At 71.7% G+C, this 54,542-nt stretch carries 54 protein-coding genes, 1 tRNA gene and 1 pseudogene (1 of these 56 running past the window's edge); 28 read left to right on the top strand and 28 right to left on the bottom strand.

The genetic code is table 11. The features are described from left to right. On the top strand, positions 1 to 665 hold the 3' portion of the coding sequence (locus ACIQMV_RS23630) for a glucosyl-3-phosphoglycerate synthase (RefSeq protein ID WP_402595281.1). 307 nt of this gene lie to the left of the window's left edge; the window shows 665 of its 972 coding nt (coding positions 308-972); its start codon lies beyond the left edge, outside the window; it ends in the stop codon at positions 663 to 665. 83 nt (positions 666 to 748) lie between these two features. After that, complete coding sequence (locus ACIQMV_RS23625; RefSeq protein WP_402595279.1) at positions 749 to 2,188, top strand: trehalose-6-phosphate synthase; 1,440 nt, start codon at positions 749 to 751, stop codon at positions 2,186 to 2,188. A 239-nt stretch (positions 2,189 to 2,427) separates the two neighbouring features. Here ACIQMV_RS23625 and otsB read toward each other — a convergent pair whose 3' ends face one another. Both otsB and ACIQMV_RS23615 read right to left on the bottom strand, forming a co-directional pair. Next, positions 2,428 to 3,303, bottom strand: coding sequence for a trehalose-phosphatase (otsB, locus tag ACIQMV_RS23620; RefSeq protein ID WP_402595277.1), 876 nt, complete (start codon positions 3,301 to 3,303; stop codon positions 2,428 to 2,430). A gap of 53 nt (positions 3,304 to 3,356) precedes the next feature. Next, the gene (locus ACIQMV_RS23615; RefSeq protein WP_141360135.1) at positions 3,357 to 3,599 is read right to left on the bottom strand and encodes a DUF3263 domain-containing protein; all 243 of its coding nucleotides are present in this window, start codon (positions 3,597 to 3,599) and stop codon (positions 3,357 to 3,359) included. Positions 3,600 to 3,813: 214 nt separating this feature from the next. Here ACIQMV_RS23615 and ACIQMV_RS23610 point away from each other — a divergent pair, with 214 nt between their 5' ends. The 3 genes from ACIQMV_RS23610 to ACIQMV_RS23600 all read left to right on the top strand — a co-directional run bounded on the left by ACIQMV_RS23610 (position 3,814) and on the right by ACIQMV_RS23600 (position 6,913). Beyond that, a complete protein-coding gene (locus ACIQMV_RS23610; RefSeq protein WP_402595512.1) occupies positions 3,814 to 4,710 on the top strand; it encodes an ROK family protein in 897 nt (298 codons plus the stop codon). Positions 4,711 to 4,717: 7 nt separating this feature from the next. Next, positions 4,718 to 5,860 (top strand): N-acetylglucosamine-6-phosphate deacetylase, encoded by a 1,143-nt coding sequence (gene nagA / locus ACIQMV_RS23605; RefSeq protein ID WP_402595276.1) that lies wholly within the window; start codon positions 4,718 to 4,720, stop codon positions 5,858 to 5,860. A 120-nt stretch (positions 5,861 to 5,980) separates the two neighbouring features. Continuing rightward, positions 5,981 to 6,913, top strand: a complete 933-nt coding sequence (locus tag ACIQMV_RS23600; protein WP_402595274.1) for a 1-phosphofructokinase family hexose kinase — start codon at positions 5,981 to 5,983, stop codon at positions 6,911 to 6,913. 13 nt (positions 6,914 to 6,926) lie between these two features. Here ACIQMV_RS23600 and ACIQMV_RS23595 read toward each other — a convergent pair whose 3' ends face one another. Continuing rightward, positions 6,927 to 7,835 carry a carbohydrate-binding protein gene (locus tag ACIQMV_RS23595; protein WP_402595272.1) on the bottom strand — a complete coding sequence of 303 codons (909 nt, stop codon included), beginning with the start codon at positions 7,833 to 7,835 and terminating at the stop codon, positions 6,927 to 6,929. A 117-nt stretch (positions 7,836 to 7,952) separates the two neighbouring features. Then, the gene (gene cdgB / locus ACIQMV_RS23590; RefSeq protein ID WP_402595271.1) at positions 7,953 to 9,611 is read right to left on the bottom strand and encodes a diguanylate cyclase CdgB; all 1,659 of its coding nucleotides are present in this window, start codon (positions 9,609 to 9,611) and stop codon (positions 7,953 to 7,955) included. 417 nt (positions 9,612 to 10,028) lie between these two features. On the opposite strand from cdgB, the gene ACIQMV_RS23585 reads away from it, so the two are divergent. Next, positions 10,029 to 10,547, top strand: a complete 519-nt coding sequence (locus tag ACIQMV_RS23585) for a flavin reductase family protein (RefSeq protein ID WP_253266131.1) — start codon at positions 10,029 to 10,031, stop codon at positions 10,545 to 10,547. Between the two features lie 43 nt (positions 10,548 to 10,590). Here ACIQMV_RS23585 and arfB read toward each other — a convergent pair whose 3' ends face one another. After that, a complete protein-coding gene (arfB, locus tag ACIQMV_RS23580) occupies positions 10,591 to 11,028 on the bottom strand; it encodes an alternative ribosome rescue aminoacyl-tRNA hydrolase ArfB (protein WP_141360129.1) in 438 nt (145 codons plus the stop codon). Between the two features lie 167 nt (positions 11,029 to 11,195). Between arfB and ACIQMV_RS23575 the strand changes: the two genes are divergently transcribed. Beyond that, positions 11,196 to 11,771: a TerD family protein gene (locus ACIQMV_RS23575; RefSeq protein WP_141360128.1), complete on the top strand. Its 576-nt coding sequence runs from the start codon at positions 11,196 to 11,198 to the stop codon at positions 11,769 to 11,771. A 289-nt stretch (positions 11,772 to 12,060) separates the two neighbouring features. Beyond that, positions 12,061 to 12,576: a GNAT family N-acetyltransferase gene (locus tag ACIQMV_RS23570; RefSeq protein ID WP_388474631.1), complete on the top strand. Its 516-nt coding sequence runs from the start codon at positions 12,061 to 12,063 to the stop codon at positions 12,574 to 12,576. Positions 12,577 to 12,615: 39 nt separating this feature from the next. Here the strand turns inward: ACIQMV_RS23570 and ACIQMV_RS23565 are convergent, their stop codons facing one another. Next, entirely contained in the window at positions 12,616 to 14,064 is a 1,449-nt protein-coding gene (locus ACIQMV_RS23565) for a M1 family metallopeptidase (RefSeq protein WP_402595268.1), read from the bottom strand. Positions 14,065 to 14,071: 7 nt separating this feature from the next. Between ACIQMV_RS23565 and ACIQMV_RS23560 the strand changes: the two genes are divergently transcribed. Then, entirely contained in the window at positions 14,072 to 14,572 is a 501-nt protein-coding gene (locus ACIQMV_RS23560) for a hypothetical protein (protein WP_225074566.1), read from the top strand. A 52-nt stretch (positions 14,573 to 14,624) separates the two neighbouring features. On the opposite strand, the gene ACIQMV_RS23555 is transcribed toward ACIQMV_RS23560, so the two are convergent. Next, positions 14,625 to 15,302: a pentapeptide repeat-containing protein gene (locus ACIQMV_RS23555; RefSeq protein ID WP_402595266.1), complete on the bottom strand. Its 678-nt coding sequence runs from the start codon at positions 15,300 to 15,302 to the stop codon at positions 14,625 to 14,627. Positions 15,303 to 15,417: 115 nt separating this feature from the next. Here ACIQMV_RS23555 and ACIQMV_RS23550 point away from each other — a divergent pair, with 115 nt between their 5' ends. After that, complete coding sequence (locus tag ACIQMV_RS23550; RefSeq protein ID WP_402595264.1) at positions 15,418 to 16,917, top strand: MFS transporter; 1,500 nt, start codon at positions 15,418 to 15,420, stop codon at positions 16,915 to 16,917. Positions 16,918 to 16,942: 25 nt separating this feature from the next. On the opposite strand, the gene ACIQMV_RS23545 is transcribed toward ACIQMV_RS23550, so the two are convergent. Beyond that, complete coding sequence (locus ACIQMV_RS23545; protein ID WP_402595510.1) at positions 16,943 to 17,596, bottom strand: rhomboid-like protein; 654 nt, start codon at positions 17,594 to 17,596, stop codon at positions 16,943 to 16,945. Positions 17,597 to 17,618: 22 nt separating this feature from the next. Between ACIQMV_RS23545 and ACIQMV_RS23540 the strand changes: the two genes are divergently transcribed. From ACIQMV_RS23540 to ACIQMV_RS23530, 3 genes are all read left to right on the top strand, one after another. After that, complete coding sequence (locus ACIQMV_RS23540; protein ID WP_402595262.1) at positions 17,619 to 18,509, top strand: aminoglycoside phosphotransferase family protein; 891 nt, start codon at positions 17,619 to 17,621, stop codon at positions 18,507 to 18,509. Positions 18,510 to 18,599: 90 nt separating this feature from the next. After that, positions 18,600 to 19,661, top strand: a complete 1,062-nt coding sequence (locus tag ACIQMV_RS23535; protein ID WP_402595261.1) for a nitrous oxide reductase family maturation protein NosD — start codon at positions 18,600 to 18,602, stop codon at positions 19,659 to 19,661. A 52-nt stretch (positions 19,662 to 19,713) separates the two neighbouring features. After that, positions 19,714 to 20,742: a methyltransferase gene (locus ACIQMV_RS23530; RefSeq protein WP_402595259.1), complete on the top strand. Its 1,029-nt coding sequence runs from the start codon at positions 19,714 to 19,716 to the stop codon at positions 20,740 to 20,742. A 130-nt stretch (positions 20,743 to 20,872) separates the two neighbouring features. Here the strand turns inward: ACIQMV_RS23530 and ACIQMV_RS23525 are convergent, their stop codons facing one another. Genes ACIQMV_RS23525 through ACIQMV_RS23495 form a run of 7 tightly spaced genes read right to left on the bottom strand, consistent with a single transcriptional unit; the run spans position 20,873 to position 26,145 of the window. Continuing rightward, positions 20,873 to 21,196: a TcmI family type II polyketide cyclase gene (locus ACIQMV_RS23525; protein WP_141360119.1), complete on the bottom strand. Its 324-nt coding sequence runs from the start codon at positions 21,194 to 21,196 to the stop codon at positions 20,873 to 20,875. Positions 21,197 to 21,215: 19 nt separating this feature from the next. Next, on the bottom strand, positions 21,216 to 21,698 hold the full coding sequence (locus ACIQMV_RS23520; protein ID WP_141360118.1) for an SRPBCC family protein: 483 nt from the start codon (positions 21,696 to 21,698) through the stop codon (positions 21,216 to 21,218). 2 nt (positions 21,699 to 21,700) lie between these two features. Continuing rightward, positions 21,701 to 21,958, bottom strand: coding sequence for an acyl carrier protein (locus tag ACIQMV_RS23515; protein WP_141360117.1), 258 nt, complete (start codon positions 21,956 to 21,958; stop codon positions 21,701 to 21,703). Positions 21,959 to 22,002: 44 nt separating this feature from the next. Continuing rightward, entirely contained in the window at positions 22,003 to 23,253 is a 1,251-nt protein-coding gene (locus ACIQMV_RS23510) for a beta-ketoacyl synthase N-terminal-like domain-containing protein (protein WP_402595257.1), read from the bottom strand. Then, complete coding sequence (locus ACIQMV_RS23505) at positions 23,250 to 24,518, bottom strand: beta-ketoacyl synthase (protein ID WP_141360115.1); 1,269 nt, start codon at positions 24,516 to 24,518, stop codon at positions 23,250 to 23,252. The genes ACIQMV_RS23510 and ACIQMV_RS23505 overlap by 4 nt, the downstream gene beginning before the upstream one ends. Beyond that, positions 24,515 to 24,958, bottom strand: a complete 444-nt coding sequence (locus ACIQMV_RS23500) for a cupin domain-containing protein (protein WP_225074558.1) — start codon at positions 24,956 to 24,958, stop codon at positions 24,515 to 24,517. The genes ACIQMV_RS23505 and ACIQMV_RS23500 overlap by 4 nt, the downstream gene beginning before the upstream one ends. Before the next feature lie 41 nt (positions 24,959 to 24,999). Then, a complete protein-coding gene (locus ACIQMV_RS23495) occupies positions 25,000 to 26,145 on the bottom strand; it encodes a SchA/CurD-like domain-containing protein (protein ID WP_402595254.1) in 1,146 nt (381 codons plus the stop codon). Positions 26,146 to 26,378: 233 nt separating this feature from the next. Here ACIQMV_RS23495 and ACIQMV_RS23490 point away from each other — a divergent pair, with 233 nt between their 5' ends. Further along, positions 26,379 to 28,025 (top strand): FAD-dependent oxidoreductase, encoded by a 1,647-nt coding sequence (locus tag ACIQMV_RS23490; protein WP_402595508.1) that lies wholly within the window; start codon positions 26,379 to 26,381, stop codon positions 28,023 to 28,025. Between the two features lie 56 nt (positions 28,026 to 28,081). Here the strand turns inward: ACIQMV_RS23490 and ACIQMV_RS23485 are convergent. Further along, positions 28,082 to 28,159: transfer RNA gene (locus ACIQMV_RS23485), tRNA-Thr, on the bottom strand. A gap of 237 nt (positions 28,160 to 28,396) precedes the next feature. Between ACIQMV_RS23485 and ACIQMV_RS23480 the strand changes: the two genes are divergently transcribed. The 3 genes from ACIQMV_RS23480 (at position 28,397) to ACIQMV_RS23470 (ending at position 31,837) form a co-directional block, all read left to right on the top strand. Further along, complete coding sequence (locus ACIQMV_RS23480) at positions 28,397 to 29,533, top strand: ABC transporter ATP-binding protein (protein WP_402595252.1); 1,137 nt, start codon at positions 28,397 to 28,399, stop codon at positions 29,531 to 29,533. 243 nt (positions 29,534 to 29,776) lie between these two features. Further along, positions 29,777 to 30,232 (top strand): hypothetical protein, encoded by a 456-nt coding sequence (locus ACIQMV_RS23475; RefSeq protein WP_141360112.1) that lies wholly within the window; start codon positions 29,777 to 29,779, stop codon positions 30,230 to 30,232. 873 nt (positions 30,233 to 31,105) lie between these two features. After that, complete coding sequence (locus ACIQMV_RS23470) at positions 31,106 to 31,837, top strand: NDP-sugar synthase (RefSeq protein WP_401782123.1); 732 nt, start codon at positions 31,106 to 31,108, stop codon at positions 31,835 to 31,837. A gap of 40 nt (positions 31,838 to 31,877) precedes the next feature. Here ACIQMV_RS23470 and ACIQMV_RS23465 read toward each other — a convergent pair whose 3' ends face one another. The 7 genes from ACIQMV_RS23465 to ACIQMV_RS23435 form a co-directional block, all read right to left on the bottom strand. Further along, positions 31,878 to 33,641 carry a DoxX family membrane protein gene (locus ACIQMV_RS23465; RefSeq protein ID WP_402595251.1) on the bottom strand — a complete coding sequence of 588 codons (1,764 nt, stop codon included), beginning with the start codon at positions 33,639 to 33,641 and terminating at the stop codon, positions 31,878 to 31,880. 149 nt (positions 33,642 to 33,790) lie between these two features. Further along, positions 33,791 to 34,732, bottom strand: a complete 942-nt coding sequence (gene rlmB, locus ACIQMV_RS23460; protein WP_402595249.1) for a 23S rRNA (guanosine(2251)-2'-O)-methyltransferase RlmB — start codon at positions 34,730 to 34,732, stop codon at positions 33,791 to 33,793. Positions 34,733 to 34,829: 97 nt separating this feature from the next. Next, positions 34,830 to 36,230 (bottom strand): cysteine--tRNA ligase, encoded by a 1,401-nt coding sequence (gene cysS, locus ACIQMV_RS23455; protein WP_402595247.1) that lies wholly within the window; start codon positions 36,228 to 36,230, stop codon positions 34,830 to 34,832. Between the two features lie 106 nt (positions 36,231 to 36,336). After that, positions 36,337 to 36,741: a PPOX class F420-dependent oxidoreductase gene (locus tag ACIQMV_RS23450; RefSeq protein ID WP_141360107.1), complete on the bottom strand. Its 405-nt coding sequence runs from the start codon at positions 36,739 to 36,741 to the stop codon at positions 36,337 to 36,339. A gap of 79 nt (positions 36,742 to 36,820) precedes the next feature. Further along, the gene (gene ispF, locus ACIQMV_RS23445; protein WP_141360106.1) at positions 36,821 to 37,315 is read right to left on the bottom strand and encodes a 2-C-methyl-D-erythritol 2,4-cyclodiphosphate synthase; all 495 of its coding nucleotides are present in this window, start codon (positions 37,313 to 37,315) and stop codon (positions 36,821 to 36,823) included. Beyond that, entirely contained in the window at positions 37,305 to 38,069 is a 765-nt protein-coding gene (ispD, locus tag ACIQMV_RS23440) for a 2-C-methyl-D-erythritol 4-phosphate cytidylyltransferase (protein ID WP_388474598.1), read from the bottom strand. Before ispD ends, ispF begins: the two co-directional genes overlap by 11 nt. A gap of 309 nt (positions 38,070 to 38,378) precedes the next feature. Continuing rightward, a complete protein-coding gene (locus ACIQMV_RS23435) occupies positions 38,379 to 38,861 on the bottom strand; it encodes a CarD family transcriptional regulator (protein WP_003953493.1) in 483 nt (160 codons plus the stop codon). Between the two features lie 692 nt (positions 38,862 to 39,553). On the opposite strand from ACIQMV_RS23435, the gene ACIQMV_RS23430 reads away from it, so the two are divergent. Further along, positions 39,554 to 40,225, top strand: a complete 672-nt coding sequence (locus ACIQMV_RS23430; protein ID WP_402595244.1) for a DUF461 domain-containing protein — start codon at positions 39,554 to 39,556, stop codon at positions 40,223 to 40,225. Positions 40,226 to 40,338: 113 nt separating this feature from the next. On the opposite strand, the gene ACIQMV_RS23425 is transcribed toward ACIQMV_RS23430, so the two are convergent. Then, positions 40,339 to 41,019 (bottom strand): response regulator transcription factor, encoded by a 681-nt coding sequence (locus ACIQMV_RS23425; RefSeq protein ID WP_010358452.1) that lies wholly within the window; start codon positions 41,017 to 41,019, stop codon positions 40,339 to 40,341. Beyond that, on the bottom strand, positions 41,016 to 42,332 hold the full coding sequence (locus tag ACIQMV_RS23420) for a cell wall metabolism sensor histidine kinase WalK (protein ID WP_141360103.1): 1,317 nt from the start codon (positions 42,330 to 42,332) through the stop codon (positions 41,016 to 41,018). The genes ACIQMV_RS23425 and ACIQMV_RS23420 overlap by 4 nt, the downstream gene beginning before the upstream one ends. A 237-nt stretch (positions 42,333 to 42,569) precedes the next feature. Here ACIQMV_RS23420 and phoU point away from each other — a divergent pair, with 237 nt between their 5' ends. From phoU to ACIQMV_RS23405, 3 genes are all read left to right on the top strand, one after another. Further along, a complete protein-coding gene (phoU, locus tag ACIQMV_RS23415; protein WP_402595241.1) occupies positions 42,570 to 43,259 on the top strand; it encodes a phosphate signaling complex protein PhoU in 690 nt (229 codons plus the stop codon). 139 nt (positions 43,260 to 43,398) lie between these two features. Further along, the gene (locus tag ACIQMV_RS23410) at positions 43,399 to 43,554 is read left to right on the top strand and encodes a hypothetical protein (RefSeq protein ID WP_172632924.1); all 156 of its coding nucleotides are present in this window, start codon (positions 43,399 to 43,401) and stop codon (positions 43,552 to 43,554) included. 455 nt (positions 43,555 to 44,009) lie between these two features. Next, complete coding sequence (locus ACIQMV_RS23405) at positions 44,010 to 44,603, top strand: lamin tail domain-containing protein (protein WP_402595239.1); 594 nt, start codon at positions 44,010 to 44,012, stop codon at positions 44,601 to 44,603. 127 nt (positions 44,604 to 44,730) lie between these two features. Here the strand turns inward: ACIQMV_RS23405 and ACIQMV_RS23400 are convergent, their stop codons facing one another. Beyond that, positions 44,731 to 45,297, bottom strand: a complete 567-nt coding sequence (locus ACIQMV_RS23400) for a nucleoside deaminase (RefSeq protein WP_141360101.1) — start codon at positions 45,295 to 45,297, stop codon at positions 44,731 to 44,733. Positions 45,298 to 45,408: 111 nt separating this feature from the next. Here ACIQMV_RS23400 and ACIQMV_RS23395 point away from each other — a divergent pair, with 111 nt between their 5' ends. From ACIQMV_RS23395 to ACIQMV_RS23385, 3 genes are all read left to right on the top strand, one after another. Continuing rightward, positions 45,409 to 46,329 carry an antibiotic biosynthesis monooxygenase gene (locus ACIQMV_RS23395; protein ID WP_402595236.1) on the top strand — a complete coding sequence of 307 codons (921 nt, stop codon included), beginning with the start codon at positions 45,409 to 45,411 and terminating at the stop codon, positions 46,327 to 46,329. Positions 46,330 to 46,368: 39 nt separating this feature from the next. Continuing rightward, positions 46,369 to 47,748: an FAD-binding oxidoreductase gene (locus tag ACIQMV_RS23390; RefSeq protein WP_402595234.1), complete on the top strand. Its 1,380-nt coding sequence runs from the start codon at positions 46,369 to 46,371 to the stop codon at positions 47,746 to 47,748. 341 nt (positions 47,749 to 48,089) lie between these two features. Then, positions 48,090 to 49,409, top strand: coding sequence for a phosphatase PAP2 family protein (locus ACIQMV_RS23385; RefSeq protein WP_402595232.1), 1,320 nt, complete (start codon positions 48,090 to 48,092; stop codon positions 49,407 to 49,409). A 92-nt stretch (positions 49,410 to 49,501) separates the two neighbouring features. Here the strand turns inward: ACIQMV_RS23385 and ACIQMV_RS23380 are convergent, their stop codons facing one another. Next, positions 49,502 to 50,179, bottom strand: coding sequence for a hypothetical protein (locus ACIQMV_RS23380; protein WP_402595231.1), 678 nt, complete (start codon positions 50,177 to 50,179; stop codon positions 49,502 to 49,504). Between the two features lie 531 nt (positions 50,180 to 50,710). Between ACIQMV_RS23380 and ACIQMV_RS23375 the strand changes: the two genes are divergently transcribed. Both ACIQMV_RS23375 and ACIQMV_RS23370 read left to right on the top strand, forming a co-directional pair. Next, a complete protein-coding gene (locus ACIQMV_RS23375; protein ID WP_402595229.1) occupies positions 50,711 to 51,229 on the top strand; it encodes a hypothetical protein in 519 nt (172 codons plus the stop codon). A 305-nt stretch (positions 51,230 to 51,534) separates the two neighbouring features. Further along, on the top strand, positions 51,535 to 51,750 hold the full coding sequence (locus ACIQMV_RS23370; protein ID WP_141360096.1) for a hypothetical protein: 216 nt from the start codon (positions 51,535 to 51,537) through the stop codon (positions 51,748 to 51,750). Positions 51,751 to 52,157: 407 nt separating this feature from the next. Here ACIQMV_RS23370 and ACIQMV_RS23365 read toward each other — a convergent pair whose 3' ends face one another. Then, positions 52,158 to 53,096: a hypothetical protein gene (locus ACIQMV_RS23365; protein ID WP_402595227.1), complete on the bottom strand. Its 939-nt coding sequence runs from the start codon at positions 53,094 to 53,096 to the stop codon at positions 52,158 to 52,160. Positions 53,097 to 53,336: 240 nt separating this feature from the next. Here ACIQMV_RS23365 and ACIQMV_RS23360 point away from each other — a divergent pair. Further along, positions 53,337 to 53,546: pseudogene (locus ACIQMV_RS23360) on the top strand (LuxR C-terminal-related transcriptional regulator); the annotation flags it as partial. 339 nt (positions 53,547 to 53,885) lie between these two features. Next, complete coding sequence (locus ACIQMV_RS23355) at positions 53,886 to 54,398, top strand: hypothetical protein (RefSeq protein WP_402595225.1); 513 nt, start codon at positions 53,886 to 53,888, stop codon at positions 54,396 to 54,398. The last annotated feature ends 144 nt before the right edge of the window (positions 54,399 to 54,542 follow it).

Here is a 54,542-nt window from a genome sequence, read left to right as displayed (position 1 = left end):
CCGTGCCGGGCAAGGGCGAGGTCCTGTGGCGCTCCCTGCTCGTCACCCGCGGGGACATCGTCTGCTTCGTCGACGCCGATCTGCGGGAGTTCTCCTCCGACTTCGTCACCGGCATCGTGGGCCCGCTGCTCACCGAACGCGACGTGGACCTGGTCAAGGCGATGTACGACCGGCCCTTCACCGTGCCCGGCGGACACACCTCCGGACCGGCCGCGGCCGGGCAGGGCGGACGGGTCACCGAGCTGATGGCGCGCCCGCTGCTCAACATGCACTGGCCGCAGCTGGCCGGCTTCGTGCAGCCGCTCGGCGGCGAGTACGCGGCCCGCCGCTCACTCCTCGAACAGCTGCCCTTCCCGGTCGGCTACGGCGTCGAGCTGGGCATGCTGGTCGACGCGCTGCACCTGGTGGGCCTGGACGCGCTCGCCCAGGTCGACGTCGGGGTGCGCAGGCACCGGCACCAGGACGGACAGGCGCTCGGCCGGATGGCCGCCGCGATCTACCGCACCGCCCAGCTGCGCCTGGCCCGGGGCCACCTCGTGCGCCCCTGCCTCACCCAGTTCGTCCGCGGCGAGAACGGCTTCGAGCCGCGGACGTACCACGTGGACACGGAGGAGCGTCCGCCGATGGCCGAGATCACGGAGTACGCGACCCGGCAGGTGGCGTGAAACACCGGTACCGCCCGCCGTCCGCCGGCTACGAAGCGGAACCGTACGTTTGAGCGTTTCGGGGCCGGGCTAGGTTGAGGCGTATGGCTTCTACGCACGGTGCCGAAGTGCTGGTCGCGTCCAACCGCGGCCCGGTTTCGTACGAGGTACGCCCGGACGGCTCGCTCCACCCCCGGCGCGGAGGCGGAGGGCTGGTGTCCGGGCTCTCCGCGATCGGCCCGGAGGCGGGCGCGGTGTGGGTGTGCGCCGCGCTGAGCGACGCCGACCGGGAGGCGGCGGGCCGCTTCGAGGGCGGGCGCCGGCTGCCGTCGGAGGCGACCGGCGGGCAGCAGGTGCGGATGCTCGACATCGACGCGAAGGTCTTCTCCGACGCCTACAACGGCATCGCCAACTCGGTGCTGTGGTTCGTCCACCACATGCTGTACCAGACCCCGCTGGAGCCGGTCTTCGACGCGGAGTTCCGGCGTCGCTGGAAATCCTACGAGGCCTACAACCTGGCCTTCGCCGAGGCGCTGGCGGAGGAGGCCACCGAGGGGGCGGCCGTGGTGGTGCAGGACTACCACCTGACACTCGTGCCGGGGATGCTGCGCGACTTCCGGCCCGATGTGCGCATCGGGCACTTCTCGCACACGCCGTGGGCGCCGGCGGACTACTTCCGGATCCTCCCCGACGACATCGCCGAGCAGGTGCTGCGCGGGATGCTGGGCGCGGACCGGCTGGGCTTCCTCACCCAGCGGTGGGCGGACGCGTTCGCCGGGTGCTGCGACGCGCTCGTCGGCGGGCTCGGGGGCACCCGGATCGGGGTGCACGGGCTGGGCGCGGACGCGGAGTTCCTGCGGGAGCGGTCGCACCGGGCCGACGTCGAGGAGCGGATGGCGGCGCTGCGCGAGGAGATCGGCGCCGGCCCGGACGGGGGCCCGCGCCGGACGATCGTGCGGGTGGACCGGACCGAGCTGTCCAAGAACATCGTGCGGGGGCTGCACGCGTACCGGCAGCTGCTGGAGGACCGCCCGGAGTGGCGCGAGCGGGTGGTGCACGTGGCCTTCGCCTACCCCTCGCGGCAGGACCTCGCGGTGTACCGGGAGTACACGGAGCAGGTGCGACGGGTGGCCGAGGAGATCAACGCGCGCTACGGGACGCCCGGCTGGACCCCGGTCCTGCTGCACGTGGAGGACGACTTCGCGCGGTCGCTCGCGGCGTACCGGATCGCCGACGTGGCACTGGTCAACCCCATCCGGGACGGGATGAACCTGGTCGCCAAGGAGGTGCCGGTCGTCTCCGACTCGGGGTGTGCGCTGGTGCTGTCGCGGGAGGCGGGGGCGTACGCGGAGCTGGGGGAGGACGCGGTCGCCGTCAACCCGTACGACGTGGTCGGGACGGCCGGGGCGCTGCACCGGGCGCTGAGCATGCCGGAGCACGAGCGGGCGGAGCGGACGAAGCGGCTGGCCGCCGCCGCGACCGCGCTGCCGCCCGCTCAGTGGTTCCTGGACCAGCTGGAGGAGCTGGGCGGCCGAGGGGGCTGATCCGAACGAAAGCCCCAGTGCTGTGACCGGAAAGGTGTGCCGGCTCGCGGCGCCCGGCACGGCACTCCCCCAGCCTTCGGCCGGGGGTACCCCCACGCCGGGTTGTCGCATCACCCGAGTACATCCCGTACGCGGGCAATGCTCCGCCTTGCGATGTTCCCCCACTGCCCGAAGGGCGTGGGAGGTGCCCCCAGCACCGGACGCCGCGAGCTTCCCGGCAAACCTTCCCGGCCACAGCACTAGGCGAGGTGGTCCGCCAGGTTCCTCAGCAGTGCCACCACCCCGGCCGGGCCGTCCACCACCAGGTCGGCCCTCTCCGACACCTCCGTGACCTCCGTGCTGCCGCTGCAGACCAGGACGCCCGGAATCCCGTCCGAGCGGAGTCCGTCGACCGCGGCGTAGGCCGGCAGGTCGCCCAGGTCGTCGCCCGCGTACAGGACCGACGTGGCGCCCAGGGCGCGGGCGCAGTCCAGGAGGGCGACACCCTTGTCCATGCCCGGGGGACGCAGTTCGAGGACCATGCGGCCGGGTTCGACGATCAGCCCGTGGCGGCCGGCCAGGTCGGCGAGGGGCTCGCGCAGCGCCTCGAACGCGGCCTGCGGGTCGTCCGCGCGGCGAGTGTGGACGGCGACCGAGCGGCCCTTCTCCTCGATCCAGGCGCCGTGCCGGGCGCCGATCCGGTCGAGGAGGCCGGGCAGTTCGGCGCGGACCGCGGCGACACCGGGGTGCGGGGGCGGGGCGGTGACCGTGCCGGTGGCGGCGTCCCAGCGCTCGGCGCCGTAGTGGCCGAGGACGACCAGGTGTTCCAGGCCGGGTACGCCCGCGAAGCCGCCGTGGCGCACCGCGACGCCGGGCGGGCGGCCGGTGACCACCGCGACGGCGGCCACCTTCGGGGCGAGCGCGGAGAGCGCGGCCACGGCGTCGGGGTGGGCGCGGGCCTGGTCGGGGTCGGGGACGATCGGGGCGAGCGTCCCGTCGAAGTCGAGGGCGATCAGCGCGTGCTCCGGCCGGGCGAGGATCGCGGCGAGCCCGTCCCGGCCCGCCGGGGTGGCGGGCGTCGGGAGGGAGGAGACGGGGGCGGTCGAGTCGGTGGCGTGACTGTCCTGGCTTCCCATGGGGCGAACCTATCCCTCCACGGCCCGGGGCACTCCTCCGTTCCGGGCGGGTCTCACCGCTCGGCGCGCCGGGCCTCGCGCACCCGGCGCAGCCGGTTCACCGTGACCGGGTCGTGGGCGAGGGCGCGGGTGTCGTCGAGGAGGGCGTTGAGGAGCTGGTAGTAGCGGACGGGCGAGAGGCCCAGTTCCTCGCGTATCGCGCGCTCCTTCGCGCCGGGGCCCGTGAAGCCGCGGCGCTCCAGGGCGAGGATGTCCCGCTCCCTGCGGCCGAGCCCCTGCTCCTCGTCGTCGTCCATACCAGGCACCGTAGCCTCCACCACCGACAGCGGCCCTCGTCGGACCCGGCTGTCACGGCCGGCCCGGCGCCGCCGCGCCGTTCCGGCCGTACGGGCGTCACCATGTGGACACAATTGGTCTGCACCAAGTAAGTGGACTAGACCTCTCCCGGTCGACGGGTCCACACTGTTCCACGTGAAACACGTCATCGCCCTCGATGTGGGCGGCACCGGGATGAAGGCCGCCCTGGTCGCCGCCGACGGCTCCCTGCTGCACCGGGCCCGCCGGGCGACCGGCCGTGAGCGCGGACCGGACGCCGTCGTCGAGGGCATCCTCGGCTTCGCCGCCGAGCTGCGGGCGCACGGCGTCCGGCACCTCGGGGAGGAGGCGGCCGCGGCCGGTGTCGCCGTCCCCGGCATCGTCGACGAGGCGCGAGGTGTCGCCGCCTACGCGGCCAACCTCGGCTGGCGTGACGTACCCCTGCGCGATCTGCTCGCCGAACGGCTCGGCGCCCCCGTGGCCCTGGGCCACGACGTGCGCACCGGCGGGCTGGCCGAGGGCCGGATCGGGGCGGGCAAGGGCACCGACCGGTTCCTCTTCGTGCCGCTGGGTACCGGGATCGCGGGCGCCATCGGCATCGACGGCCGGGTGGAGGCGGGCGCGCACGGCTTCGCGGGCGAGATCGGCCACATCGTCGTACGCCCCGGCGGCCTGACCTGTCCGTGCGGGCAGCGCGGCTGTCTGGAGCGGTTCGCCTCCGCGTCGGCGGTGAGCCAGGCGTGGGCCGAGGCGTGCGGGGACCCGAACGCGGACGCGGCGCACTGCGCCAAGGCCGTGGAGTCCGGGGACGCGCGGGCGCGGGCGGTCTGGCAGGAGGCGGTGGACGCGCTCGCCGACGGGCTGGTCACCGCGCTCACCCTGCTGGACCCGCGCATGCTGATCATCGGCGGCGGGCTCGCCGAGGCGGGCGAGACGCTGTTCTCGCCGCTGCGCGAGGCGGTCCGGCGGCGCGTCACCTTCCAGAAGCTGCCGTCGATCGTCCCCGCGGCCCTCGGGGACACCGCCGGATGCCTGGGCGCGGGGCTCCTGGCCTGGGACCTGCTCAACACTTCTACGACTTTCCGGAGGTAGCCACCTGATGGCCCCCAGCAAGGTTCTGACCGGAGCCCGGGTGGTGTTGCCCACCGGGATCGTGGACGGCGGCCGTGTGATCGTCGACGGCACGCGGATCGCCGGCACCGCCCGGGAGGACGCCGAGACCCTCGACGTACGCGGGCACTGGCTGGTCCCCGGCTTCGTCGACATCCACAACCACGGCGGAGGCGGCGCCTCCTTCTCCGGCACGGCCGACGACGTGCTGACCGCCGTCCGCACCCACCGGGAGCACGGCACCACCACCCTGGTCGCCTCGACCGTCACCGACGACATGGGTCTCCTCGTCAAGCAGGCGGGGCTGCTGTCGGAACTCGCCGAGCAGGGCGAGATCGCGGGCGTCCACTTCGAGGGGCCGTTCATCTCGCCGTGCCGCAAGGGAGCGCACTCCGAGGAGCTGCTCCGCGACCCGGACCCCGCCGAGGTGCGCAAGCTGATCGACGCCGCCCGCGGCCGGGCCAGGATGATGACCCTGGCCACCGAACTGCCCGGCGGCATCGACTCCGTACGGCTGCTCGCGGAGCACGGCGTGATCGCGGCGATCGGGCACACGGACGCGACGTACGAGCAGACGGTGGAGGCGATCGACGCCGGAGCCACCGTCGCCACCCACCTGTTCAACGCGATGCCGCCGCTCGGCCACCGCGCCCCCGGTCCGATCGCGGCTCTGCTGGAGGACGAGCGGATCACGGTCGAGCTGATCAACGACGGCGTCCATCTGCACCCCGCCGCCCTGGAGATGGCGTTCCACCACGCGGGCGCCGGGCGGGTCGCGTTCATCACCGACGCCATGGACGCCGCCGGGATCGGCGACGGCCGCTACCTGCTCGGCCCGCTCCAGGTCGAGGTCGAGGGCGGGGTGGCGCGGCTGGTGGAGGGCGGCTCGATCGCGGGCTCGACCCTGACCCTGGACCGGGCGTTCCGGCGCGCGGTCACGGTCGACCGGCTGCCGGTCCCGGACGTGGTCGCCGCGCTGTCCGCCAATCCGGCCCGGCTGCTCGGGATGGACGACCGGGTGGGCTCCCTGGAACCCGGCAAGGACGCCGATCTCGTCCTGCTCGACGAGGACTTCGCCCTGAAGGGCGTGATGCGGCGGGGCGCATGGGTGGTTGAGCCCCAACTGGGCTGATCCGTCCGCCCGTCCGGCCGCGGTGGCCGGTCCGAGGGGTGGGCGGTGGGCCGGGTCTTTGGCATGATCGAGTCTCCGGAACTTCGCGGCGGACGCGCTTACTCGGGGGAGGTCGGGCCGGTGATCCTCACGGTCACGCTGAACACCGCTCTCGACCTCACCTATCGGGTGCCGTCCCTGCGGCAGCACTCGTCCCACCGGGTGTCCGAGGTGACCGAGCGGCCCGGCGGCAAGGGCGTCAACGTGGCCCGCGTGCTGGCGGCCCTCGGTCACGAGGTGACGGTCACCGGCTTCGCGGGCGGGGCCACCGGGCGCGAGGTGCGCGACCGGCTCGCGTCCGAGGCGCCGGGCGTGGTGGACGCGCTGGTCCCGGTGGCCGGCGCGACCCGGCGCACGATAGCCGTGGTGGACCAGCGCACCGGGGACACCACCCAGCTCAACGAGCCCGGCCCGGTCGTCACCCCGGCCGAGTGGTCCGCCTTCCAGGACAGCTACGAGGACCTGCTCGGCTCGATGTCGGCGGTTGCGCTGTGCGGCAGCCTGCCGCGCGGGCTGCCGGTGGGCGCGTACGCCGGTCTGGTGCGCACCGCGCGCGCCGCGAACGTGCCGGTGCTGCTGGACACCAGTGGCGAGGCGCTGCGCCGGGCCGTGGCCGCCCGCCCCGACATCATCAAGCCGAACGCCGACGAACTGGCCGAACTCACCGGCTCCCACGAGCCGCTGCGCGCCACCCAGGACGCCCGCCGCCGCGGCGCCCGCGCGGTGATCGCCTCCCTGGGCTCGGAGGGCCTGCTCGCGCACACCTCCGACGGCCTGTGGCGGGCCGCCCCGCCGTCCCGCGTCCGGGGCAACCCGACCGGCGCCGGCGACTCCGCCGTCGCGGGCCTGCTGGCGGGTCTGGTGGAGCAGCTCCCCTGGCCGAACCGCCTGAGTCGCGCGGTCGCCCTGTCGGCGGCGACGGTCCTGTGCCCGGTGGCCGGCGAGTTCGACCGCGCGGCCTACGAGGAACTGCTGGGGCGGGTGTCGGTGACCGGAGAGGCCACCGCCGCCTAGGGCAGGCCCTGCGCTAGCGGGTGACCTTCCCCTTCTTCAGCCACAGCTGGTCCAGCAGGACGTTGCACTTGTCGCCGTCCTCGCAGGAGATGCTGATCGTGTTGGTGCCCTTGGTGAGGGTCGGCCACACGTAGGTCGTCGTCCAGCCGTTGGGGAAGTCGCCGTCCTGGGCGTGCCGGTAGTTCTGCACGGGCAGCTTGCTGCCGTACACCTTGCCGTTGACGGTGAGCGTCATCGCCTGGTCCTCACCGGCGGTGCTGTAGTGCGTGAAGAGCGTGTAGTCGCCGTCCTCGGGGATGCCGTTCACCGTCCAGGTGACCTGGGCGCCGGGGGTGTTGAGGCCCGTCACGTAGACACCGCCGTCGGCGGCGGCGCCCTTGACGTCGGACGCGAGGGTGGCACCGCCGCCAGGCAGCAGCGCCTTGGCGTCGATCTTCGGCAGCTCCTCCGGCGAGGCCGTCTCGTCGGCCTTCTGGGTCGGGGCCGGCTCGTCGCTCTGGGTCACCGTGGGGTCGGCGCCGCCGGCCTGGTTGTCGTCCTTCTTGCCCGAGTCGTCGCCGATCATCGCCACACCGATGCCGATGACGACCGCGGCGACCACCGCGACGGCCCCGATCAGCAGGCCCTTGGTGTTCGGGCCGCGGCCACGGCCGCCACCACCCTGGGGCTGCTGCCGGGTCGGGGCGCCGCCGGGGAGGGACTCGGGTGCGGCGTAATGGGCGCTCGGCTGGCCGTACGCGCCCTGCTGCTGCGGGACCTGGCCATACTGCCGCTGACCGACCGTGCGGACCCGGTTCACCGAGTTCGGGTAGCCGTATCCGCTCGAGGGCGGCTGGGCTCCGTTGGCCTGGCCGTCGGCGTACAGGTAGCCGAACGGGTCGTCGTCCTCGGGCGTGCTCGCGCCGCTGTTGCCGGGCGTCATCCCTTGGTACTCCTCAACAGGTGCGGGTGGTGCGGTACGTCGTGGGAAAGGCGAGCCTACCCGCTTCGCGGGGCCCAATCGGGTGACTCATGCCGCATAGGGTGGCTGACCTGCGGATCATCCGGCACGGCGATGTTGTTTGGGACGAGATCGTTTCTCGACGTACATCCGTTCGTCGGCTGATTTCAGCACTTCGTCCGCCGTCATGCCGCAGTGGGCCCACCCGATGCCGAAACTCGCCCCGACCCGGACGGCCCGGCCCTCGGCGCGGATCGGCTGGATGATCTCGTTGCGCAGCCGTACGGCGAGGTCCTGGGCGTCGGCCCGGCCGAGGCCGTCGGCGAGGATCACGAACTCGTCGCCGCCGAGCCGGGCCACGGTGTCCCCGTCGCGCACGCCGTTGCTCAGCCGCCGGGCCACCTCGATGAGCACCGCGTCGCCCGCGTTGTGCCCGAACCGGTCGTTGATCGACTTGAAGCCGTCGAGGTCGCAGAAGAGGACCGCGAGACCCTTGGTGCCGTCGTCGTGGTCGCCCTCGGGGGCGACGGTGTGCACGTGGTGGTCGTAGGCGTCGTAGGCCCGGGTGCCCGGCCGGAAGTCGAAGCCGTGGTCGCCGACGTCGTAGCCGGGGTGGCCGTAGGCGGTGTCCTGCGACTCGGATTCGCCCGCCTGCGCGGCCTGGGGCCGCCGGCACAGCCGGGCGGACAGGCGGGCGCGCAGCTCGGCGGAGTTCGGCAGGCCGGTGAGGGAGTCGTGGGAGGCGCGGTGGGCGAGCTGGAGCTCGCGGCGCTTGCGCTCCTCTATGTCCTCGACGTGGGTGAGCAGGAAGCGGGGCCCGTCGGCGGCGTCCGCGACGACGGAGTTGCGCAGGGACACCCAGACGTACGAGCCGTCGCGGCGGCCCAGGCGCAGCTCCGCCCGGCCGCCCTCGGCCGAGGTCCGCAGCAGGGTGCCTATGTCCTCGGGGTGGACGAGGTCGGAGAAGGAGTAGCGGCGCATGGCGGAGGCGGGGCGGCCCAGCAGACGGCACAGGGCGTCGTTGGTGCGCAGGATCCGGCCGTGCTGGTCGCCGCCCATCTCGGCGATGGCCATGCCGGAGGGCGCGTACTCGAAGGCCTGGCGGAAACTCTCCTCGCTGGCCCGCAGGGCCTGCTGCTCGCGCTCCAGACGTATGAGGGCGCGCTGCATGTTGGAGCGCAGCCGGGCGTTGCTGATCGCGATGGCCGCCTGGAAGGCGTACATCTGGAGGGCCTCACGGCCCCAGGCGCCGGGCCGGCGGCCGTTGCGCGGGCGGTCCACGGAGATCACGCCGAGCAGCTCGCCGGAGGAGCCGCCGGACCCGCCGGGGACGTCCATGGGCGCGAAGAGCCGGTCGGCGGGGTGCCACTCGTCCTCGAAGCGCGGCGCCGGCCCGTCGGTGTACCAGGTCGGGACGTCGTCGTCGTCGAGGACCCAGCCCTCGGTGTGGGGTATGAAGACCAGGCCGTCCCACTGCTCGCCCATGGCCAGCCGGCGGTCCCAGGAATCCCGGGAGCCGACACGGCCGGTGATCAGCGCCTCGGCGGCGGAGTTCCCGGCGAGGGCGGCGACCACGAGGTCACCGTCGGCACGCACGAGGTTGACGCAGGCCAGCTCGTAGCCGAGGCCCTTCACGACGCCGTCGGCGACGGTCTGCAGTGTGTCCGCCAGACTCCTCGCGGTGTTCATGTCCGCCATGACCTGGTGCAGTTGCCGCAGGGACGCCAGGCGGACGTACGGCTCCGAGTCGGTCTCCATGCTCGCCCTCCCCCCGAGACCTCGCCAGCGAATCAAGGGTGTTGTTCGGCGTTCGTCTGCGCATTCTCCGCCACTGAATCACAGCGCGAAGCCCACTCGGTACACAGGGTCAACAATTCACTGCTCTTGTGACTCAAGTCACAGATGAACGTGAACAATTGAGTACGGTTTCTGTCTTTTCCCTGTGCGTTTGATGAACACGGGCCACGCGGCTGTGGGGACATGATGCACGACACGCTCGTCCGCTGGTCCTAGGTCCGGCTTCGGGCGAAGGCCCGATGCGGCGGCCTCGGACCGGTGGTTAGCGTTCCGTGTGTGTTGAAGACTTCCTCCGTGCCGCCCTCCTCCCCCACCGCCTCTGCCGAGCTCCGGGCTCCGCTCGGGCGGGGGGAACCCCGACCCGGGCATGCTGAGGGGGTGACCAACGAGGAGTTCCGTGCCGCGATGTCCAGGCTGGCCGCCGGTGTGGTCCTGGTGACCGCGCAGGAGCCGCCACTCGACCCGGACGACCCGCGGGCGCCGGCCGGCGAGGACGCGGGCATGACGGCGACGGCGTTCATGTCGGTGTCCCTGGACCCGCCGCTGGCCCTGGTCAGCCTGCGCGAGGGCTCCCGCATGGACGACCTGCTCGCCGAACAGCCCCTGTGGGCGGTCTCGGTCCTCGCCGACAGCCAGCACGCCATCGCCGGCCGCTTCGCCATGAAGGGCCGGGTCAGCGACCGCCTGCTGTTCAGGGACCTCCCCCACACCCGCGGCGAGGTCTCCGGCGCCCCCCTGCTGACCGACGCCATGGCCACCCTGGAGCTGCGCACCGAACAGCGCGTGCCGGCGGGCGACCACACCCTGGTCATCGGCCGGGTCCTGACAGCCCGCCTGCCCGGCACGGACGGCGAACCGCTGCTGTACTACCGCGGCCGCTACCGCCGGCTGGGCTGACGCCCCGCCCGTGTCCGGCATCCCCGCCGGCCCGGGCCCGGGGCTACCCCCAGTCCTTCCCGGAGCGCCCCCGCTTGGTCTGCGAGCGCTGCTTCTTCTCACGCAGCCGCCGCTCGTTGATACCGCGCGGGATCCGGGTGGGCCTGCGCGGCCTGGGCGGCGGCGCGGTCGCCTCGGCGAGGAGCGCGGCGAGGCGCACGGCGGCGGCCTCGCGGTTGCGCCACTGGGAGCGGTGCTCGGAGGCGCGCACGCTGACGACGCCGTCCACGAGCCGGTCCGCGAGGCGCTCCAGCGCACGCTGCTTCCACACCTCGGGCAGCGCCTCGGTGTTGGCGAGGTCGAAGCGCAACTCCACCTGGGAGTCCGTGGTGTTGACGTGCTGGCCGCCGGGCCCCGAGGACCGCGAGAAGCGCCAGGCCAGTTCGGCCTCGGGGAGCGCGACGGAGCCGCGAATGAGATGGGGACCGGACATGTCGTCCATGTTCCCCTCCCCGCCCGCTTCACGTCATCATGTTTTCGCCGCGGGCGTGTTCGATCGGGGTGGGTAAAAAAGGTAAAGAGACGCGGAACCCGGAGGACCCCCCTCGACGTTCCTATGGGTGGCGATAGCTTCGTCCGCACACGCAACGAGGGAAGGGACTCCCAACAATGGCTGTAAGCCTGTCCAAGGGTGGCAACGTCTCGCTCACCAAGGAGGCTCCGGGCCTGACCGCCGTCACCGTGGGCCTCGGCTGGGACGTCCGCACCACCACCGGCACGGACTTCGACCTGGACGCGTCCGCGATCGCGGTCAACGCGCAGGGCAAGGTCTACTCGGACCAGCACTTCGTCTTCTTCAACAACAAGCAGACCCCGGACAACACCATCGTCCACACCGGCGACAACCTCACCGGCGAGGGCGAGGGCGACGACGAGTCGATCAACGTCAACCTCGCCGGGCTCCCCGCCGACGTCGACAAGGTCGTCTTCCCGGTCTCCATCTACGACGCCGAGAACCGCGGCCAGAACTTCGGCCAGGTCCGCAACGCCTACATCCGCATCGTCAACCAGGCCGGCGGCACCGAGATCGCCCGCTACGACCTGTCGGAGGACGCGGCCACCGAGACCGCCATGGTCTTCGGCGAGCTGTACCGCAACGGCGCGGAGTGGAAGTTCCGCGCCGTCGGCCAGGGCTACGCCTCGGGCCTGGTCGGCATCGCCCAGGACTTCGGCGTCAACGTCTGACGGACCCGGCCCGCTGACCGAGCCCCGGCCCGCGAAGGGCCGGGGCTGCGGGCGCTGCTCCGACGGGTGGCGGCAGGACGCCTCCGTGTGCGCCGGGGACGCGGCCCGCGTCGAGGGCGTCCGTGCCCGCCACGGGATGCGTCCCGTCGTCGCCTCGGCGCGACGCCCCGGCCCGCACCGAGCGACCACGCCGGCTGGGCCTGGAGGAGCGGCCGGGCCCGTCGCTCCGGCCGGCCGCCCTCCGCGCCAGGGGGCGCCCGGGGCGTGTGGAGCGCGGTACGTTGCCCGGGTGTTCCTCGAGCCCCTGACCCTCCCGTCGGACCGCGGCCTCCCGGGTGAGCTCCTGACCGAGCTCACCGCGCTCTACGCCTCCCACCGCGACTTCCACGCCCTCAGCGGCGACTTCCCCGACCCGGACGACATCCGCCCGGAACAGGTGGCGACCGCGCTGGCGGACGAACTGGCCGCCCCGGACGCGGAGGTGCTGCTCGCCCGCAGCGAGGGACGGCTCGTCGGGATCGCGATCACGCTCGCCCACCATCCCGACCCGGCCGACCCGGACCCGTGGATCGGCCTGCTGATGATCGACGCGGGCGCGCAACGGCACGGCTACGGGCGCCGGTTGGCGTCCCTCGTCGAGGACCGCTTCCGTGCCGCGGGCCGTACCGCCGTGCGCCTGGCCGTCCTCGGGAACAACCCCGGGGGCCTGGCGTTCTGGACGGCCCTCGGCTACCGGCACCTCGCTCACCGCCGGGACCGGCGACTGGGCCGCCCGTGCGTGGTGCTGCGCAAGCGGCTGGACTGAGGGAGCGGGCCGGCCGGTGAAGGGACCGGCCGGCCGCGGTCAGGGCCCCGTCGGCTTGCCGTCCCCGTACAGCCAGTCGGCCCAGATCGCGCCGAAATCCGTGCCCGGGGCCTTCTTCTCCACGTAGGCGGTGAAATCGGCGGTGTCCGCGTTGCCGTGGCGGTGGGCGGCGGCCCAGCCCCGGACGATGCCGTCGAAGGCGTGGTCACCGACCGCCCGGCGGATCTTGTGCAGAACCATCGCGCCGCGTTCGTAGACGGGCCGTCCGGAGATGTGCGCGGCATCGACCGGCTCGGCGGGCGGGAAGGACCACACGGCCCCGTCCCCGGCGGCGTCGGCGAAGTAGCCGCCGCGTTGGAGCGCGTCGAAGGCCTGCTGCGCGGTACGGCCGCCGTGGTCCTCGTCCCACAGCCACTGCGCGTACGTCGCGAAGGCCTCGCTCAGCCACATGTCCCGCCAGCTCTTCGGGGTGACGGAGTCCCCGTACCACTGGTGGGCGAGTTCGTGGACGAGGGTTCCGATGTCGGGGGCGCCGGGGAAGAAAGGCCGGTTCTGGGTCTCCAGGGCGTAACCGGCGTCCTCGCGGCGGCCGACGATCGCGCCGGTGGACGAGAAGGGGTACGGGCCGAAGCGGCGCTCCGCCCACTCGACGACCTCGGGGATCCTGGCCTGCACGGCCCCGCTCTCCCGCACCTGGGAGGGCTCCACGGCGACGTACACCGGCAGACCGCTCCTCGTGGTGGAGCGGGTGATCTCGAAGCGGCCGATCGCGACGGTCGCCAGATAGCTCGCCATCGGCTCGGCGGTGCGCCACCGGAACGTCGTACGTCCCCCGCTGGTCGTCTCGCTCCTCAACTCGCCGTTGGAGACGGCCCGCAGCCCCTCGGGCACGGTGACCGAGATGTCGTACGCGGCCTTGTCGGACGGGTGGTGGTTCCCCGGGAACCACGCCATCGAGCCGACCGGCTCACCGAGGGCGAGCGCGCCGTCGGCGGTGGGCAGCCACCCCTCCCGCGAACCGTCGGGGTCGACGACGACCTGCGGCCGCCCCGAGTAGCGGACCGTCGTGGTGAACGTCTTCCCCTTCAGCAGATCGCCGTGCGGGCGCACGGTGAGTTCCTGCCCCGCCCGGCTGAACCAGGCGGCCCTCCCCTCCACCGTGACGCTCCGGACGTCGAGCCCCACGAGATCGAGGTTGAAGGCGGACAGGTCCTTGGCGGCCCGGGCGGTGATGACCGCCGTACCCGTGAGGTGACGTCGGCCCGGGTCGTAGTCGAGGGTCAGGCCGTAGTGGCTGACGTCGTACCCGCCGTTGCCCGCCCTGGGGAAGTACGGATCGTGCAGCCCGGCCCCGCCCGGGGTGCCCCGGACACCACCGCCGCACCCGGTCAGCGTCAGCGCGAGCAGGGCGCAGCCGGCCGCGGCGGTCCGGACAAGCAGGGCAGATCGATACACGCGCGCGATCCTATGCGGGGCACATGACACCATCGCCTACGTGCTCGACATCGGTTACGCCCTCTCCAACCGCTTCCCCGACCCGCCGCAGACGGACTACCGCCGCGCGGACGTGCGGGCGCTGCGGCACGACCTGTTCTGCGGCGACGTCTACCTGGCCGACACCGAGTCGGACCGCGAACTGGCCACGGCCTGGGGCTGGGTGCCCGTGCTCGACTTCGCCTGGGCCCTGTGCGACATCGTCGAGCGGCTGGACCGGGACCCGGCCGGCTCCCGCGCCTCCCGTCCGCAGCGGGCGGAGCTGGACTTCACCGAGTCCACGGACCGCATGCTCTTCGAGCGCCGCTTCGGCTGGGTCGACATCGAGTCCGACTGGATGCCCGTGGAGGAGTCCCCGCTGACCTTCTCGCACTCGGCGCTGCGCCGCGAGGCCCGTGACTTCCTGCACGACCTCGTCGCCGACCTGTGCGACCTGCACGAGGACCTGGCGGAGAACCCGGCGATCTGGACCCTCCAGGCCCGTTACCCCCGCGTCTCCTGAGCCCCCTTCCCGTCGGAATCCCCTTTCTGCCCTTTCCGGCCTTTCAGTCCCCTCACTCCTCCACCCTGATCCCCAGCTCCGCCGCCAGCACCGGCGCCAGGTCCAGGAGCTGACCGGTGCTGATCACCGCGCCCGCCAGCCGGTCCAGCCCGCGCGCGATCTCCAGGGACACGGCACCCCGCAGGTCCACGTCCGAGAGCGTCGCCGCGCTGAAGTCGACGCCCTTGACCACGCAGTCCACGAACTCCACCCGCTCCAGCCGGGCGCCCCCGAAGTCCGGCTCGACGAGGACGCAGCCCTCGAAGACGACGTCCCGCAGCCGAGCCTTGCGCAGGTTCAGGTAGTCGATCTTGCCGCCGCGGATCCACACGCGCTCCAGGACCGCACCGTGGCACTGCACACCGCCGAGGCGGGTGTCGACCACCTCCACATCACGCACGGTCGCCTCGGCGAGGTCGGTGCCGACACCCCGTATGCCGGTGAGGACCGAGTCCAGGAAGCGGGCGTGCCGCAGCGACGCGTCGTCCAGCGCGCAGCCCCGGAGCGCGCAGTCCAGGAACCGGGCCCCCGCCCCGTCCTGCCCGGCCAGGTCCTCCTCCCGGAACTCCAGCCCGTCGTAGTCCCCGTCCGGCGCCAGTCCCCCGCCGCCGTACGCCTCCAGCGCCGGCAACCGCACCTCGGGCCGCCGCGCGCCCTTCACACCGGCCCTGCCGCTCGTTCCGCTCACCATGCCCCCATGCTGCACCCCGCCACTGACAATCCCCTCTCGATCCCCGCCCCCGACCGCGAGGCGCCCTGCGTACACGCAGGATGCGATACCTCCCGATTCATGGTCTTCTGGCCAGGTGAGCGTCGCCCGTCCAGGTGAATCCTCGTCCCAGGAGACCGACCGGCACCGCTGGTGGGCACTGGTCGTCATCGCGCTCGCGCAGTTGATGGTGGTCCTGGACGCGACGATCGTGAACATCGCGCTCCCCTCCGCTCAGCACGCCCTGCACATGTCCGACGGCAACCGGCAGTGGGTCATCACCGCCTACTCCCTCGGCTTCGGCGGGCTGCTCCTGCTGGGCGGGCGGATCGCCGACCTGGTGGGACGCAAGCGGACGTTCGTCGTCGGGCTGGCCGGGTTCGCCGCCGCCTCCGCGTTCGGCGGCGCGGCCACCTCCTCGGGCATGCTCTACGGCGCCCGCGCCCTTCAGGGCGCCTTCGCCGCCGTCCTCACCCCCTCCACGCTCAGCCTGCTGACCACGACCTTCACCCACCCCAGGGAGCGCGGGAAGGCGTTCGGCGTCTACGGCGCCCTGGCGGGCAGCGGCTCGGCGATCGGCTTCATCGTCGGCGGCGTGCTGACGGAGTTCCTGAACTGGCGCTGGTGCCTCTACGTCAACGTGCCCATCGCCGTCGTCACGGTCCTCGGCGCCCTGACCCTGCTGCGCGACAGGCCGGGCCGGGCGGACGCCCGGCTGGACCTGCCCGGGGCGGTGCTGGGCTGCGGCGGGCTGGTCGCCGTCGTCTACGGGGTCAGCGAGGCCCAGCCGCGCGGCTGGACCGATCCGCTGGTGCTGAGCCTGTTCGCCCTCGGTGCGGCGCTGCTCCTGACGTTCGTGTGGTGGCAGAGCCGGGCGCCGGTGCCGCTGCTGCCGCTGCACGTCCTGCGGGACCGCAACCGGGCCGGCTGCCTCCTGACCATGCTGCTGGCCGTGATCGGCATGTTCGGGCTGTTCCTGTTCATGACGTACTACCTCCAGGAGATCCTCGGCTACTCGCCGTTGCGGACCGGTCTCGCCTTCCTTCCGCTGACCGCCGCGATCATCACCGGCTCGACGCAGATCTCGGCCCGGCTGCTGCGGCACGTGGCGCCGCGCGTGCTCATGGTCCCCGGGATGCTCCTGGCCGCGGGCGGGCTGCTGTTCCTGACCCGGCTCACGGTCGACTCGCGCTACCCGAGCGAGGTGCTGCCCGCCCTGGTCCTGATGGGCCTCGGCATGGGCCTGACCTTCATGCCCGTGTTCGCCACCGCCACCGCGGGCGTCGCCCCGCAGGACTCGGGGGTGACCTCCGCGACCGTGAACACCTCGCAGCAGGTCGGCGGTTCCATCGGCACCGCCCTGCTCAACACGGTCGCCACGACCAGCGGCGCCGCCTACGTCACCGCCCATCTGCGCGGCCCGGCGGACCGGGCCCGGGTGGTGCCGGAGGGCATCGTCCACGGCTACACGGTCGCCATCTGGTGGGCGGCCGCCATCATGCTGGTGGCCGGTCTGATCGCGGGCCTGATGGTGACGGGCAGGGCCCCCGAGCACGGGGCCCCGGCAAAGGCGCCCGTGACGGAACCAGTGGCATGAGGCGCGGGAGCCCTGGGGCCGGGCGCTAACGCCTCAGGGCGAACAGCGCCTTCCTCGGGTTCCACGGCTCTCCCCGGCCCCTGGTCAGCGGACAGCAGCCCAGGCCGATCAGGACGGCGGTGAAGTGCCCCAGATCGGTGAAGGTGTGCCGGGTCACCAGCGACACGGCGTAGAAGGCGAGGACGGCGGCCAGGTACAGGTACCGCCAGGGCGGGGCGATCCGGTACGTCAGCACCCCCATCACCCCGGCCAGCGCGTAACTCACCCCGACGTCCAGAGTGTTGACGGCCGACTCCGGCACCACGTGCCGCTGGATCGCCCACAGCACGGCGCCCTCGCTGATCAGCGTGGCCAGCACGTGCGCGGTCACGCACGCCAGCAGCCAGCGCAGGGTGCCCAGCCAGCGCTCGGCCTGGGCGTGGAAGACCGTGTAGAGGACCGCGTACGGCAGCCAGTGGCCGCTGTCGATCCACATGGCGCTGGAGAAGAGCACCCGCACCGGGTCGTTCGACAGCTCGCGCAGGTTCGTCGAGCGGTGCAACAGGAAGTGCTGCTCGAACTTCGGCGACATGTGGTGCAGGGCGACGGTGGTCAGGAACAGGATCAGCAGCCAGACGTACGTCCCCGGAGCGCTGCGGACGTACGCCTTCGCCGCCCGAAGCCCACGCCGCATCCGCATGACCCAGCTCACACGCGCAAGTATGGTCGTCAGAGTGATCGAGGTGCCCGGCGCGCTGGCCGCTTCCCAGGAGAAATTCAACGGGGCGGCGGGCCGCGCGTTCGTCGCCGGTCTGCCCCGGCGGGTGGCCGGCTTCCTCGACCGGTGGCGGCTGCGGATCGACGGGCCGGCGATGCACGGCGTGTGCGCGCTGGTCCTTCCGGTCGTCCGCGCCGACCGCCTGCCCGCCGCCCTGAAGCTCCAACTGCCCGACGAGGAGAGTGCGGGAGAGGCGCCGGCGCTGCGGGTGTGGGACGGCGCGGGGGCCGTACGGCTGCTGGAGCACGACGAGCCGACCGGCACGCTGCTGCTGGAACGGCTCGACTCCGCCCGCCCGCTGTCGCGCCTGCCGGACACCCGTGAGGCCGTCCTGGTGATCGCCGGCCTGCTGGCCCGCCTGACCTCCGTACCGGCCCCGGCGGGGATACGGCGGCTGGGTGACATCGCGGGGGACCTGCTGGAACGGACCCCGGGGGCGTTGCGGCGGCTGCCCGACGGGGACGACCGCCGGCTGCTCGCGGACTGCGCCGCCGCCGTGCGCGAGGTCGCCGGCGAGAGCGGCGACCGGCTGCTGCACTGGGACCTGCACTACGACAACGTCCTCGGCGCCGACCGCGAGCCCTGGCTGGCCATCGACCCGAAGCCGCTCGCCGGGGATCCCGGCTTCGAACTGCTCCCGGCGCTGTTCAACCGCTTCGAGCCCGGCGAGGTCGTCCGGCGCTTCGAGGCCATGACCGGGGCGCTGGACCTCGACCGGGACCGGGCCCGTGCCTGGACGCTCGGCCGTGTGCTGCAGAACGCGCTGTGGGACCTGGAGGACGGCCGCCCCCTGTCCCCCGAACAGCTGTGGATCGGCCGCGCCCTGCGCCGGTGACCGCCGCCGGACCGCACCCCGCGCCGGTGACACGCCGCCGGACGGCCCATCGGGCGTTCCAGCTGACTATCGGGCCATACGGTACAGAATATGACGAAACGCCATATCGCTCTGCTCCTGAGCGCCACCGCGCTGGTCGGCTCGGGCATCGCCGCCGCCCCGCCGGTCCTGGCGCCCAGGACGCACCTGGTGCATCCGGGCCAGTCGATCCAGCGGGCGGTGGACTCCGCGAAGCAGGGTGACACCGTGCTGGTGCTGTCCGGCGTCTACCACGAGAGCGTCAAGGTGACGACACCCGGTCTGACCCTGCGTGGCACGGGCCGCGGCACCGTCCTGGAACCGGGCGGCCGCAAGCCCGCGAGCGCCTGCGGCAAGCGGGGCAACGGCATTTGTGTGGTGGGGGCCAAGGGCAAGCGCCTGAAAGGTGTCACCGTCTCCCGTCTGACCCTGACCGGTTTCTCCCACGCCGGTCTGATGGCCGTGGGCACCGACGGGCTGACGGTGCGGCAGGTGACCGCCGAGAAGAACGGGATGTGGGGCATCGCCGAGGAGCGGTCCGTACGCAGCGAGTACCGGAGCAACATCGCCCGGGGCAACGGCGACGCGGGACTCTTCCTGGCCAACACGGTCACCGCCGAGCAGGGCGCCGCCGACACCGGTGGAACGCTGATCGCCCGCAACCGGCTGGAGGGCAACCGGATCGGCGTCACCGTCCGCCGGCTGCGCGACCTCACCGTCGCGGGCAACGACGTCTCCGGCAACTGCGCGGGCGTGTTCGTCGTCGGCGACGAGAACAAGCCGCGGGCCGGCGCGCTGACCGTGCGCGACAACCGGGTCGCGCAGAACAACAGGTTCTGCCCGGCGACCGCCCGGCTGCCCTTCCTCCAGGGCTCCGGCATCGTCCTGACCGGCGCCGAGCGGACCGACGTGTTCCGCAACCTCGTCGTCGGCAACTCGGGCAGGTCTCCCTTCTCCGGCGGCATCGTGCTGTTCAAGAGCTTCGTCGGCGCGGCCGGCGAGCGGAACCGGGTGAGCCGGAACGTGCTCGACGGCAACTCCCCGGCGGACCTGGTCAACCAGGAGAGCGCCACGCACCACAACACCTTCGCAGAGAACTCCTGCGGGGTCTCCAAGCCCGCGGGACTGTGCTGAGGCCGTAGTCACTCGTGGAACCCACGGGACCGAGAAGGAAGGAAGGCGGCACATGACGACCGCTCAGTCCGCCCCACCGCCGTCCATGCGGCTCAGGGAACTCGCGTTCGGGGCGGCGTGCGCCGCCGCCCTCCGCGCGGCCGCCCGGCTCGGTGTGGCCGACGCGCTCGGGGACGCGTCCATGGCCGTGGAGGACCTCGCGGCCGCCGTGAAGGCCGAACCGAAGCCGCTGCGCCGGCTGCTGCGGGCGCTGACCTGCTACGGGGTCTTCACCGAGCAGCCCGACGGAACGTTCGCGCACACCGACATGTCCCGGCTGCTGCGTGAGGACGACCCGGGCAGCCTGCGCTACATCACCCTGTGGTGCACCGAGCCGTGGACCTGGGACGCCTGGCCGAAACTGGACGAGGCGGTGCGCACCGGCCGCAACGTGGTGGAGGACCTGTACGGCAAGGAGTTCTTCGTCCACCTCAACGAGGACGCCCCCGAGTCGGCGGACGTCTTCAACCGGGCCATGACGACCTCCAGCAAGCAGTCCGCGCGGGACGTCGCCGCGCTCCTCGACCTGTCCGGCGCCTCCTCGGTCGTCGACATCGGCGGCGGGCAGGGGCACGTGGTGGCGAGCCTGCTGGAGAAGTACCCGCACATGCACGGCACCCTGCTGGACCTGCCGCAGGTGGTGGACAACGCCGACCCCCGGCTGCGCGCGGGCGGCTCGCTGGCGGACCGGGTGCGGATCGTGCCCGGCGACTGCCGCGAGGCCATCCCGGTCAGGGCCGACGTCTACATCATCAAGAACATCCTGGAGTGGGACGACGACTCCACCGCCCGCTGCCTGCGCAACGTCATCGGGGCGGGCGGGCCCGGGGCGCGGGTCGTGGTCATCGAGAACCTCGTCGACGACACCCCCTCGATGCGGTTCAGCACCGCCATGGACCTGCTCCTGCTGCTGAACGTCGGCGGTGCCAAGCACACCAGCGCCAGCATGGCCGGCCGGCTGAAGGCGGCCGGCCTGATCATCGACGACATCAGCCCGGTCAACCCCTACCTGCACGCCTTCGACTGCACGGTGCTCACCTGACCGGACCCCACCGACGGCGCCGCCGCGACCTCCTCGGACACCGGCCGCCGGGCCCGCGACAGTGCGGGCCCGGCGGCCGGTGGCCGTCCGTGAGGGACCGGACGGCGCGTCAGGTGGCTTGGTCGGCGGCTCAGTCACGCTCCCACAGGTAGAAGCGGTGGGCCATCGCGTCCTTCGGCGAGCGCCAGGTCTGCGGGTCGTAGGCGCTGACGTACGCCGACAGCCGCTCGCTGATGCCCCGGAACTCGGGGTGGCCGGCCACCTTGGCGATGGCGGGTCCCGGGTCCCGGTCCGCATCGATCAGGTGCATGTACACATCGCCGAACTGGTAGAGGCTGCGTCTGGTGACACCGACCAGGTGCGGCAGCTCCCCCCGGTCGGACTCCTCGAAGATCCTGGCGATGTCCGGGGCCGAACCCGGGGCCATCCGGGCGACGATCAGTTCTTGGTGCACGGTCCTCTCTCCGTCCGGCTCAGTCGTTGGTCAGGGCCGGCTCGGCCCGGTGCCCGGCGGCGGCCTTCTCGATCCTGTCGCGGATCAGGGCCATCTGGACCTTGGAGTTCTTGTTGATGTTGTCGGTCATCCAGTCGTCGTCGACCGGCGCTTCCGGCTTCATCGCGAAGTCCTGGGTCCAGATCATCCGCGTACCCCCGGGGACCTCCTCGTACCTCCAGTGGATGTTCATGTGGTCGAAGGGACCCGTCTCGACCCGGCGGGCCCTGACGGAGAGCGTGGCCCGGTCGGGCTCACGCTCGGAGACCCAGCTCCACACGGTGCCGTTCTCGTCCGGGTGCATGGTCAGGCGGAAGGTGCACTTGTCGCCTTGCTGGGACAGGATCTCGGCGGAGGCGTACTCGCTGAACAGCTGCGGCCAGTTCGCCACATCGTTGGTCATGTCCCAGACGAGATCCACCGGCGCGGCGATGGTGACCTCGTTCTCCGTGTGTCCGGCCATTTCTACGCTCCTGCCAGAAGGGTGCTGTTGACGAGGTCGAGGAACTTCCTGGGCGTCTTGCACCGCTCCGCGTCGGCCGGCATCGGGATGCCGTGCCGGTTCTCCAGTTCGCCCACGATGCCGAGCAGGCCGAGCGAGTCGATGCCGATCTCGTCGAATCCCGTCTCGGACCGGTCCGCCAGTTCCTGCGGGCTGACGGTGATCCCGGCGGCCTTCTTCATGAGTTCGGCCAGTTCCTCCACTGTGATTCGGTCACTCATGCGGTTCCTCTCCTTGTTGCTCCCGGTTGATCGTGGCTGCCTCGCTACGAGGCCTCGGCGGCACCGTGCCGCAGCACCAGCGCCGAGTTCGAGCCCATGAGCCCCCGGCTGAGGACCAGCGCCGTGCGCACCTCGGCGGCACGGGCACGACCGGTCACCAGGTCGAGGTCATGGCAGATGTCGGAGACGTTCGGGGTGGGCGGGATCAGGCCGTGCTCCATCGCGAGGACCGCCGCCGCCGCGTCCAGCACCGGAGCGGCGCAGTACGCCCGGCCGGTGCCCGTCTTGGGTGCCGTGACCGGCACGCGCCGGCCGTGCGCGCCGAGCGCGTCGGCGATGGCGAGCGCCTCGGCCCGGTCCGCCTCGGGGACGCCGAGGGCGTCGGCGAAGACGACGTCGACCTCCTCGGGCGCGCACCCGGCCTCGGCCAGCGCGCCCCGGATCGCCTCCGCCAGCCCCTCCCGCGACAGCTCCCAGCGGGAGGCGCCGGTGAAGGTCGCCGCGTGTCCGGCCAGGACGGCCCGTACGGGCACGCCCCGCTCCCGGGCCGCGTCGGCCGCCTCCACGGCGAGCATCGCGCCGCCCTCGGCCGGCACGAACCCGCAGGCGTCCTCGGTGAACGGGCGGTAGGCGCGCGCCGGGTCGGCCACCGGGCTCAGCTCCCGGTAACCGAGCTGGCAGACCATCGAGTACGGGGCCAGCGGCGCCTCCGTCGAACCGGCCACGATCACATCGGTGCCGCGCTGGACGGCACGGGCCGCGTGCGCGAGGGCGTCCAGGCCGCCCGCCTCGTCGGCGGCGACCACCGAGCAGGGGCCCTTGAAGCCGCGCCGGATGGAGATCTGGCCGGTGCTGGCCGCGTAGAACCAGGCGATGGACTGCCAGGGGCCGACATACCGGCGGCCCTTGCTCCACAGCTTCTGGAGCTCCCGCTGGCCGAACTCGCCGCCGCCGGACCCGGCCGCGGTGACCACGCCCGCGGAGAACGGGGCCGCGTCGGTGTCGGCCTGCCCCAGCCGGGCGTCCTGGAGGGCCGCGTCGGCCGCGGCCATCGCGAAGTGCGTGAAACGGTCGGTCTGGACGAGGTAGCGCTCCTCGACCGCCGCCGAGGGTTCGAAGGACCGCACCTCGCCGGCCACCTTCAGCGGCAGGTGCTCGCAGCCCTCACGGGTCACGCGGTCCAGGACGTTCACGCCCTCCTGGGTGGACTTCCAGAAGGTGTCGGTGCTCGTGCCGCCGGGCGCGACGACACCGATGCCGGTGACGGCGGCCCGCCGCTTGCGCGGTGCGCTCATCGTGTCCTCTCCCTCTGCCGGGTCAGGATCACCGCGGACTGGAAGCCGCCGAAGCCGCTGCCCACGGAGAGCACGCTGTCCAGCTTCCGCTCACGGGCGACCCGCGGGACGTAGTCCAGGTCGCACTCGGGGTCGGGGGTCTCGTAGTTCGCGGTCGGCGGGACCATCTGGTGGGCCAGGGCCAGCACACAGGCCACCACCTCGATCGCCCCGATCGCCCCGAGCGAGTGGCCCACCATCGACTTGATGGAGCTCATGGGAGTGTCGTAGGCGTGGTGGCCCAGCGCCCGCTTCACCGCGGCCGTCTCGTGCCGGTCGTTCTGGCGGGTGCCGGAGCCGTGCGCGTTGACGTAGTCGATCGCGGAGCCGTCCAGGCGGGCGTGGTCCAGCGCGGTCTCTATCGCCCGCGCCATCTCCAGGCCCTCACTGGTCAGTCCGGTCATGTGGTACGCGTTGCCGAACGTGGCGTAGCCGCTGAGCTCGCAGTACACGTGGGCGCCGCGGGCCCTGGCGTGCTCCAGCTCCTCCAGGACGAGCACCGCGCCGCCCTCACCCATGACGAACCCGTCACGGGCGTTGTCGAAGGGGCGGGAGGCGTGGGCGGGGTCGTCGTTGTTCGGCGACGTCGCCTTGATCGCGTCGAAGCACGCCATGGTGATCGGTGATATCGGCGAGTCCGACGCTCCGGCTATGCAGATGTCCGCCCTCCCCTCCTCCACGGTGTGCAGCGCGTAGCCGACCGCGTCGAGCCCGGAGGTGCAGCCGGTGGAGACGGTCTGCACCGGCCCGCGGGCCCCGAACCGCTCGGCCACCGTGGAGGCCAGCGTGCTCGGTGTGAACGCCCGCTCCAGATACGGCCGGGCCCGCTCGTGGTCCACGTCCCAGCGCTCGCCACCGTGGCTGACCAGGACGTAGTCGTTCTCCAGCCGGGTGGTGCCGCCGACCGCGGTACCCAGCGAGACCCCGACCCGCCAGGGGTTCTCCCCGGCGAGGTCGAGTCCGGAGTCCGACACCGCCTCCTGGCCGGCGGCCAGGGCGAACTGGATGTAGCGGTCGCAGCGCGCGACCTGCTCCTCGTCCAGCCCCGAGGCCGCCGGGTCGAAGTCGCACTCGGCGGCGATCCGGGACCGCAGACCGGCCGGGTCGAAGAACGTGATGCCCCGCGTCGCGGTGCGCCCGTTCGCCAGCAGGTCCCAGAAGGCGGGGGCGCCGATCCCGCCCGGCGCCACGATGCCTATGCCGGTGACCGCCACCCTCCTGGTCATGATCGGACCTCTGCCACGCCCGCCGGCGGCGCCTCCGCGCCGGCCGCCGCCGGCTCGGTGCCCTCCGTGTCGACGTGGCCGAGCTGCGGGCGCGGGGCCAGCGGCCCCAGGTGGAAGACGATCCGCGCCTCCACGTCGCCCACGTTGCGGAAGCGGTGGCGCATGTAGGCGGGGATCATCAGACCCTGTTCCGGCCTGAGCGGGTGCGGCTCGCCGTCCAGGTCCACCTCGAGGTCGCCGCAGACGACGTACACGAACTCCTCGGAGTACGGGTGGTAGTGCTCCCCGATGCGGTCGCCGGGCTGCACGATGGCCACGCCCATGAAGCCGCTGGTGGAACCGACCGTGGCCGGGGTGAGCATGGCGCGCAGATCGCCTCCGCGCTTCGTGTTGGGCTCGGTCTCGCCGAGCTCCACGATCCTGGGCCTGGGTTTGATCACGTCGTTCCTCCGGTGGTGTGGTACGTCGGCTTCGGGATGCGTCAGGCGTCCGGCGCGGACCGGCGGTCGGTGATGAGGTCCATACGGGCGAGGGTGAGCAGACGGGCCAGGTCGCTGTCCTTCTCGGCGGCGCCCGCGTCGAGCAGGCCGGTCAGCTCCGACACCTTCGCGGCATCCACCAGCCCCAGCGCGGCGGCCGGGTCTGCGTCCAGCCCGCCGCGGATGTCGATCAGCCGGACGACGACGTCGTCCCGCTCGAAGACCGTGCTGCGCAGCACCGGGCTGTGCGGGTCCGCCGCGGCCCGCTCGTCCTGATGGGACAGCAGCTCCGCCAGCTTCATGCCCATGCCCTGCCGCGCCGGGTAGTACAGCGCGTGCCGCTCCGCCTCCGGACTCTCCTGGTCGGCCGTCACGTGGTGCACCGCGGGCAGCGCCGCCAGGGTGAAGAACACCCGTGCGGACTCCGGGTCGTTGAGGTCGCGGTCCTGCTCCAGGTAGGGGTTGAGGTCCTCCTCGACCTTCCGGATCTGCGGCTGCTGGGCCACGTGCCGCAGCGCCGCGAGGAGGTCGCCGCGCACCTCGATGGCCCGCACGACCCGGTTGCCGTGCATGAACAGGGAAGTGCGGCACAGCCGGGTGGTGCCGTCCACGTTCGCCTCGGGCGGCTCGTAGTCGGCCAGGATCTGGGCCACCTTCCGCTCGCTGCCCGGCTTCACCGTGAAGGTCAGCGCGTGCCGGATCACACCGTCCCCGATCCGCGGGGCGTCCTGGAGCCGGCGCTCGGCGGAAGCCGCGCCCACCTCCGTGTGGCCGGTCTCACGGACGATGTGGAAGCGCAGCGACCGGGTGTCCCGGATGCAGCTGTGCATCGGCTGCACCATCTTTACGTGCTCCTCGCTGTTCACCCAGGCGAGGAACGGCGGGGCGCTCTCCCACTCGCTGGTGATCAGCCACTGGGAGGGGTTCTCGATGGACTGGCACAACTGGTCGCTGACGTGCCCGGAGACGGACGCGACCTGCTTGCACATCTCCTCGTAGGCCTCCAGGAACTGCTGCTGGGCGCCGTCGTAGACGTTCACCAGCAGGACGACCCGGAGAAGGGAGCCGTCGAAGACGGACTGGGAGACACGTTTCACGGCTGCCTGCTGCTCGGTCGGTTCTGAAACTCGCTCAGAGATGGCGGTCATCTGCGTACGTCTCCTTGGCGGTGCTTGGCGGGGCAGAGGAAACGCCGGCCGCGGGTGACGCGACGTCAGCGTGATCTCGATCCTGAGCCGGTCCCGATCGGTGCGCGACTCGTGTGCACCACGCGGGTGATCACAGGGGTGATTGGTGCCGCGGACGTACGCACGACGGCCTCCGGGAGGGCATGGACACCCCGATGCGCCCCACACCCGCACTCCCGCTCCTGGAGGCATCGATGCGCCAAGAAGCCGACCACCGGGTACCCGTCCTCATCGTCGGCGGCTCCCTGGTGGGCCTGTCCACCTCCCTGTTCCTGGGCCGCCACGGAGTGCCGCACATGCTGGTCGAGCGGCACTCCGGCACCTCCATCCACCCGCGTGGACGCGGCAACAACGTGCGGACGATGGAGCTGTTCCGGGTGGCCGGCGTCGAACCGGACATCAAGACGGCGGCATCGCTGCTCGCGGACAACCACGGCATCCTCCAGACGCCCACCCTGGCCGGCGAGGCGGGCGAGTGGCTGTTCAAGCACATCGACCCGGACGGCGGCCTCGCCAGGTTCAGCCCCACCTCCTGGTGCCTGTGCAGCCAGAACGACCTGGAGCCCGAACTGCTGCGGGGCGCCCGGAAGCTCGGCGGCGACCTGCGCTACTCCCACGAGATGGAGTCCTTCGAGCAGGACGGCGAGGGCGTGACCGCGGTGGTACGGGACCGGGGCACCGACGAGCGGTACACCGTCCGCGCCGACTACCTGGTCGCCGCCGACGGTCCGCGCAGCCCGGTCCGGCGCCGCCTCGGCATCGGGCACAGCGGGCCCGGCGACCTGTTCGCCAACGTCAGCGTCACCTTCCGCTCCAAGCTGCTCGCCGAGGTGGTGGGCGAACGCCGCTTCATCTGCTGCTATCTCACCGGCCCGGACGCCGACGGGGCCCTGCTGCCGGTCGACAACAAGGAGCACTGGGTCTTCCACGCGCCGTGGCACCCGGAGCGGGGCGAGAGGCTGGAGGAGTTCACCGAGGACCGGATCCAGCGCCACATCCGCCGCGCGATCGGGGCACCCGACCTGGACGTGGAGATCACCGGCAAGGCGTCCTGGCGTGCCGCCGAACGGGTCGCCGACCGGTACTCGGCCGGACGGGTCTTCCTCGCCGGGGACTCCGCGCACGAGATGTCCCCCACCGGGGCCTTCGGCTCCAACACCGGCATCCAGGACGCGCACAACCTGGTCTGGAAGCTGGCCGCCGTGCTCGGCGGCTGGGCGGGCCCCGGCCTCCTGGAGACCTACGACACCGAGCGCCGCCCCGTCGCCACGGCGACCAGCGCCCGCGCCTCCGCCCGTTCCGTCGAGCACAGCCACCCCGGCTTCGCCCCGGCCCCCGGCATCGGCGGCGGCAGGCGCGGCGGCATTCTCAACGTCGTCCTCGGCTACCGCTACCCGCACGGCGCCGTCCTGGGCGCCGAGCCGGACCAGGAGGTCGTGCCGGAGGCGATGCGCCTGACCGGCGAGCCGGGCAGCCGGGCGCCCCACCTGTGGCTGCGCCGGGGCGGCGCGCGGATCTCGACGCTCGACCTGTACGAGCGCTCCCTGGTGCTGCTGAGCGACGCCCGGTCGACGGCGGGCTGGCACACGGCGGCCCTGCGCCTCGCCGAGAGCGACGGCGTGCGCCTGGACTCGTACCGCGTCGGCGCCGAGCTGACGTACGACCCGCACAGCGGCGCGGACGGAGCGGCACCCGACTGGGCGCGAGCCCACGGCACGACGGCCGACGGAGCCGTGCTGGTCCGCCCGGACGGGTTCGTGGCATGGCGGGCGGCAGCCGCCGCGCCGGACCCCGAGGCGACGCTGCGTCAGGTCGTACGGACGCTGCTCAGAACAGCCTGACCTGCAAAAACGAACGGAGGCCACCCGCACCTCGTGGTGCGGGTGGCCTCCGTGTGTGGAGCCCCCTGTCGGATTCGAACCGACGACCTGCTGTTTACAAGACAGCCGCTCTGGACCAGCTGAGCTAAGGAGGCCTGTATGGGTGTGTCCGTGCAGTGTACCCAGGTCGCCGAGGCGGCCCGGCAGGAATTTCCGTGAAGTTCACCAGCCCACAAGTGCTGACAGACCAGGTGAACGCCGGGTACCGTCCTGTGCCAGTTCACCCGTGTGGACTACACCATCAACCACAACGGAATCACCCGTAGTGGCAACCACCTTCCTACAACGGATCGTCCGGCACGTTCCTGCCGGTAGAAGGGGGCCCATTCACCATGGCCACTGTCCAGTTCGACAAGGCGACCCGGATCTACCCGGGTTCCGACAAGCCCGCCGTCGACGCGCTCGAGATCGACATCGAGGACGGTGAGTTCCTCGTCCTGGTCGGCCCGTCCGGTTGCGGCAAGTCCACCTCCCTGCGCATGCTCGCCGGTCTGGAGGACGTCAACGGCGGAGCCATCCGGATCGGTGACCGCGACGTCACCCACCTGCCGCCGAAGGACCGGGACATCGCCATGGTGTTCCAGAACTACGCGCTGTACCCGCACATGACGGTCGCCGACAACATGGGCTTCGCGCTCAAGATCGCCGGCGTCAACAAGGCGGAGATCCGGCAGAAGGTCGAGGAGGCCGCGAAGATCCTCGACCTGACCGAGTACCTCGACCGCAAGCCGAAGGCGCTCTCCGGCGGTCAGCGCCAGCGCGTCGCCATGGGCCGCGCGATCGTGCGTGAGCCGCAGGTGTTCCTCATGGACGAGCCGCTGTCCAACCTGGACGCCAAGCTCCGGGTGAGCACCCGTACGCAGATCGCCTCGCTCCAGCGCCGGCTCGGCATCACCACCGTCTACGTCACCCACGACCAGGTCGAGGCCATGACGATGGGCGACCGTGTGGCGGTGCTGAAGGACGGTCTGCTCCAGCAGGTCGACTCGCCGCGCAACATGTACGACAAGCCCGCCAACCTCTTCGTGGCCGGCTTCATCGGCTCCCCCGCGATGAACCTCGTGGAGGTGCCGATCACCGACGGCGGTGTGAAGTTCGGCAACAGCGTGGTGCCGGTCAACCGCGAGGCCCTCAAGGCCGCCTCGGACCGGGGCGACCGCACGGTGACGGTGGGCGTGCGCCCGGAGCACTTCGACGTGGTCGAGCTCGGCGGCGGCGTGGCCGCCTCGCTGTCGAAGGACACCGAGGACGCGCCGGCCGGCCTCGCCGTCTCCGTGAACGTGGTGGAGGAGACGGGCGCCGACGGATACGTCTACGGCTCGGTCGAGGTCGGCGGCGAGCAGAGGGACCTCGTCGTCCGCGTCAACAGCCGCTCCGTCCCGGAGAAGGGCTCCACGCTGCACGTCGTGCCGCGGCCGGGCGAGGCCCACGTGTTCTCGACCTCGACGGGCGAGCGCCTGTCGGACTGACGCGTCCGCCGCTGACGCCTAACGGCTGAAACCTCGGGACGCCCCCGGGGGATTCACCCAAGTTGACGAGAAGGGCCCCGCGACCTGGCCGCGGGGCCCTTCTCCATGCCTCCGAACCACCCTGGCGCACCGGACATTTCGAGCGGTGTGCGTCAACGCGTCACCCGGGAGAGAGGGGCCGGCCATCCCCCGAAGGGGTGACTAAATGTCGCCAAATCATTACCGGGCGCTACCCTCACTCGCGTGAAGCACTCCACCAACCACCCCACGCGACGCGGCCCGGGCCCCGCCCGCCGGATCGGCCGCTCCCTCGCCCTCGTCCTGCCCGTCGTCCTGGTGCTCTCCGGAACCCTCGCGGTCACCCGGGTCAACTGGTCGGGGAGCCCCTCGAACTCGGTGCTGGCCGCGTCGGACGCCGTGGCCGTCGGCGCCCCGGCGAAGTCCCGCGCCCGCGCCCCGCAGGACGTGCTGCGCGACCAGCTGCTGACCGAGTTGCAGGACCAGAACCCGGGCGTGGTCCTCACCCACCTCCAGGAGGCGGTCAACGGCCGGCCGTCGCTGGCCGGCCACTGCGCCTCCATCGCCCGCACCCTGGGCCGCGCGGCCGTCCGCATCTACGGCCCCACCCGCGCCCAGTCCTACGCCCGCCCGGTCTGCGACACCTCTTTCGCCTCCGGCATCCAGTCCACCCACAACTGACACGCCACGGCCCCCTGGCCGGCTGAGCGAGTCCCTCGTGTCCGGGGCGGGCCACCTCGCGGGGCGGGGGCCCGCCCTGGACGCGACCGGGTGAACCCACGGAGCGGCCTGTGGCGGGCCCGGAGCCAGGGCGAGGCCACCCCGGCAGTGAAACCGGGCGGACCCATGCGGCCCGAGGGGGGCCACGCCAGGGCACAGCACGGCAGCGCGGAGGGCCGAGCCCACGCCTTGGCCGGGTAACGCAACGGGGCAGCCCCGGGCCCGGACACGGCCCTCGTGACGCGCGCCCCGAACGCCGGGTCCAGCGACCACCGGACCTGGCGCAGACACCGCTCCCCACACCTGAGCCCGCCGGGCCGACCCGCCCCGCCCCACCGGGCCCCGCGCCGCGGACCTCGTGGAGAGCCCGGCCACTCCCTTCGGCTTCAGGTGCCGCATCGGCCCGCTGCCCGCCTCGCCCCGAGGCGCACCCGCCCCCGGCGGCGACTCGCGCCGACCAGGCCGCGCTGAGCCGGCCCGTACCCCCTCGGCGCGGACCGCAGAGCAACCGCGCCGGACGCCTGCGGCGCGTACAGTGATCGCCCCTACGGGCCGCCCCTGCGCCAACCGGCCCCGGGCCTGCTCCCCCACCGCGAGGCCCGACCGCACGTTCCTGCCCGAAGGGCACCCCACCCTCCCGCCCGAAAACCTGCCGCACACCCCCGCCCGGAAGCCCCGCCGCCCCGTCCACATGCCCCACCGCGTGCGCCCGTCCGAAGGGCCGGCCCCGCGCCCCGCCCGGAGGGCCCGATCCGGGCGGGAAGTCGGTTATCGGTGCGCAGGGAATTCCTTGGCGGCGGCCGGGGCCCGAAGCGTGGGTCGTACAGTGCGGGCATGACCCATCCGAATGAGGCGTCCCGCCCCACTCAAGCCGTCGTCCTGGCCGGAGGCCAGGGCTCCCGGCTGCGGCCCTACACCGACGACCGGCCCAAGCCGATGGTCGAGATCCCCGGCACGGGCACTCCGATCATCGGCCACCAGCTCGCCTGGCTGGCCGAGGAGGGTGTGACGGACGTGGTGGTGTCCTGCGGCCACCTCGCCGAGGTGCTCCAGGACTGGCTGAAGTCGGCGGACCTGCCGGTCCGTGTCTGCACCGTCGTGGAGCCGGAGCCGCTCGGCCGCGGTGGCGGCCTGAAGTTCGCCGCCGCCCAGCTGCCCCACCCGGACCAGCCCTGGTACGCCACCAACGGCGACATCTGGACCCGGTTCTCGCTGCGCGACATGGCCGACTTCCACACCGAGCGCGACGCGGTCGCCACCCTCGCGCTGGCCCGCCCGCGGATCCCGTGGGGCGCCGTACGGACGGACGGCTTCGGCCACATCACGGACTTCATCGAGGCCCCGCCCTCGACCTTCGAGATCAACGCGGGCGTCTACGTGTTCTCACCCGAGTTCGCCGGCCTCCTCCCGGAGCGCGGCGACCACGAGCGCACCACCTTCCCGCACCTGGCCCGCGAGCGCAGGCTCGCCGGCTTCCCCATCCCCCAGGGCGCCTACTGGCGCGCCATCGACACCGCGAAGGACCTCACGGAGGCCGCGAAGGAGCTGGCGGCGCTGGGGAGGTGAGCCCACAGCGCCGCACCCGTACGGCGAACCGGGGGGCGGGCTACCCCAGCAGTCCACCCACCAGCCCCGGCTGACCCGAGGACGAGCCGCCGCCGCTGGAGCCTCCGCCGCCGGAGCTGGGCCCCCCGGAGCCACCGCCCGATCCGGTGCTGCCACCGGTCTCGGTACCGCCGGAGGTCGGCCCCGAGCTGGTGCTGGGTGCCTGCTGCGCCGGGGCGGAGTGACGCGGCGGGGTCTGGCCGGTGCCCTGGGTCTCGCTGGGCACGCCGCCGGTCGCGGTACCGCTCTCGCGGGTCGCGCCCGGCGCGCTCGCGGGACCGCGGGACGGGACGGCCGAGGAATCGTGCCGGGCGGTCGGCGGGGTCGACGCCGACGGCGGCTTCTGCTGCCGCTCGCCCGTCCCCCTCGGGAGCGGCGAGCCGGGCAGCTCGTTGCGCGGGGCCTCGCCGGGTCCGGGCACGACCACCCGGTCGGCGTCGCGGACGGCGCCCCCGAGCAGCGAGCCGACGAGCAGCGTCAGACCGGTGACGAGCGCCGTGACCAGGGCGCCGCGACGCAGCACGAACCGGCGCAGCTCCCAGATGTCGGAGCGCGGTCCGAGCCGTCGCCAGGCGGAGGCGGCGAGGCGGCCGTCCACGGAGTACACGGGCGCGCCGGCGATGACCAGCGGGGACCAGGCGGCGAGGTAGATGATGTCCGGCGCGTCGTAGACGGGCACCGTCTTCCAGCTCACCGTCACGATCAGCGCGGCCGACAGCAGCGCGCCGATCCCCGCAGCGACCCGCTGCCAGCAGCCCAGGACCGTGAGGATCCCCACGACGACCTGGAGGAAGGCGATGACGAGCCCGGAGCCGACGGGGTGCTGGAGCGCGAACTGGCGCAGCGGCTCGGCGACTTCCCAGGGGTGCAGGGTGTTGAGCCACTTGACCATGGAGCCGCGCTTGCCGCCGTCGAAGTACAGCGGGTCGCACAGCTTGCCCAGGCCGGCGTAGAGGGAGATGAACCCGAGGAAGATGCGCAGCGGGAGCAGCACGACGCCGAGGTTCATGCGCCGGCCCGGGAAGTACGCGTGCCGGGACGGGTCGTCGGCGTGGCGCCTGCTCTGCCGGTGTCCGCCCTGCTCGCCGTACGCGTCGTACGCACCGGTCCCGTCGTGCTCGTCGTCCGCGAAGTCGGCGTCGCCGTAGGGAGGTTGACCGTATGCCGGGGTGCCGTAGCCGTTCTCGCCGTGGCCGGCACCGCCGTACCCGGCGCGGCCGTGGGCGGACTCCTCGTAGGCGCTGCCCGCGGTCCGCATGTGCGGCAGCAGCCGGGTCGCGCCGGGCCCGGGCGTGCGCTGGGCGCCGACGACGGGGGTCTCGACCGTCCGCTCGAGGTCGTAGGGGTCGTGGCCCGGCGCGCCGCCGATGCGCGGCATGACCTGCGTGGCCCCGGCGTCCGCGGACGGCGCCTCGGAGTACCACACGCTTCCGCTCCGCACGGCCTGGAGCAGCCGGTGGGCGCCGGTGTCGTCCGGGGCGGACCGGCCGCTCCAGACGACCGGGCGGCGGTGGGTCGCGGCCCCGGCCCGGCCCGCGGCGAAGGGCACGCGGCCGGTGTTCTCGGTGCCGCCGGGGTACCGGGCGATCCGCAGGGACTGGGCGCGCCGCGAGGTGGCGCCCAACTGCACGCGGAAACTCGCGTGGTTGACGATGACCTGGGCCGGATCGCTCGGCACCTTCACCATGCTCAGCGCGGGAGCGTCGTCGTATCCCGACGAGCGGTCCCCCGTGGGAGTGCGGGGTGTTCTGGTGTCCACACTCATCTAACCGAGTGACGAGGAGTTAGGACACTGCCGTGACGCGTCGGATCTGTCCGGACCGCGTCAAGGTTGTACGGATCGCCCGGTTCCACCCGGGCGGGTGATCTCACGGACGACCGTTCGACCACCCGCACCCGGTTCCGGACGACCGGTCAGGCGCGCCTGCGCGCCGCCTCGTAGAGCACGATCCCGGCCGCGACACCGGCGTTCAGCGACTCCGCGCCGCCCGGCATCGGGATCCGCACCCGCAGGTCGCAGGTCTCGCCGACCAGCCGGGACAGGCCCTTGCCCTCGCTGCCGACGACGATGACGACGGGCCCCTCCAGGGCGTCCAGGTCACCGAGCTCCGCCTCGCCGTCCGCCGCGAGGCCGACGACCGTGATGCCCGCCTTCTGGTACGACTCCAGGGCGCGGGTCAGGTTGGTGGCGCGGGCCACCGGCGTACGGGCGGCCGTGCCGGCGGAGGTCTTCCAGGCACCCGCGGTCATACCGGCCGCGCGCCGTTCGGGGACGACCACGCCGTGCCCGCCGAAGGCGGAGACGGAGCGGACGACCGCGCCGAGGTTGCGCGGGTCGGTCACCCCGTCGAGGGCGACGATCAGCGGGTCCTCGCCCTCGTCGTAGGCGGCGTCGGCGAGGTCCTCGGGGTGCGCGTACTCGTACGGCGGCACCTGGAGGACCAGCCCCTGGTGGTTGAGCCCGTTCGTCATCCGGTCGAGCTCGGGGCGCGGGGCCTCCATGAGGTTGATCCCGCCGCGCTCGGCCGCGAGCTGGAGCGCCTCGCGGACCCGCTCGTCGTTGTCGATGAACTGCTGGACGTAGAGCGTGGTGGCGGGCACGCCCTCGCGCAGCGCCTCGACGACCGGGTTGCGGCCGACGACGAGCTCGGAGGACGACCTGCCCGAGCCGCGCCGCTGCTGCGGGCGGCCCTGGGCGTGGCGAGTCTTCGCCTGGACGGCGCGCTGCTTGGCGTGACCCTTGCGCATCTCGGCGGGGGGCGTGGGCCCCTTGCCCTCAAGCCCCCGGCGCCGCTGGCCGCCACTGCCGACCTGCGCGCCCTTCTTGCCGGACATGCGGCGGTTGTTCCCGGCCATGACCTACCTGTCTGTTGAAGCGTCGTACGTACGTCTATGCAGTGTGCCGCCCGGGAGGCCGGGCGGCACAATCGATCTTCCGTGCTCGCGGGCGGGCTCAGCGCGCGCCCAGGCTCCAGCGCGCTCCCTGCGGGCTGTCCTCGATCACCAGGCCCGACTGGTTCAGCTGGTCGCGGAGAGCGTCGGCGGTAGCCCAGTCCTTGCGGGCGCGGGCCGCCTCGCGCTGGTCGAGAACCATGCGGACCAGGGTGTCGACCACGCCGTGCAGGTCCTCGCCGCGCTGCTCGCCCCCTCCGGCCCAGTGCGGGTCCAGCGGGTCGAGGCCGAGGACGCCGAGCATGGCGCGCACCTCGGCGAGCCGGGCCACGGCGGCCTCCTTGTCGTCGGCGGCGAGCGCGCTGTTGCCCTGGCGGACGGTGGTGTGCACCACCGCGAGCGCCTGCGGCACGCCCAGGTCGTCGTCCATCGCCTCGGCGAACGCGGGCGGCACCTGCTCGGCCGGCTCGACCGGGCCGGCCTTCTCCACCACACGCTGGACGAAGCCCTCGATCCGGGCGAACCCGGACTCGGCCTCGCGCAGCGCCTCCTCGCTGTACTCGATCATCGAGCGGTAGTGCGGGGTGCCCAGGTAGTACCGCAGCACGATGGGCCGCCACTGCTTGACCATCTCGGAGACCAGCACGCTGTTGCCCAGCGACTTGGACATCTTGTCGCCGGCCATGGTCACCCAGGCGTTGTGCACCCAGTACCGCGCGAACTCGTCGCCGTAGGCCTTGGCCTGGGCGATCTCGTTCTCGTGGTGCGGGAAGATCAGGTCCAGGCCGCCGCCGTGGATGTCGAAGGCGCTGCCGAGGTACTTGTGCGCCATCGCCGAGCACTCCAGGTGCCAGCCCGGGCGGCCCGGCCCCCACGGGGTGGACCAGGTCGGCTCGCCCGGCTTGGCCGCCTTCCACATGGCGAAGTCGCGCGGGTCGCGCTTGCCGGTCTCGCCCTCGCCGGAGGGCTGGAGCAGGTTGTCGAGCTCCTGCCGCGACAGCTCCAGGTAACCGGGGAAGGAGCGCACGTCGAAGTAGACGTTGCCGTCGACGGCGTAGGCGTGACCGCGCTCGATGAGGCCCCGCATCATCTCGATCATCTCCGGCACATGGCCGGTGGCGCGGGGCTCGTAGGTGGGCGGCAGGCAGCCGAGCGCGGTGTAGCCGTCGTCGAACGCGCGCTCGTTGTCGTAGCCGATCGCCCACCACGGGCGGTGCTGCTCGTGCGCCTTGGCGATGATCTTGTCGTCGATGTCGGTGACGTTGCGGATGAACGTCACCTCGTAGCCGCGGTAGGCGAACCAGCGGCGCATGATGTCGAAGTTCAGTCCCGAGCGGATGTGCCCGATGTGCGGGGCCGCCTGCACGGTGGCGCCGCACAGGTAGATCGAGACACAACCCGGCTCGAGCGGGGTGAAGTCACGGATCTGCCGGGCGCTGGTGTCGTACAGGCGAATAGTCACCACACCAGGGTAGTGGGCCCCGGGCAGTACCTCGCTTGCTTCCCCGCCGCGTGCGCGCTGCTTTTCCGCACATGTTCCGCACATCCCCCGCGCGGGAGGGCCGCGGTCACAGGATTCCGACGACCTTCCGCGGCCTGATCCGTACGATCACGCGCTCGGCGTCCTGCGCCGAGGAGGGGTTGAACTCGGCGTACTTCTTGCCGGTGTACTTCATGGACAGCTCGTCGATGAGCTGCCGGCCGCCCGCGGTGGTCATCTCGGCGGTGCCGCGGATCTCGGCGTACTCGTAGGGCGAATCGGGGTCCTGGACGACGACGCTCGCGCGGGCGTCGCGGTCGAGGTTCTTCTTCTTGCGGCGGTCGACGGTGGTGGAGACGAGGACGTCGTCGCCGTCCCGCTTCGCCCAGACCGGGGACAGCTGCGGGCTGCCGTCGGGCTGGATCGTGCCGAGGACGACGAAGACGGGACCGTCGAGCAGTGATTTGAGCCGGTCGGGCAGGGCGGCGGACATGGGGTGACCTCCGTGAGCCTGGTCGGGCGTCGGGTGCCCGCGTCGGGGGCGAGGGGTACGCGGGTACCCTCGCACGCCGTCAGCCCGCGCGCACCACGAGCGCCGTGGCCACCGCCATCAGTCCCTCGCCGCGGCCGGGGAAGCCGAGCCCGTCGGTGGTCGCGCCGGAGACGGTGACCGGCGCTCCGGCCGCCTCGGACAGGACCTTCTGGGCCTCGTCCCGGCGTTTGCCGATCTTCGGCCGGGGGCCGACGACCTGCACCGCCACGTTCCCGATCCGGAAGCCCGCCGCGCGTACGATCCGCGCGGCCTCCGCCAGCAGGGTGACCCCGGACGCGCCGGACCACTCGGGGCGCCCGGTGCCGAAGTGCTGTCCGAGGTCGCCGAGGCCGGCGGCCGAGAACAGCGCGTTGCACGCGGCGTGCGCGACGACGTCGGCGTCGGAGTGCCCGGCCAGTCCCGGGCCCTCGCCCTCCCACTTCAGGCCCGCGCACCACAGTTCGCGGCCCTCCTCGAAGGCGTGGATGTCGGTGCCGATGCCGACCTGGGGCAGCGGGGGCGCGTCAGAAGCCATCGTTCAGCCTCCGCCGGGCCAGGACCGCCTCCGCGAGGACCAGGTCCAGCGGACGGGTGACCTTGAAGGCCTCCTCGTGGCCGGGCACGGCCACGACCCGCTCGCCGAGCTGCTCGACCATGCTCGCGTCGTCGGTGACGTCGTCGGTGACCGTCTCGTGGGCGCGGACCAGCGTCGCCCGGTCGAAGCCCTGCGGGGTCTGCACGGCGCGCAGCCGCGACCGGTCGGGCGTGGACACCACCGGCTCGGGCCCGCCGGGCACCGCCGCGGGATCGACCTGCTTGACGGTGTCGGCGAGCGGCAGCGCCGGCACCACGGCTGGCGCCCCGGCCCGTACGGCCTCGATGACCGCGTCCACGGTGTCCACCGGCACCAGCGGGCGGGCCGCGTCGTGCACGAGGACGATGTCGTGGCCCGGCGGCAGCGCGTCCAGGCCGAGCCTGACCGACTCCTGGCGGGTCTCGCCGCCCGGCACCACGAGGAAGTCCGTGCGCTCGGGCAGCGCGTGCGCGTCGAGGAGCGACTTGACCTCGGCGGCGCCGTCGGACGGGGCCACGACGACGACGAGGGAGACCGCCCGGGAGGCGGCCATGGCCCGCACGGCGTGGATGAGCATGGGTGTGCCGTTCAGCGCGCGCAGTGCCTTGGGGGCGCCCGGACCGAGGCGTACGCCCCGGCCGGCGGCCGGAATCACGGCGGCGACGGAGGCTCCCGGCCGGCCGCTCGTGGGTGAGGGGCGCGAATCGTCAGACATGGTTCCTGTCAGGTTTGTGTGGCGGCCCGGCGTGGGTATGGCCTGGGGGAGCACCCCCCTGCTCGCAGAGTCCGGGGGAGTGCCGGACGTGCGGCCTCGACCGGACCCTTCCGTGACCCCGGTCGAGTCGGCTGCCCGGGCCCGGCACACAGTATCGGGGGGATCCTCCCCGGCCGTACGGCATGGAGGACGCCCGCGCGCACCCGCGCGGGTACGAACATGCCGCAGCGCCCGGCGACATGAAACGCGCCATCGGGCACCGCGGCATTTTCTGTGCTGAACTGAGGCGGGTGTGGCAGTCGCCTCGCGTCAGGACGCGAGAACCTCGTCGAGCAGGGCTTCGGCCTTGTCCTCGTTGGTGTTCTCCGCGAGGGCGAGCTCGCTCACCAGGATCTGGCGGGCCTTGGCGAGCATGCGCTTCTCTCCGGCGGAGAGTCCGCGCTCGCGCTCGCGACGCCACAGGTCACGCACGACTTCCGCGACCTTGATGACATCGCCGGAGGCGAGCTTCTCCAGATTTGCCTTGTAACGACGCGACCAGTTCGTGGGCTCCTCGGCGTACGGAGCGCGCAGGACCTCGAAGACCCGGTCCAGCCCGTCCTGACCGACCACATCACGCACGCCGACGAACTCCGCATTGTCCGCTGGCACACGCACCGTCAGGTCACCCTGGGCGACCTTCAGCACCAAGTAGGTCTTGTCCACGCCTTTGATCTGGCGAGTTTCGATAGCCTCGATCAGCGCGGCCCCGTGATGGGGATAGACCACGGTGTCGCCAACCTTGAACGTCATGTGACAGGTACCCCTTCCGTGGCTATCCAGGGTAACACGGATACGGCGTCTTCTGAATGGCGTTTTCGCAGGTCAGGGCATATCTCGGGGCTTGACAACAGCAACGGGGACGTGCTTCGGAAGGGTCACGGGGGTCAAGGGGAAGCAGGTATTCGCAGGTCGGAGGGGCTCTCCACGCGGGGTGAAACGCGTACGTTACACACATCCGGCGCACCATCCAAACGGCCGAACATCCCGTTTTGTCTGGTTCCAGGCGCTCGACTTCCGCTACTCCGTTCGGTGCTCCGGAGCCGTCTCCAAGACGAATCCGGAATTGATCACGCCGTTCGTCCCATCCACCGGACGGGCGGCCGGTGATCAATTCCCGCCCCCGGCGCGCATTCCTTCACCGGAAATCCCCAGCGGGCCGATGACGGGCTATGAGCGGGCTATGCGGGGGGTGCTTATCGGAAAGGCGGACGGCCGCGCGGCCAATGCGCGGGGCCCCCACCGACCCGGTCGCACGACCGGATTCCGGGCGCCGGGACGGCTGCGCCGCGGGGGGGGCGCGAGGTGTGGCGGGAGGCACAGGGGGCGGGTCGGGTGCGGGCCCGTGGGAACGGCTCGGTAACCTATGGCCGCTGACAGACGCTTAGGGCGGCTTTATAAGGGAGCCGCCCTGTTCCGCCCACGTTCAAGGAGTTGCCGCCGCCGTGAGCAGCAGCCTTCGACGCGGCGCCCTCGCCGCCGCCGTCATCGCGTTCTCGATCGCCTCGCTCGCCGCGTGCGGCGCCGGCCACGATGCCCAGACGCTCCAGATCCGCCCCGACAACGCGGCCACGACAGTCGGCGCGATCAAGGTCCAGAACGCGGTGGTCGTCACCCAGCCCGGCGTCCAGACCAAGGGCCCGGCCGTGATCATCGCGACGCTCTTCAACAGCGGCACGACCGACCAGACGCTGGACGCGATCCGTGTCGACGGCGACGGCTCCGCCCAGATCACCCCGGCGCAGGGCGGCGGCAAGGTGACCATCCCCGCGCACGGTTCCGTGGTCCTCGGCGGCAAGGGCAACGCCTCCGCCGCGCTGACCAACCCCGGCCCGGTGCTCAAGGACGGCAACGCGCAGAAGATCACCTTCACCTTCAGCAAGACCGGTGACGTGAGCCTGCGCGCCTTCGTGGTCCCGGCCCAGGGCTACTTCGACAAGTGGGGCCCGAGCAACATCCCGGCGGCACCCGGCGAGCCGGCCGCGTCCCACTCCGCCGCGGGCGACCAGGCGAAGTCGCCATCGGCCCGGCAGTCCGAGTCGGCCTCCGCGTCGGGCGGCGGCGACGCCACCGCGACCCCCGGCGACTCGGCCTCGCAGTCGACGGCCGGCAACTGAGACCCGGTCCGCGACCAGCACGCCGAGCACGCCAAGGGCGGCACCCCCTTCAGGAGGGTGCCGCCCTTGGCGTGCGGGGGACGGACGGTGCGCGCTGCGCGGCCCGCACCGGTCTACGGCTCGAACTTGTAACCGAGCCCCCGGACCGTCACCAGATAGCGCGGGGCGCCCGGATCCGGCTCGATCTTCGCGCGCAGACGCTTGACGTGGACGTCCAGCGTCTTGGTGTCGCCGACGTAGTCGGCACCCCAGACACGGTCGATGAGCTGCATCCGGGTCAGGACCCGGCCGGCGTTGCGCAGCAGCATCTCCAGCAGGTCGAACTCCTTGAGGGGGAGGTCGACCTTGGAGCCGGAGACCGTGACCACGTGCCGGTCGACGTCCATGCGGACCGGCCCGGCCTCCAGGGCCGCCGGAGTGACCTCCTCCGGCTCACCGCGCCGGCGCAGCACCGCGCGGATACGGGCGACCAGCTCGCGGGAGGAGAACGGCTTGGTGACGTAGTCGTCAGCGCCTATCTCCAGGCCGACGACCTTGTCGATCTCGCTGTCCTTGGCGGTCACCATGATCACGGGAACGTTGGAGCGGCCGCGCAGCTGGCGGCACACCTCCGTGCCGGGCAGCCCCGGCAACATCAGGTCGAGGAGGACGAGATCGGCGCCGTTGCGCTCGAACTCGTCGAGTCCGTCGGGCCCCGTGGCCGCTACGGCGACCTCGAAGCCCTCCTTGCGGAGCATGTACGACAGGGCGTCGGAGAAGGACTCCTCGTCCTCGACGACGAGCACTCGGGTCACGGAAGGACCTCCGGGGCGGGAAGCGGTTCGTAAGGGGTGGGGTGGGTGAGTGGCTGCCCGGCCTCCTCGTCGAGGGCGGGGTGCTCCTGCGCGCGGTCGCGGGCCTCTCGGGCCGCGGCCGCCTCCGGCAGTCGCAGGGTGAAGGTGGAGCCCTGTCCCTCGGCGCTCCACAGGGTGATCTCCCCGCCGTGCGAGGCGACCACGTGCTTCACGATCGCCAGACCCAGACCGGTGCCCCCCGTGGCACGCGACCGGGCCGGGTCGACGCGGTAGAAGCGCTCGAAGATGCGCTCCTTGTCCTTGTCCGAGATGCCGATGCCCTGATCGGTGACGGCGATCTCGATGAGGTCCCCGCCGGGGACGTTGACCCTGCGGGCGGCGATGCCGACGCGGGTGCGGGACGGGGAGTAGTTGACGGCGTTCTCCACGAGGTTGCCGAGGGCGGCGGCGAGCTGGCCGCGGTTGCCCCACACGCGCAGGTCGGCGGTGCCGCCCGCCCGTCGACCGGCACCGCCCTGAGCGAGCCCTTCGGGCGCCACCATGTTCGAGGCCATCGTGATCTGCTTGGTTCCCGCCTGGTGGCGGCAGCGGTCGACGGCCTCGGCCACCAGCTCGTCCACGCGGACGGGCTCGGCGTCCTCCAGCGGGTCGTCGTTCTGCACCCGGGACAGGTCGATGAGCTCCTGCACCAGGTTGGTGAGCCGGGTCGCCTCGATCTGCATGCGCCCGGCGAACCGCTCCACGGCCTCCGGGTCGTCGGAGGCGTCCATGACGGCCTCGGACAGCAGGGAGAGCGCGCCGACGGGTGTCTTCAGCTCGTGGCTCACATTGGCGACGAAGTCGCGTCGTACCGCCTCGATACGGCGGGCCTCGGTCAGGTCCTCGACCAGGAGCAGGACCAGCCGGGAGCCCAGCGGCGCGACACGCGCGGAGACGGCGAGGGCCTCGCCGCGTCCGGTGCCGCGTCGTGGCAGGTCCAGCTCGACCTGCCGTATCTCTCCGTCCCTCCGCGTGTCCCGGGCCATCTGGAGCATGGGCTCCACGGCCAGCTTGCCGCCGCGGACCAGCCCAAGGGCGTACGCTGCGGAGCTGGCCTTGACCACGGCGTCGGCCTCGTCGAGGACGACTGCGGAGGAACGCAGAACGGAGAGGACGGTGTCCACACCCGGCGGCAGGACCGGGTCGGTGTGCAGGGAAGTACGGGTCGGGCGCCTCTGCTCGCGCTCGCTCCAGCGGAACGCCAGCATGGCGATGACGCCGGTGAGTACTCCGGCGATCGCTGCCGCTGCGGCGACCGCCGCGTTCACGTCCATGCGTCCAGGTTAGGCACGGGACAGGACCCGACCACAGCCGTCGAGGTGCGACCTCGGACACTCGTCGCCCAGAGTTCACCTTGGAGCCAGTATTGGTTCATTTGGGGTGACGGAAACGGACGCGTAGGCCCCGGACCGTGGGAGCGTGGGGGTTCGTACCCCAGGCTCCGCCGTGGCCTCCGGCCCCGGAAAACCCCTACCGAACCCCCGAATGACGACGCACGAGAGGGAACCCTGATGCGGGACGCGTACCACGAGGAACTTGACTCGATCGGCGACGGTCTGGTGGAGATGGCCCGGCTGGTCGGGTCGGCGATCGGGCGCGCCACGACCGCCATCCTGGACGCCGACCTGAAGCTGGCCGAGAGCGTGATCGAGGCCGACCAGAGGGTCGACGAGCTCCAGCACGACCTGGAGGCCCGGGCGATAGCCCTGCTGGCCAGGCAGCAACCGGTGGCGACGGACCTCAGGATCGTCGTCACCTCCCTGCGGATGTCCGCCGACCTGGAGCGTTCGGGCGACCTGGCCCAGCACGTGGCCAAGCTCGCCCGGCTACGCTTCCCGCAGCGCGCGGTCCCGCAGGACTTGCACGCCACCATCCTGGAGATGGGGCAGCTGGCCCAGCGCCTGATGGCGAAGGCGGCCGAGGTGATCGTGACCAAGGACGTCGACCTGGCGCTCCAGCTGGAGCAGGACGACGACGAGATGGACCTGCTGCACCGCACCCTCTTCACGCACCTGATCGAGGACCGCTGGAAGCACGGCATCGAGACGGCCGTGGACGTCACCCTGCTCGGCCGCTACTACGAGCGGTACGCCGACCACGCGGTGGCGGTCGCCAAGCGGGTGGTGTACCTGGTGACCGGTGAGCACGCGGACGAGCTCCAGCAGGACATCCAGCCGGTGACGGGGGTGGAGGGCGCCTGACGGCCGGGGTCGGCCTCCGGCCGGCCCGGGGCGGCGCGAAACGGGGACGCCAGGGCGTGCTCGAGCCACCGTGCGCCGTTGATGCGCCCAGTGCGGCGGGCATGAAATGGGCAAAGGCACCAGTCTCTAGGAGGGACCCATGGCCGAATCCCCCAGCACCACGCCCGACCCCACGCAGGAACGCGAGACCGAGCAGCCCGCCGAGATCAGGAGCCTCCCGCTCTTCGGCGCCTGCGGCTGCGGCTCGGGCTGCGGCTGCGGGTGCCAGTCGGGCGGCCCCTGCCAGTGCGGCTGACGGGACGCCGCCGCCCACCACGTTCACCCGAATCGGTTCACCTCTATCCGCACCGCGGCACGGCGCCGCAGGTGATCGCAGGGCCCCGGTACTCCACCGGGGCCCTGCGCCGTATGCACCGGCACCCGCACCCGCTGTTACCCACGAAAGAGTGACGGCCGCGCCGCGTCCGGGGTGGCGCGCCCTGGCGAACGAGCGCCGCTGCTCAGCGCCCGCAAGGACCTTCCCGCCGACGGCCCGTCAACTGTCCGCGTTCGGCGGCTGAATGATCCCTACAGGCAACCGTCACAGAAATACGGGCGCTCTGTAACACCGGTCGGGAATTACCGCCATGTCCCGGAATCGGCGGACAAGGTATGAGGGCGCGGCCAGCCGGCCGCCACCGCACAGCGCACACCCTCCCGCGCGGCCCGTCCCCGCGGGCGGAGTGTGCTCGCACCAAGCAGGGAGAGCCCGTGTCCATTTCCGTTTCTGTGACCGCTCGTCGTCTGGCCGCCGCCGTTGCCGCCGCCGGTGCACTGGTCGGTACGGTGGCGCTGCCGGCGTCCGCAGCCGGCCACGCCCCGGGCCCGCAGCGCCAGAGCGTGGTGATCAGCAACGTGCACCTCGGCTCCGAGGGCCGCGACCGCCGCTCCAACAGCGCCCTGAACCAGGAGTGGGTGGCGATCACGAACAACAGCCGCGAGAACGTCAACCTGCGCGGGTGGACGCTGTCCGACAGGCAGGGCCACACCTACACCTTCCGCCACTTCCGTCTCAACGGCCACGCCACGGTCCGGGTCCACACCGGCGTGGGCCGCGACACCCGCAACGACGTGTTCCAGGACCGCCGCAACCAGATCTGGGACCGCCGCGACACCGCCACCCTGCGCAACGAGCGCGGCCGCATGGTGGACACCTCCACCTGGAACAACGACCGTCGCGACCCCCGCGACACCCGCGACCCCCGCGGCTCCCACAACAACGACCGCAACAACCACAACGACCGCGGCGACCGCGGCGACCGCAACAACCACGGCGACCGCAACGACCGCAGCGGCCGCCACTGACCCCGGGCACCCCCTGCTGACGGCCCGGGCAGGCCCCGGCCGGTGAAAGGCCCCCGGCCGGCGGAGATTCCGCCGCCCGGGGGCCTCTTCATCACCGGCCGCCAACGCACCCACACATGAGTGACCGTCAGTACGGATGGTGGTTCGGCTTGTCCTGCCACGCCTGGTAGGCCTGGGCGCCCAGCTCGGGGTACATCTGCTTGATGCTGATGCTCCGCTGGTCCGGAGGCCGCTGGAAGTCCTCGTACTGGAAGTCGTCGCTGAACCCGATCTCCTCGGTGGCCTTCCAGTCACAGCTGTAGTAGACGGCGCCGATTCGCGCCCAGTAGATGGCGCTCATGCACATGGGGCAGGGCGCGCCGCTGGTGTAGATCGAGCATCCCTGGAGCATGCGGGCACGCTCCGGCAGGATGTCCGGGGACCCCTCGGGACGGGGCACCAACTCCAGTGTGTACTCGTTCTGGTGGTCTTCCGAGACAGTGGGAGCATCCGGGTTGAGGTACTGGATGGCCTTGCGTATGGCCTCCACCTCGCCGTGCGCCGTGGGGTCCGCCGTGAGCAGCACGCGGTTCTGGCCTCGAGCGATCACCTCGCCGTCATGGGTGATCACCGCGCCGAAGGGGCCTCCCCAGCCGTTCTCGACGGATTCGGTGGCCAACTGCGCCGCTTCGGCCAGGTGTTCCCTGTGTCCCATCTCGGCGCCTCCGATCCCACGTTACTTTTGCGACATATGGGGCTTCTCTCTACTCTAGGAGGCGTGAGTCCTCGTGCAACTCCTGGCTCCCACGGCGACAGCGCGACCGTCGTGGTCTCACAGAAGGTCCGTCCGGGATGTGAAGACGACTACCTGCGCTGGCAGGATCGGACCAACGAGGTCGTAGGCGAATTCGACGGGTTCGAGGGAACGGAGCAGTACCCTCCGCCCTCCGTCGAAGGAAACGAGTGGGTCGTTGTCTTCCGCTTCTCCCATCTGGATCAGCTGACCGCGTGGATGAGCTCCGATACCCGCCGTGAACTCCTCGAACAGGGACGCGACCTGTTCGAGGAGGCCCCCACGCAGGAGGTTCTCGCGGGTGGCACGCCGGTCCACGACGCCGTCACCGCGGTGATCTCGCACGACGTGCGACCTGACCAGGAACGGGGATTCGTGAGCTGGCAGGAGAAGATCCTGTCGGCTCAACGGAGGTTCCCGGGCTTCATGGGCTCGGAGTTGTTCCGGCCCGTGAAGGGGATCCAGGACAAGTGGGTCACGGCCTTCCGCTTCGACACCCGTCAACATCTGGACAACTGGCTCGAATCCACCACCCGCCGAAAGCTCCTCGACGAAGGGCGCGGCACCTTCGTGTCCTACGACGTGCGCAAGGTCGGATCCGCGTTCGGCAGCTGGTTCCGCTTCGAGCAGGGTGCGGAAGAGGGCGGCCCGCCCAACTGGAAGCAGGCCATGTCCGTGGTGCTGGCCCTCTATCCCACCGTCGAGGTCCTCAACCTCGTGGTGGGTCCCCGACTTGCCGCCCTCGGCCTGCCCGGATATCTCGCCTTGTTCATCTCGAACGTGTTGAGCGTGTCCATCCTGACGTGGCTGCTGATGCCGCTGGTGAACAGAGCCCTCGCCTTCTGGCTGATGCCACGTCAGGCGCGGTCCCTCCGCATTGACGTGGCAGGTGCCGCGATGGTGGCGATCTGCTGGCTCGCGTTCGTCGTGATCTTCGGCCTGACCACCGGCTGACGGCCGGCTCCGGGAACTGCTCACGACGAGGAGGTCGTCATGAGCGAACAGAACCGGCGCTCACGGATCGAGGGCGCGGTCCTCCGCAGGGGCGACACGGACTACGAGACCGCCCGTGCGCGGGCTCTGTGGAACGAACTCAAGCCGGACCGGTACCCCGATCTGATCGTCCGCGTCGCCTGCGAGCGGGACGTTCAGGAAGTCCTGAAACTGGCCGTCTCCAGTGGACTGCGACTCGCCGTACGCGCGGGCGGACACAGCTGGTGCGGTTCACCGCTGCGGGACGGAGGCATACTCCTCGACCTCTCCGGGCTCAATCAGTGGGAGATCGATGCCGACTCGGCGACGGCGACCGTGCAGCCAGGTGTCATCGGCAGCAGATTCGCGAAGGAGCTCGCCCGGCGCGATCTCGCCTTCCCCGCAGGGCACTGCCCCTCCGTCGCCCTGGGCGGTTACCTCCTCAGCGGCGGCCTCGGCTGGAACTCCGGTCTGTGGGGGGTGGGCTGCGCGAGCGTACTGGAGATCACCGCGGTGACAGCCGACGGTGACGTGCTCAGGTGCACCGAAGAAGAGCATCCCGGTCTGTTCTGGGCGGCACGAGGAGCCGGACCCGGCTTCTTCGCCGTCGTCACCGGCTTCCGTCTCCGTCTGCGGCCGCGGCCGACCGCACTCGCCACAACCTCCTATGTCTTTCCCCTCACGGCAGTAGGCCCCGTGGCCGACTGGGCCACCGGGGCGGCGCGTGAACTGCCCGCGAAGGTGGAACTGTCCTTCCTGCTGGCCGCCGAGAACGCATCAGGCGTGCCGGATGGGCCGTGGCCCGAGGTGGTCGTCGTCACCGCCACCGCGTTCGCGAACTCGCACACTGAAGCCGTTGACGCCCTGCGTCCGCTGCGCAGTTGCCCTCTCTCCGAACGACCGCTGTCCCGGCGGCTCGATGAGCCGACGTCTCTTGCCGTGCTCTATGACGCCTCCCTGGACCTGTGGCCCGAGAAGCACCGCTACGCGGCCGACACGCTGTGGTCTCACGAGGGCTACGCATCGCTCCTGGCGAAACTGTGTGACGCGGTCGCCAGGGCCCCCTCCGGGAAGTCCTTCGTGCTGGCGCCCGTCTCACCGGTCTCGCGGGAGGACGAGTTGCTGCGGAACATGGCGTTCTCCGTGCTCGGAGAGAGCTACGTCGTGCCCTACGCCGTCTGGACCGATCCCGCACACGACGACGTCAACGTGCACTGGCTGCGCGACGCCATGCGCGCGGTGGAACCGTTCGGGACCGGTCACTACATCGCCGAAGCGGACCTGACCGCCGACCCGTCCCGGGCCCGGCGATCGTTCACGACCGCCGATTGGCAGCTCCTGCGGTCTTTGCGGGCGGAGTACGACCCGCAGGGTCTCTTCTTCTCCTACCTGTCCGCCTGAGGGGACCTGGCGCCCGGAGCAGGCCGCGACGGCCGCCCCGTGACGACGGTGCCCGAGCCCTCAGCTTGGGAAGCGACGGCGCTTGTGTGCCCACATGGCTATTGACCTGCGCAGATCCGCTGTGCTTCCCTCCCGTGAGGGGCTGGGGCACCGCTGTTGACTGTGGCTGTCCGCGCTGCGGGGGAGACCAAGGGCACGGGTGGCGTGCAGGGGCGGGCTGAGGGGGGGATGAAGTGTCTCGGGGCTTTGGGAGACGCATCGGGACTGCGGGCGAAGTGACCACTCCGCCCATGCGCGTACCTCGACCGGACCTGCCCCGACGACGGGAGAGACTCTGGGCCGTGGCGGGTGTCGCGGCCCTCGGATTCCTCATCGTGCTGGAGTTCGCCGCGCGTCGCTACGGCCTACCAGGGCCGATCACCACCCAGGTGCGAGAGGTGGTGGCCGCCCCCAAGTCGGGCGGCCTGCTGTACGCCGCCATGGCGTTGATGATGGTGGTGCTCACCTGGCGGCAACGGTTCATCGCGGCGGGTACGGCGATCGGTATCGATATCGCCTTCTCGCTGGTCCGGTGGGCGTTGGACATCGAGACGACCGGCGGACACCCCTTCGGCAACGGTGCGTTGTGGGTGATTCTGGGCTACGCGGTCGTCGCTGTCACTCGCCGCACCGGCCGGGAACGTGTTTTGCTGCTGAAGGGCGTCGGGCTGGGCCTGCTGCTGGTGGCCGGCCGCAAGACCGGCGACACATGGCTGCTCATCACCTCGAAGACCCGCCCGGCGGTGCTCGACCAGTACGTGGCAACAGCCGATCACGCGCTGGGCGATCCGTCGTGGCTGGTGGGCCGGGCCGTCACGGCCACCGGCCCCATCGGCTTCAATTTCCTCGACATCGTCTACGGTCAGCTCGCGGTGGCCGCAGTCGCCGTCGCCCTGTATCAACTGCGCGGCGTGGCGGTCGAGCGCCGCTTCCCGACCCATCACCTGGTGCGCACCTTTCTGGTGATCGGCCTTCTCGGACCGGCCTTCTACATGATCTTCCCGGTGGTCGGACCGATCTTCGCCTACGGCACCGGCACCGAGCACTGGGCGACGGTCAGCCTGTGGTCGCCGGAGATCCCGTCCAGCGAGCACTGGGCGGTGGCCGACCTGTGGCCACAAACGCCGCCGCCGGTCAATGCCCCGCACCCCATGCCGTTCGACGAGATCACCCCGCGGAACTGCATGCCCAGCCTGCACACGGCGTGGGCGGCCGCGATCTTCATCCATTCCCGCAACGGCCCACGCGTTCTGCGGTACGCGGGCACGTTCTGGCTGATTGCCACACTCGCCGCAACGCTGGGATTCGGCTACCACTACGGCGTCGATCTCATTGCCGGCGTGGTGTTCGTGCTCACGATCGAGGCAGCTCTGCGGGCGCTCGACCGCGGCTGGGACCGGTCGGGGATCCGGCTGGTCGCTTACGGGACAACGGTCTTCGCTGCGCTGTTGGTGTCCTACCGCTTCCTGCCGTTGAAGATGGCCGAGCACCCGTGGGTGTCCGGACCGCTGCTCATGCTGGCGATGACCTCCGTGGTCTACGGCTACGTACGGACCACCGCGGCGTGGCAACCGAGGAGCACACCAGCGCGACAACCGCTACCGCAGCCGGAACCGATCTGAAGCGTGTCGCACGCCACCAACCGGCCCGATACCGGGCCCGGCCGCTGCCCGTGCCAAGCCGTTCAAGCACGGGTCACGAGCTGCGGGTCCGTTCAGCTGAAGGGAACGGCGTCGGCCGGGGCGGTGTGCCAGTTGGTGACGATCGGGTCTTCGACAGTGATGGTGCCGACCGGCAGGGAGACCGGGTTGGGGTCGTCGTCACCGACGCCGACGATGATGAAGTCCAGTTCCTTGCCACCGTTTCCGTTGGTGGTCTTCGGGTTCACCCCGGCGTAGGCGGTGGTGCTCCCGCTCAGCTTGATCTGCTTGCCTGTGGCCTGCTCAGCGGGACCCGCCTGCGTGCCGTCGGACCCGAACGCGACGGTCGGAAGCGCGGCGGGCAGGTAACAGGTGATCCCCGGCTTCGCCTTGGCCATGACCAGGATGTATCCGCCGGCCTGGGTCTCGGACCTGGTGCTCCAGGAGATGTCGTTGGCGCCGCAGCTCTGCCCGACCGGCTCCCGCTTGCCGTTGCCGGTGTCGGCACCGGAGCCGGCCGCGTCCTCGGTTCCCTTGCCCGTCGCGTCGGAGTTCTTGTCGGTGCTCCGACCGCTGCCCGCGGCCGACGAGCCGGACGGGGTGGCCGCATCGCCGACGGGAGTGGCGGACGAAGAACTCTGCGCGGCGCCGGTGTCCGTGGCCGCGTCCCCGTCCTGGCATGCGGTCATCAGCATGGCACCGCCCACGACGGCTGCGGAGACGAGGAAGGCCTTGCGACGGTTGCCGGACATGAAATCCCCCTGGGTAATCAGCAGTTGAGGCCGAAGCTGTTTCGGCTCTCGGTGGTCGTCTGATCACTATGAGGGGGCTGCGAGCCGAAGGGATCCCGGCGCCTTCGTTCCAGGACAACGCTGTCACAGACTGGTGACATGATCACGAGGAGTCGTGGGAGCCCATACCGGTTCGACGACGGTGACCTGCGACTTCACGGGCATACGGGGCCGGCCGCACGCCGCTCGCCACACCGCTGCGACCGTCGTCCTGGTCGACCGGCGGAGGATACGAAATCCGGACTCGTGAGGAGTCGCCGGCGACCCGCTTTCAGCGCGTGCCTGACGCCGGCTCCGATTCGGTCGCTGCCTGCCGGGTGGCCTCGGGCGACGCGGCCACGAGGACCGGGGAGTCGCCTACGGACACGCTCACATCAGGAGCGATGCGGCTTGGTAGAACTGGGCGGTGCCTGCTCCGGAGCGGGCACCGACGACTGTTCTGTCCGGCGTACCGCCTCCTCCCTCCGCCCCGGCCTTCACCTGGAGCCCGCTGTGCCTCTGCCGACAGGTACCACCCGCCCGACATCCCTGCTCCTGTCGACCGCGCTGGCGGCCGTAACGCTCACCGGCTGCACGTTGCTGGAACTCGCCCGGGACTGCGAGGGGACCGAGGACCGGGTGAAGCAGATGGCGGCGCTCGGCATCCTCGACTCCCGGCCAGCCGGGGCCACCGTCCCCCGGGGCTTCGAGGAGGTCGACGCCGGCTGCTGGGCGGACAGCGGCGATGTCTCGGTGTATGCCAACCGGACATACGCCTTCCCCGGCGCACAGGCCGAAGTGGCCGCGTACTACCGGACGGCGGCGGTACGGGACGGATGGAATCCGGACCCCGAGGCCCTGCCCGACGACCTGTGCTTCGCCAGAGAGAACATGGTCCTGCGGATCGTCTTCCTCACCGCCGAGCGCCTCACGGAGGACGGTCACGGAAGCCACCCCGACCTCGCCACCGGGGCCGGCTACTCGATCAACATCGAATCGTTCGTGAACAGCGGCGTCGCGGCGGGCTGCTAGCACCTCCGCCTGCCACCGCCTGTGGACGCGCGCCACTGCTGATGTCAGCCGTCGAGCATGTCCGCAGGTCAACACGGCTCTTGGCAGGGGGCCGGCTGCGGACGCCGCCCCCTCCGGAACAACGAGGAGACCACCCATCCGGCCGGGGTGGTCTCTTCGTTCCAGGGCCTGTCCGACGGGTCGCGTCACCACCCCGGACCCGCCAGCACTGTCACCCGAACGGCGCAACATGACGTGCCACCCACAGGGGTGAGGATCAATCTGACTAGTGCCCCAACCGAGGTAATCCGTGAAAGGGGAACCAAATGCGCATTCGACGAATCCTCGCCGCCGTCAGCGCCACGGCAGCCCTCGCCGGACTCGGCCTCACAGGCGCCGCCACCGCCACCGCCGCCACCGCACAGGGTGCCCCGTCCTACGTCACTCCTTCTCAGTGCGAGGAGGGCGGCGGAACGCCCCGGATCGACTTGCCGGGCAACCCCTGCAAGGGCGGTAAGTACGACGGGCAGTCGGTCGACTAAACCCCACAAGGCGCCCCGCTAAACCCCACAAGGCGCCCCGCAGCCACGCGCCGCGGGGCGCTCCCGCGCGAGCGTGGCCGGGAGAGTCGCAAGGACTGTGCCGACCCGTCGGGCACGCCAGGTCCGAGCCGGCCCGGAAGCACGCGGCGGGCGGGAGCTCCCGAACGCCGTCGCGCCGAGCGCAGCGAGCTGCCACGTCCGCAGTCGGGGCAGCCAAGGGGGCGGGCCGGATGGCAGTCTCCGGACCTGCCAGGTCCCGGGACGCCGAATGGCACCATACCCACCCCCTCACACCCTTCTGATCCGTAGCCCTGCAGAGATCGGTCAACGGGGGCTGCAGAAGGCCCCCGGCGGTCCCACGGAGTGGCTGTCGGTCATGGTCGGTTGCTGTACTTCGCCGGCCGCGGCTACTTGTTCACCCAGTCGCTGGGGATCACGGGCTGGTCCGTGAGAACGCGAAGGTTCTTTCCGTCGGCGTCGACGACGTAGGTGCTGTTGGTGTAGTCAAATCCGTCCACGGCGTTGAAGGCGATCCGGGTACCGTCGGGTGAGAAGACGGGGCTCCGGATGCTGGTCAGCGGGATCGGCCAGTCGCTCTGCAGATCGGTGACGGCGCCGGTCGCCACATCGATGGCACTCAGACCCATTGCGGTGTCGACGACGATGCGCTGCCCGTCGGGGGACCAAACGGGTGTGCCCTGCGCGTAGCGAAGGGTGCTGATCTGGCGCATCTGCCGGGTAGCGATGTCCATGACCCAGACGTCGCGGTCGTAAGTACGGCCGTCGGCCGTCGCGTCCACGGTGGTCTTCACGAAGGCGATGCTCTTGCCGTCGGGCGAGATGGCGGCAACGCCGACACCCGTGGTGAGCACCTCCTGTCCGGTGCCGTCGCTTTTGACCCACTCCAGGCCGCGCGGGCTGTAGTAGAGGATCCGCTTGCCGTCCGGAGACCAGCGGGGGTGTGCGACGTATGGCGCGTTCCCGGTCTCGGGCTCGACACCTCGGACCAGAACGTGCTGGTTACTGCCGTCGGCCTTGGCGACCACGAGGTTTTGGGCATACATGCAGCCCTCGAACTGGGGAATGCAGGTGTCGTCGTGCTGGATGTACGCCACGGTCGACCGGTTCGGAGAGAGGACGCCGTCTTCGGCGTTCTGCGCGAAGGTCCTGGTGACGTCGCCGCTCACGGGGTCGAGCGAGACCATGGCGGGCCAGCCGGAGGAATAGTAGTAAGTGGCGGTGATCTGGCCGGCCGCTGGCCCCTGCTTCGCCGTGGCGGTCCCAGCCATCGGCAGACTGGTAGCGACGACGATCCCTACGGCCAGCACGGTGCGTCTGAAAAGCACTTGAGCCCTCCTGGAAACAGGGAACCGGCGGCTCCGGCCCCGGTACAAGAGCGCAACCGGATCAAGAAGCGTCACAGAGCGGGTCGGGCGCCGTCGGTTTTTGGACCAGGCGCATTCTGAACTACCCAGACATCAGGCCCCGGTTTCCATCTCTGGAAACCGGGGGGTGACGTGGTACCTCTCGCCGGGGTGGCGGGATTTGAACTCCCCGACTGCGCCTCTCACCTGCTGAAATGGTCCGCAGCGGTCCGCGAGGTCGCCGTCGCCGTCGCCGTCGCCGTCGGCCGCAGACTCGCCAACGCCCGGATCGCCACCGAACTGTTCATGAGCGTGGCCACCGTCAAGGCCCGCGTCTCCCGCATCCTCGCCAAGCTCTACCTCGACAACCGCGTGCAGATCGCCCTGCCGGCGTACGAGGCTGGGCTGCTGGAGAACGGCACCGACAACGGACACCCTTGCCACGCCGGGCCGCCTGTTCACCCCGGCCCCGTGGCCGGACGGCGGCGACCCGCCCGGCGAACCCGGCCAGTGCTGCATCGAGTCGGTTTCCTGGGCCTGGGCATCCGACGGCGAGCTCGTCTACGTCGAGGGCCTCGGGTCGGACCTCGCCGTCGAATGGGCCCGTGAGGGCGTCCCCGCCGAGCTCCTCGCCGACGTCGGCCGACCGATCCCCGCCGCTTCCAGGACTTCGTGAGCACGGTACGGCCGGACAGCGGCGCGGCGTCGTAGCGCGCCCCGCGGCACGGACCGATCTTGTACCGACATCCCCGCCCCTGACAGGTTGACCCCATGGGACTCTTCGACAAACTGACCGGAACCAAGCGCCCCGCCGAGGGCATCGCCCCGCGCCCCGCTGCCGAGGTGCACGCGGCCCTGCTCGGGCTCAGCCGTCCCGACGTCCCCTACGTCGTCCGGGACGGCCGCGCGGAGGGCGCCGACCTGGTGGCCGAATGGCGCGTCCTGGACCCGGCGTGGCGGACCTTCTTCATCCGTACGCAGGTGAGCCGGGTGTTCCAGACCCGGATGCGGCTGGTCCCGGAGAAGCACGAAGTCCGCTGCCTCGACCAGCAGTTCGAGGTCTCGTGGGTCGGTGACACCCCCCGGCTGGTCATCGCGGCCGAGGCCCAGCGCGGCCAGGTGCACACGGTCTCCAAGCGCTGGACGCTCGGCGGCGGCGAGGACGGCGGCATCGAAGCGACTGAGACGTTCGGCTTCGACACCAACGACCTGAAGACCCCCTTGCAGGAGACCGTCCTGGGCGTGGGGTGGACGTGGCGCGGGGTCGTCTCCGGCAGGCTGTGAACTGCGGCGACCAGGGCCTGTCCGGCGAATCATGCCGGACAGGCCCTAGCCTCGGGCTTTCATGAAGCGGGCTGTCCGACAGGCAGTCAGGAAAGCAGAAAGTGCCCCTGACCAGCAAGAATGAGGATTGTCGAGGTCCTTGTT

Origin of the sequence: Streptomyces sp. NPDC091412 (genome assembly GCF_044756885.1) — a bacterium.
Taxonomy (GTDB): domain Bacteria; phylum Actinomycetota; class Actinomycetes; order Streptomycetales; family Streptomycetaceae; genus Streptomyces.
The sequence above is the reverse complement of the archived record's forward strand: the minus strand, read 5'-3'. Positions and strand labels throughout refer to the sequence as shown.

What these genes read in the sequence shown, in the direction of transcription:
- ACIQMV_RS23575 (WP_141360128.1), top strand. Translation starts at nt 11,196, where the DNA reads ATGGCTGTAAGCCTGTCCAAGGGTGGCAACGTCTCGCTCACCAAGGAG.
- ACIQMV_RS23470 (WP_401782123.1), top strand. Translation starts at nt 31,106, where the DNA reads ATGACCCATCCGAATGAGGCGTCCCGCCCCACTCAAGCCGTCGTCCTG.
- ACIQMV_RS23545 (WP_402595510.1), bottom strand. Translation starts at nt 17,596, where the DNA reads ATGCGGATGCGGCGTGGGCTTCGGGCGGCGAAGGCGTACGTCCGCAGC.
- cdgB (WP_402595271.1), bottom strand. Translation starts at nt 9,611, where the DNA reads ATGGAGACCGACTCGGAGCCGTACGTCCGCCTGGCGTCCCTGCGGCAA.
- ACIQMV_RS23505 (WP_141360115.1), bottom strand. Translation starts at nt 24,518, where the DNA reads ATGACCAGGAGGGTGGCGGTCACCGGCATAGGCATCGTGGCGCCGGGC.
- ACIQMV_RS23480 (WP_402595252.1), top strand. Translation starts at nt 28,397, where the DNA reads ATGGCCACTGTCCAGTTCGACAAGGCGACCCGGATCTACCCGGGTTCC.
- ACIQMV_RS23420 (WP_141360103.1), bottom strand. Translation starts at nt 42,332, where the DNA reads ATGGACGTGAACGCGGCGGTCGCCGCAGCGGCAGCGATCGCCGGAGTA.
- ACIQMV_RS23595 (WP_402595272.1), bottom strand. Translation starts at nt 7,835, where the DNA reads ATGACGCCCGGCAACAGCGGCGCGAGCACGCCCGAGGACGACGACCCG.
- ACIQMV_RS23435 (WP_003953493.1), bottom strand. Translation starts at nt 38,861, where the DNA reads ATGACGTTCAAGGTTGGCGACACCGTGGTCTATCCCCATCACGGGGCC.
- ACIQMV_RS23535 (WP_402595261.1), top strand. Translation starts at nt 18,600, where the DNA reads ATGACGAAACGCCATATCGCTCTGCTCCTGAGCGCCACCGCGCTGGTC.
- ispF (WP_141360106.1), bottom strand. Translation starts at nt 37,315, where the DNA reads ATGGCTTCTGACGCGCCCCCGCTGCCCCAGGTCGGCATCGGCACCGAC.
- rlmB (WP_402595249.1), bottom strand. Translation starts at nt 34,732, where the DNA reads ATGGCCGGGAACAACCGCCGCATGTCCGGCAAGAAGGGCGCGCAGGTC.
- ACIQMV_RS23555 (WP_402595266.1), bottom strand. Translation starts at nt 15,302, where the DNA reads ATGGTGAGCGGAACGAGCGGCAGGGCCGGTGTGAAGGGCGCGCGGCGG.
- ACIQMV_RS23625 (WP_402595279.1), top strand. Translation starts at nt 749, where the DNA reads ATGGCTTCTACGCACGGTGCCGAAGTGCTGGTCGCGTCCAACCGCGGC.
- ACIQMV_RS23450 (WP_141360107.1), bottom strand. Translation starts at nt 36,741, where the DNA reads ATGTCCGCCGCCCTGCCCGACCGGCTCAAATCACTGCTCGACGGTCCC.
- ACIQMV_RS23370 (WP_141360096.1), top strand. Translation starts at nt 51,535, where the DNA reads ATGCGCATTCGACGAATCCTCGCCGCCGTCAGCGCCACGGCAGCCCTC.
- otsB (WP_402595277.1), bottom strand. Translation starts at nt 3,303, where the DNA reads ATGGGAAGCCAGGACAGTCACGCCACCGACTCGACCGCCCCCGTCTCC.
- ACIQMV_RS23520 (WP_141360118.1), bottom strand. Translation starts at nt 21,698, where the DNA reads ATGGCCGGACACACGGAGAACGAGGTCACCATCGCCGCGCCGGTGGAT.
- ACIQMV_RS23490 (WP_402595508.1), top strand. Translation starts at nt 26,379, where the DNA reads ATGCGCCAAGAAGCCGACCACCGGGTACCCGTCCTCATCGTCGGCGGC.
- ACIQMV_RS23355 (WP_402595225.1), top strand. Translation starts at nt 53,886, where the DNA reads ATGGGACTCTTCGACAAACTGACCGGAACCAAGCGCCCCGCCGAGGGC.
- ACIQMV_RS23515 (WP_141360117.1), bottom strand. Translation starts at nt 21,958, where the DNA reads ATGAGTGACCGAATCACAGTGGAGGAACTGGCCGAACTCATGAAGAAG.
- ACIQMV_RS23565 (WP_402595268.1), bottom strand. Translation starts at nt 14,064, where the DNA reads ATGGTGTCATGTGCCCCGCATAGGATCGCGCGCGTGTATCGATCTGCC.
- ACIQMV_RS23400 (WP_141360101.1), bottom strand. Translation starts at nt 45,297, where the DNA reads ATGGGACACAGGGAACACCTGGCCGAAGCGGCGCAGTTGGCCACCGAA.
- nagA (WP_402595276.1), top strand. Translation starts at nt 4,718, where the DNA reads ATGGCCCCCAGCAAGGTTCTGACCGGAGCCCGGGTGGTGTTGCCCACC.
- ACIQMV_RS23510 (WP_402595257.1), bottom strand. Translation starts at nt 23,253, where the DNA reads ATGAGCGCACCGCGCAAGCGGCGGGCCGCCGTCACCGGCATCGGTGTC.
- ACIQMV_RS23465 (WP_402595251.1), bottom strand. Translation starts at nt 33,641, where the DNA reads ATGAGTGTGGACACCAGAACACCCCGCACTCCCACGGGGGACCGCTCG.
- ACIQMV_RS23540 (WP_402595262.1), top strand. Translation starts at nt 17,619, where the DNA reads ATGGTCGTCAGAGTGATCGAGGTGCCCGGCGCGCTGGCCGCTTCCCAG.
- arfB (WP_141360129.1), bottom strand. Translation starts at nt 11,028, where the DNA reads ATGGACGACATGTCCGGTCCCCATCTCATTCGCGGCTCCGTCGCGCTC.
- ACIQMV_RS23495 (WP_402595254.1), bottom strand. Translation starts at nt 26,145, where the DNA reads ATGACCGCCATCTCTGAGCGAGTTTCAGAACCGACCGAGCAGCAGGCA.
- ACIQMV_RS23380 (WP_402595231.1), bottom strand. Translation starts at nt 50,179, where the DNA reads ATGTCCGGCAACCGTCGCAAGGCCTTCCTCGTCTCCGCAGCCGTCGTG.
- ACIQMV_RS23610 (WP_402595512.1), top strand. Translation starts at nt 3,814, where the DNA reads ATGAAGGCCGCCCTGGTCGCCGCCGACGGCTCCCTGCTGCACCGGGCC.
- ACIQMV_RS23530 (WP_402595259.1), top strand. Translation starts at nt 19,714, where the DNA reads ATGACGACCGCTCAGTCCGCCCCACCGCCGTCCATGCGGCTCAGGGAA.
- ACIQMV_RS23410 (WP_172632924.1), top strand. Translation starts at nt 43,399, where the DNA reads ATGGCCGAATCCCCCAGCACCACGCCCGACCCCACGCAGGAACGCGAG.
- ispD (WP_388474598.1), bottom strand. Translation starts at nt 38,069, where the DNA reads ATGTCTGACGATTCGCGCCCCTCACCCACGAGCGGCCGGCCGGGAGCC.
- ACIQMV_RS23390 (WP_402595234.1), top strand. Translation starts at nt 46,369, where the DNA reads ATGAGCGAACAGAACCGGCGCTCACGGATCGAGGGCGCGGTCCTCCGC.
- phoU (WP_402595241.1), top strand. Translation starts at nt 42,570, where the DNA reads ATGCGGGACGCGTACCACGAGGAACTTGACTCGATCGGCGACGGTCTG.
- ACIQMV_RS23615 (WP_141360135.1), bottom strand. Translation starts at nt 3,599, where the DNA reads ATGGACGACGACGAGGAGCAGGGGCTCGGCCGCAGGGAGCGGGACATC.